The sequence below is a fragment of the Spirosoma humi genome, from assembly GCF_054776575.1.
The window spans coordinates 735,026-792,696 of record NZ_BAAHBR010000015.1 but is presented as its reverse complement, the minus strand read 5'-3'; the positions used below and the strand labels follow the sequence as shown (position 1 = coordinate 792,696).

The window sequence follows — 57,671 nt, the reverse complement described above, 5'->3', positions numbered from 1 at the left end:
CCCGGCTTCAACTCAGTGGTCGGGAAGGCCGGATGGTTGGGGGAATCCGGATAATGTTCGGTTTCCAGGCAGAGCGCGTAGCGTTTTTTATACGCGAACCCTTCCCGACCAACTACCTGTCCATTCAGAAAATTGCCGGTATAGAACTGCACGGCTGGTTCGGTTGTGCGAACCTCCATAACGCGCCCGCTGGTGGGTTCGTATACCGTTGCGGCCAGTTTCAGCTCGTTGGCCGGACCGTTCAGAACCCAGCCGTGATCATACCCACCGCCGTATTTGATCTGCGTGTCGGTTGAGTCGTTGATGCGAGCGCCTACCACTGTTGGCTTCAGGAAATCGAAAGGGGTACCCGCTACTGGCTTCAGTTCGCCCGTCGGAATCAGGGTTTGATCGACAGCGATGAACTTGTCTGCGTTGAGGGTTACGACGTGATCGAGAATATCGCGTTTGGCACCACCCGTCAGGTTGAAATAGGTGTGGTTGGTCAGGTTAACGACCGTTGGCTTGTCGGTGGTTGCCTTGTAGTCGATTTTCAGCGCATTGTCTTTCTGCAATGTGTATGTGACTTCAACCGACAGGTTGCCAGGGTAGCCTTCTTCGCCATCTTTAGCGGTGTAGGCCAGTTTGAGAGCAGGTTCATCACCTTCAACCGGTGTGGCTGTCCAGAGTACTTTATCGAAACCTACTTTGCCGCCGTGCAGGTGGTTTCCCATGTTATTGATAAACAGGTTATACGTTTTGCCGTCGAGCGTAAATTTCCCTTTGGCAATGCGGTTGCCATAGCGGCCAACCAGGGCGCCAAAAAACGGATTATTTTTTACGTAAGAGGATAACGAGTCCAGCCCCAGCGTGACGTCCTCAAATTTGCCGTCCTTGTCGGGTGTTTTCAAGCCTACGATGATCCCGCCGTAATTAGTTATCTGGGCTGTCATGCCCGACGCATTGGTCAGCGTATACAGATCGGCCTCCCGGCCATCGGGTAGCTTGCCATAAATTGCTTTTTCGATACCCGGCTTTTTCTCGTCGGATTGATTTTCTTTTTTGGAGGAGCAGGAGGTCATAGTTAAACAACTAGTCAACAGGGCCAGCGATAAAAGTTGAGGCAGAAGCTTCATGAACGATTAAGATTTAAGGATTATGCCAGAGCAATACATTGGTTCGACCGAAATACACTCGTTTTACCCCACGAACGCCGGGACAATTCAAACGGTAGCGCATTCAGTACGTAAAGAATGGTTGCGGGTATTCATACTATAGCGATCAGCAACCCTGCCCGTAGTAGGCGTTTTTTCCGTGTTTCCGTTCGTAGTGTTTCAGCCGCAGTGTATCCTTGATGCGGGGAGTATTGGGGTTGATCTGAAGCGTGAGGTAGGCCATCCGAGCCAGTTCTTCAAGAACCGCAGAATTATATACGGCTTTCTCGGCGGATTTCCCCCAGGTAAACGGGCCGTGGTTTTGCAGCAAGACCATTTCCATCTCGGTATTGACCAGACCTTTCTCCGCAAAACAGTTGAAAATCTGATGCCCCGTTTCGTGTTCATAGTCTCCCTGGATCATCTCGTCGGTGAGGGCAGGTGCACAGGGAATATCCTGGTGCGTGTGATCGGCGTGGGTGGTCCCGAAAATGGGGATGTCCAGGCCCGCCTGCGCCCAGGCAACCGCATGTGTGCTGTGCGTATGCGCAATGCCACCGATGGTGTGCCAGGTCTTATAGAGCAGCGCATGCGTTTTCGTATCCGATGATGGCCGTAACTGCCCTTCGACTACCTTACCGTCATAATCACAGATCACTATGTCATCGGCTGTCAGTTTCTCATACGGCACCCCGCTGGGCTTAATGGCAAATACGGCCTGCTCGCGGTCAACCGCGCTGACGTTGCCAAACGTGAACAGCACGAGCCCCAGTTTGGGGAGCTGCATGTTGGCCTCGTAACATTCTTCTTTTAGGGATGTGTACATAATAAATTTTGAATGATAGAATGATAGAATGATAGAATGAATGAATGGATTGCCTTGTGGTATTCTATCATTCATTCACTCTATCATTCAAAATTAAAGTTCCAGCACGACCACCGATACCGGGGGCAGACTTACCGTTAAGTCATCGCCGTTTAATTTGGCACCCGTAAAGGCGGCTGGTTTGATTTTGGTCAGGTTCTCGAAGGTGTTATGATCGCGTACGTTGGCAGAAGTTAAAATTCGGCCGGTTACGCCAGCCGCCTTCAGGCCTTTCAAATCCACCGAAACTTCCTGTGGTTTGGTTGGGTCGATGTTGACGAGCGAAATGTGAACCTTACCGGCTTTATCGCGGGAGGCCGAGACCGAAACGGCAGGAAGCTTATCTTTTTCAAACGTAAAGTCGTCAGATTTGACACTTACCGGCAGTAGGGTTGCGTCCTGGTGCACATTGTACATTTCGAGGACGTGGTACGTAGGCGTCAGCAGAATTTTGTCGCCTTTGGTCAGGATGACCGCCTGCAATACGTTGATCGCCTGCGCCAGATTCGCCATGCGGACGCGTTCGGCATGTTTGTGGAAAATATTGAGCGTTGCTCCGGCCAGCACGGCATCGCGCATGGTGTTTTGCTGATACAGAAAGCCTGGGTTGGTGCCCGGCTCAACGTTGTACCAGCCGCCCCATTCATCGACGATCAGCGCAATTTTTTTCTCCGGATCGTACTTGTCCATAACGGCCGAATGTTTCTCGATCAGTTCGTCCATTAACAAGGCCTGCTGCATCGTTTTGAAGTACTCCGTATCGGTAAACTGGGTGGCGGAGCTTTTCTTGCCTTCGCCCCATGACAGTACAGAGTAGTGGTGCATGGCCAGCCCTTCCATCATGGTTGAGGGAATATTTTTCATTAGCGTTTCGGTCCAGTTGTAGTCATTGTCGCTGGCTCCCGACGCGATGCGGAAAATCTTCCCTTTACCCACCACAGGGTTCATAAAGGTGCTATACTGGCGATACAGGTTGGCGTAAAAATCTGGTTTCATGTTACCTCCGCAACCCCAGGCTTCGTTGGCTACTCCCCAATATTTGACATTCCAGGGTATCTGTCGGCCATTTTGCTGACGCAGGTTTGACATGGGGCTGTTCTTCTCGAAGTTGACATATTGGACCCATTCCGACAATTCCTGTACGGTTCCGCTGCCAACGTTTCCTGCCAGATACGGCTCAGTTCCCAGCAGTTCGCACATATTCAGAAAATCGTGAGTGCCAAAGCTGTTATCTTCCGTAACGCCACCCCACCAGGTATTGACGATCTTGGGCCGTTTCGCTTTCGGCCCGATGCCATCTTTCCAGTGGTACGTATCGGCAAAACAGCCGCCCGGCCAGCGAAGATTGGGAATTTTGAGCTTCTTCAGGGCGCTGACAACATCGAGTCGAACCCCGTTTTTGTTGGGGATTTTCGTGTTGTTTTCGCCTACATAGAAGCCATCATAAATACTGCGCCCCAGGTGTTCGGCAAAGTGGCCGTAAATGTGCCTGCTGATGATCGTTTTTCCGTCACCGGTATTGATCGTCACTTTGTTTTGTGCCGATGCACCGAGGGCAAAACAGGCGAGGGCAAGGGTAAGGAATTGTTTTTTCATATTGATCTTAGTTATGAAAATGCTTTCGCTTATTGACTAAGCACATGGTTGGTTCCGTGGTCACGGAGATCGGAACGCCCAGACCACGGGACCAACGAATGAGTGAAACGCTCATTCACCCTTTCGCTCTTTATTTATAGTACCCTTCGCTCCAGCGTAATTCATTCTTTAACTGGCGCAGGTTCGTGTGCTGGTCGATGACGACCAGTTCGACCCCGAAAATATCGGCGAAGTCCTCAATATGATCCGTCGTGAGGTTTTGACTGTACACCGTATGGTGGGCACCCCCGGCCAGAATCCAGGCCGCACAGCCCGTTTGCATGTCGGGCCTGGGCTTCCAGATCGCGCGGGCTACGGGTAGTTTGGGGAGCGCTTCCGGTACATCAATCGCTTCGACTTCATTGACCAGCAGCCGGAAGCGATTGCCCATATCGATCAACGACACGTTGATGGCCGGGCCCGCAGGGGCATTGAACACCAGCCGAACGGGGTCCGCTTTGCCGCCAATACCCAGCGGATGAATTTCGCAGGTGGGTTTATGGGCCGCAATGGATGGGCATATTTCCAGCATGTGCGAACCCAGTACCAGTGGATTCGACGGATCAAAATGATAGGTGTAGTCTTCCATAAAGGAGTTACCACCCTTGAGGCCGGCCGCCATCACCTTCAGCGTACGGACCATTGCCGCCGTTTTCCAGTCGCCTTCCCCCGCAAAGCCGTACCCATCGGCCATCAACCGCTGAGCCGCAATGCCGGGTAGCTGGGCCATGCCGTGGAGATCTTCGAACGTATCCGTAAACGCAGAAAAATTGCCGTCTTTCAGGAAAGCCCGTAACCCCAGTTCGATCTTGGCCGCATCCCGGAGGGAGCCATGCTGAGCCCCGCCCCGCAGCAGTGAATCCATCAGCGTGTAGGTATCGGCGTATTCGGTCACCAACTGGTCAATCTCGCCGTCTGCTATCTGATTGATAACCGCGACCAGATCGCCAATGCCATGCGTGTTCACCGACATGCCGAAGGTTATTTCAGCCGCCACTTTATCGCCATCCGTAACGGCTACCTGACGCATATTATCGCCGAAGCGAACGACCTTCATCGTCTTCAGTTCATAGGCCGCCACCGATACGCGACACCAGTCGGCTATGTTGGCCAGCACATCGTCCTGCTCCCAATAGCCCACCACAATTTTCCGGTTCAGGCGCATCCGGGACATTATGAAACCAAACTCCCGGTCGCCGTGAGCCGACTGGTTGAGGTTCATAAAGTCCATGTCGATGGTGCTCCAGGGAATGTCGCGATTGAATTGGGTATGCAGGTGAAGAAGTGGCTTTTTGAGCACGGACAGCCCCCGAATCCACATTTTAGCGGGCGAAAACGTATGCATCCAGGTGATAATGCCTACACAATTAGGCGCTACATTGGCCTCCTGGCAGATCGCATAAATTTCATCCGGTGTTTTGACAACGGGTTTGTAAACGACCCGTACCGGAATAGTCGCCGACGTATCGAACGATTGGGCGATGATTTGGGAATGTTCCGCTACCTGACGTAGCGTCTCTTCACCGTATAAATGCTGGCTCCCCGTAACGAACCAAATGTCAAACTGTTTCAGATCAAGCATTAGTGAAAAATGTTGTGTTTAATGGGTCGCCAGTTTTTGTTGTGCGGTCAGTTTCTTAAAACTGACAAGCGAGGTTTCTCAAAACCTACCGGTTCTGATTGGTCATGCAGTTTTAAGAAACTGACCGCACGACTACTCATTGTCCTTCGACGAAGGCGCCCAGGGTCAGGTACTTTTGATAAAGCAGTTCGTAGATAGCCACGTACGCTGGGCGGGGATGGTATTCGGCGTCGAAGCCGGAACCCATAGCCTGCTGGGCAGCCTCCATCGTCGGATGGACACCGGCCGCTACAGATGCGCACATGGCTGCTCCCAGCGCACAGGCCTGATCGGCGCTGGCGACCTGGATGGGCTTATTCAGCACATCGGCGAGGGTTTGCATGACAAAGGCTGATTTTTTGGCGACTCCGCCAATGGCAATGACTTTTTTGATCGGGACGCCTTCCTCAATAAAGCGATCAACGATGCTGCGGGAACCGAAGGCCGTTGCTTCCACCAGCGCTTTAAATACTTTGGGGGCATCGGTACCAAGGTTTAAGCCCGAGATGGCGGCCTTGAGTGTGTGATTCGCGTCGGGTGTCCGGCGACCGTTGATCCAGTCCAGCGCAATAAGGTCGGTTGAGGTAACCGGTAGTTTGGCCGCCTGCGCCGATAAATGCGGAATAAGCTGGCGGCTCAGGGTGTCGGCGGCTTCGTTGCCGAGCAGGTCGCGGACGGGTCCCGTAATCAGGCGGGCAAACCAGGCATACAAGTCGCCAAATGCCGACTGGCCCGCTTCCAGACCCAGCATCCCCGGTACTACGGAGCCATCGACCTGACCGCATATGCCCCGAATCAGGCGATGCCCGATTTCCTGATTGGGGGCCATCAGAATGTCACAGGTCGACGTACCGATGATCCGCACAAACGCGTACGGTTCGATTTCGGCACCAATAGCACCCATATGGGCATCGAAGGCACCTACACCAATCACCACACTGGTCGAAAGGCCCAGTTTAGCCGCCCATTCAGCCGAAAGATTGCCTACCGGCAGGTCTGACGTGTAGGTGTCCGTGAATAGATGTTTCCGTAAGCCACCGAGTAGCGGGTCAAGTTTGGTTAGAAATTCGTCGGATGGTAACCCGTCGAATTCGCTATGCCAGAGTGCTTTATGGCCAGCCGCGCAACGTGAGCGCCGAATGGTCAATGGGTTCGTATTCCCTGTGAGTACGGCCGATATCCAATCGCAATGTTCAACCCACGAAAAAGCGTGTTGCCGAACGGCTTCGTCGACGCGCAGCGTACGCAGAATTTTGGCCCAAAACCATTCCGACGAATAAATACCGCCTACATACTTGGTGTAGTCGACATCCCAATGGTGCGCCAGTGTATTGATTTCTTCCGCTTCGGCGTTGGCCGTATGGTCTTTCCACAGAATAAACATGCCATTCGGATTCTCGGCAAAATCGGGGCGCAGGGCCAATGGCAGACCCGTTTCGTCTACCGGACCGGGCGTGGAACCCGTCGTATCGATGGATATACCGACTACCTGTTTCCGGATCTCGTCGGAAACGCCCGCTAAAGCCCCATTGATTGTTTCGGTCAGCCCTTCGAGATAATCGAGGGGGTGCTGCCGAAATTGGGAACTGGCGGGATCACAATACAGGCCTTGTTTCCAGCGGGTATATTCATGAACGTGGGTGCCAATTGGTTCGCCGGTTTGGGTGTTGACCACCAGCGCTCGGACCGAGTCGCTGCCAAAATCCACGCCAATAACGTAAGAGTTGTTCATTGCTAAGGTTGATTCATCAGACTGACGAACAGGCTTGTCAGCGTATGCGGTTGAATGGGAGATAATTTTTTATGAATGGTGTTTGTCTGACACAATACTAGCGCATTCTTAGACTATTTCCATGAGAAAACGTGATTATTTTTCTAATTCTATCAGGAAAGGGTTAGCTCGGGGAAGAAGCTTACGTAGTCTGTCAGGTATTCCTGGTACTTCGCTGTATTGAGCCGATACAATTGTCCTTTCTTGGTCACTGATGTCGTGTCTTTCTCGCCCGTACCAATCAGCAGGTCGGTTGATAGGATTTTTCGACTGAAATTTCGCCGGTCCAGCTGTTTGGTGTAAATGGCCTCGTACACCTTTTGAAGTTGGGGAATGGTAAACTTTTCGGGCAGGAGTTCAAAGCCGATGGCGTGTAGCGCGGCCTTGTAGCGCAGCCGATGAAGCGCCTGTTCGACCATCGCATCATGGTCGAAAATCAGGTTCGGCTTCTCCTCCAGATTTACCCAGGAAGCGTTGTGCGCCCGGATTGCATGAATGTCCTGATCCTGAATGTTGACCAGCGCGTAGTAAACAACCGATATAGTCCGTTCAACCGGGTCGCGGGCTACGGCCCCAAAGGTCTGAAGTTGTTCGAGGTAGGTATTGGCCAGGCCGGTGAGGTCGTATAAAATACGCTGGGCAGCGGCTTCAAGGTCTTCGTTGTCGTGTAAAAACCCACCCATCAGCGACCATCGACCCTGTTCGGGCTCCATGTTACGTTTGATGAGCAACAGCTTCAGTTGTTCGCCATCGTACCCGAAGATGATACAGTCCAGGGCAACCAGAATCCGATTGGGGTGTGTATAATGAATCATTCGCCGTTGCTGAAGATATAACTAGTTATCCTGATCAATGTAGCAGGTCGCCGTATCGGTTGAGACAGTACTATGTGCCTGCTAAACAGGTGATCGCGCAAATGTATTAACCATAGAGGCACCGAGTACACAGAGAACTAAACGTCAACCTTTTCTATCTCTGCGTACTTGGTGCCTCTATGGTTCAAATCTATTTCTGTTTTGCGTATCTACTTAATTATAAAAGAATCTTTTGTCAAACCTACTGACGCTGCCAGGTAGAAATTAACCTGAGAACTATACGACTGACTCCGACTGGCCCAGCGCTACGGGCTGCATTTTGGGGGCCAGCAGGTGCATGATCAGCCAGGCCAGCAAATAGGCCGAGCCGCACATCAAAAAAATAATTCCGTAGCCGCTCTGCACGTCACCCGCCCGTTTATAACTATCCAGAATCCGGCCGACTAGTTCAGGGAAGATGATACCACCAACCGATCCGGCCATACTTCCGATGCCCACCACGGAGCTAACAGCCCGTTTGGGAAACATGTCGGAAGCCGTTGTAAAGATGTTGGCACTCCAGGCCTGGTGAGCGGCACCTGCCAGACCGATCAGGGCTACGGTGGTCCAGATGTCGGGGCCGAAACGCACGGCAATGACCGGAATAACCAGTAGGGCGAAGATGAGCATGGACGTTTTGCGGGCTTTCCAGACGCTCCAGCCCCGGCTAATCAGCGCTGACGACAGATACCCACCACCGATGCTGCCAATACTGACCAGCGTGTAGAGTACCGCCAGGTAAAGGTTAGGTTTTTTGGTGTCGAGGTGGAACGTTGTCGAGAAGTAATCCTGCAGCCAGAACAGAAAAAACCACCAGATGGGATCGGTGAGCATTTTGCCGAAAACGAAGGCCCACGTTTGGCGAACGCTCAGCAACTTGCCCCAGGATACGGGCTTTCCGTGATCGGCAAGCTCATCGGGCGTCGTTTCATTGTCGCTGTGTATGTAATCGAACTCCGTTTTGGAGAGCTTGGCCTGTTTCGCGGGTATTTCGTAGGTAATATACCAGATCACCAGCCAGACAAACCCAACCGCCCCGGTCACGATGAAGGCCATCTGCCAGCCGTAAACGCCTAAAATCCAAGGCACAAGAATAGGGGCGACGACCGCTCCGATGTTGGCTCCCGAATTAAAAATGCCCGTTGCCAGCGCCCGTTCCTTTTTGGGGAACCATTCGGCTACCGTTTTGATAGCCGCCGGAAAATTGCCTGCTTCGCCCAGTCCTAATCCAATACGGGCAAAAATAAAGCCAAGGGTACTGGTTGCCAGGGCGTGACCCATTGCCGCCAGACTCCAGAAAACAATGGCGATGGAGTAGCCCATTTTTGTGCCAATGCGGTCGATGAACCGGCCAAAAATGAGTAGCCCAATGGCATAAGCCGCCGAAAAAACCTGCACGATGCGACTGTAATCCAGCTCCGACCAGGTAAATTCCTTTTCCAGTGTTGGCTTCAGTAACCCCACCACCTGCCGGTCGAGGTAATTGATGGTCGTCGCGAAAAAGAGAAGCGCAACAATAGTCCAGCGATAATTTCCAACGGGTTTGTTCATAGGGACTTCGGTAGCAAGGTGGCCACAAGTTTAACCAACGAAGCTATCCGGTCGCGCAGGGCATCGGGCGAGGCCGCCTGACCAGAAAACAGTTGTGAGCCAATCCCCACGGCCGTGACCCCCGACCGGAACCAGGCCGACAGGCTGTCGATTGTGGGTTCAACCCCCCCCGTCACCATTAATTTCAGGCCGGGCATCGGTCCCTTGATCGCCTTAATGAAATCAGGTCCGACAACGTTGCCCGGAAATACTTTAACCAGATCCGCACCCAGTTGCGTTGCCTGGTATATTTCGTTCAGCGTCGAACCCGCTGGCATCCAGGAAACACCCCGTGCCCGACAAACGTCACCGACGGCAGCTGTGGTAACGGGTTGCACGACGAAGTCAGCCCCCGCATCCAGAAACCGTTCCGCGTCTTCGGGCGTCAGAATGGTACCGATTCCCATGGCCATATCGGGGCAGTTTTTGCGGACATACTGGACCAGGTCCGTAAAGACGGACAGAGCCATGTCGCCCCGGTTCGTAAACTCAAACGCCCGCAACCCACCATCGTAGCAGGCCTGGACAATAGCCTGCGCATGAGCCCCGTCGGGATGATAAAATACCGGTACAATCGGATGACTACTAACTAGTTCAAGGATTTTGTCGGGAGTGAATGCTGCCATAATAAGTTAGGATAATGGGGTTAATGCGTAAATTCTGTTGGTTATATCGGTAACGGATTGGGCGGTAGCGTCCCCTAACTCCTGTAACTTCCCGAAGGCAGCTTCTGCCGCGAACGTAACGACTTGCTGAGGAGGATGCTGGTGATACAGGCCGTAGATCAGGCCCGCCATGAAACAGTCGCCACTGCCGACCCGGTCAATGACCGAATCCGTCAGTAATTCGGGGGAGACCACTTGCTGGCCCTCGGTGAACAGGGTTGTATAATAGCGGAGGCCCGTTGGATGCGTATCGAATCGAAAGGTATTCGCGACCACTCTGCACCGCGGGAACTGCTGTTGAATAGCTTCTGAAGTGGCTTGCGCATGGGCCAGGTAGTCGGCCTGCTGCCCTTTGGCGTGGATATGTTCATCGACCGGAATTCCCAGCAAGGCGTTGGCGGCCCATATGTTGCCCATCACAACATCACAGTATTCTACCAGACCGGGCATAACGTCAGTGGGAGCCATCCCATATTGCCAGAGCCGCGCCCGATGGTTCAAATCAATCGAAATGGTAATTCCTTTGGCCGAAGCCGTCACCATCAATTCCCGGCAGGCCGCAGCCACATCAGCACTTAAGGCCGGACTGATGGCACTAACATGTAGCCAGGCCGTATCGGCGAGCAGGTCGTTCCAGTCGACCTTGCCGGGCGAAAGTTCAGAGAACGACGAATGGGCACGGTCATAAATCACCCCCGCGTTTTTGAGGTCGGTTCCCTGTGGCAGGTAATAACTACCCACCCGTTGTCCAAATCGAACAATGCCCGATGTGTCGATGCCTTTGCTGTCTACGTAGTCGATGATGTCATCGGCTAGGGTGTTTACGGGCAAAACAGTACTGTATTTAACGGGGAGCCCCCAGTTGGACAGGGCGGTGGCAACGTTCAGTTCGGCACCACCCACAAAGACCGGCATTGCTCCGTGCCGAATCCATTCTCCATGAGCAACGGGTGAAAAGCGTAATAATAATTCGCCGAAGCAGGAAATTTTGGTCATAAATAGTAATAGGGCAATGAACTAGTCGGTGAATAGGGTCCTAAACCGACACTATACGTTTATATCAACCAGAGCAGTTGTCGCCCGTTTCATACCCATTCATCCGGTAAAAAACTACCCAATTGGGCCAACGTAATGGGTATATAGGATAGAATAGGTTGTTGAATTGTCTTTTTTTGGGAAACGATCTGTTTCGGCGCATTGTCTCTGAACCGGCTACTCCTCGTAAGTGTAAGCACGCTAGTTTGGATATAGAAGCGTTGCGCTTTATTTTTTCCCGCAAACGTTATCGGGAACGTTGCCGACTTTCCTCTTCACCGTAGATTCTTATCGTAGGGGCTAGGGCTCTGCTGGCTAATCCTATAAAAACAGGCTACTTTTGCCGATTCAAATTTTGTATTTTCCCGATATGATTTTTTCAGCCTGACCTGTTCTGTACCATCAGGCTGAGAGACAGACGAACCGGCCGTAGTAGGGAATGCGTAAGCAGAAATCGTTGCCAAAGCCAGGGGCAGTAGCGGCTAGGTTACTTAAGTCCAGCGTTCTGGTAATAACGGACGTGGTTTTGACCGTCTGTAGATTCGGTTGGGAGACCCCATTTTTATTTTAAAGAAGATTCCTTAGTAAGACGAGTCCATTGTATTTATTCACCACTATTTTCGTTTACCTGCTTTCCTTCGGCGCTGCCTTCCCGAACGACGCAGACGTGTTGCCGATCAATAAACCAGTCGCCTGGTCCGATCCGAAAGCAGGTTCCGTTAAACGGGTCAATACTAAACCGCAGCCAAAAAAAACAACGGGTCGGAAAGCTCGTCCGAAGAAGTCTGCCAAACGCCAGTCAGCCCGGACGAAGACCAGGCACTCGGCGCGGACTGTTAAAAAAGGCCGTCCGGCCGCAACTTCCGCTAAATCGGCCCGGCGAGCAGCGAAAACGACCATTCGGACGGTGAGTAAAACCCTGGCTATTATGGGGCGTCGGTATGCTACCATACCCATACTGGATAACCAGCTCAGTGGGGCAGTCTACTACTTGGCGTCCGGTCATGGCGGGCCCGATCCGGGGGCCATTGGCAAGTACGGTTCTCAGCGCCTGCCCGAAGACGAGTATGCGTATGATGTCACGATCCGGCTGGCTAGGGTACTCATTCAGCATGGCGCTACGGTCTACATGATCGTACAGGACCATAATGATGGTATTCGCGATGGTGCCGTGCTTCCTATCGACTACGATGAACGGGCTTACCCCAATCAGGCCATTCCCCTTGATCAAACAACCCGGCTTCGGCAAACGACCACGGCTGTCAATCGGCAGTTTGCCCGTCATAAGGAGCGGTACCAGCGGTTTGTGACGATCCACGTTGACAGCCGAAGCAGGGGAGAGACGATTGATGTCTTTTTTTACCATCACCCCCAAAGTAAAGTTGGATTGCGCTTAGCCCGGAATATTCATCGAATGTTCCAAACCAATTATAAGCGCTACCGACCGGCGCGGCCTTACATGGGCCGGGTAAGCAGTCGAGGGAGTCTGTACGTAATTAGAAATAGTCAGGCACCGACGGTTTTTATCGAGTTGGGCAACATTCAGAACCAACTCGATCAGCGTCGGTTTCTGCTGGCGGAGAACCGTCAGGCCCTGGCCAACTGGCTTTGCCAGGGGATGCTGGTCGATTACAGGAAGTGATGAGCTACCCATCTGAACGGATCATCAGCCATTAAATGGTGATAAATAGTCCTGATAAATTTACAATTTTTTAAGGCATCCGGCTTTACGTATCAGAACCTTGTGTATTTTTGACACAAAGAAAAACGGATGGCTATAAATTGGGTAAACTGCCTGCTGACGGCGTTGTTGCTGACGGGTAATCACTGGGTGCAGGCGCAACAGGCGCACGTCAATCTGGACTGGAATCCTCAGAAAAACACGCAGAACCTGCTGCCCTTCGGGGCGACTGTTATCTCACCCGATGTCCGTGACGATCACACGATCACTTTTCGGCTAAAAGCGCCTGACGTTAAGTCGGTTATGTTGACGGGCGGTCCGCTGCTGCTGGCGTTGAACGTGAAGGATCCTATCTCGTTTCAGAAAGACGACAACGGACTCTGGTCGGTGACGGTCGGCCCGGTCAAGCCGGATATTTACGTTTATAAATTCATCATTGACGGCGTACAGGTCGTCGACCCGAATAATACCCTCACGGGTTTCAACGACCAGCCGGGCTACAGTAATGTGGTCGTTCAGGGAGATGGCCCCGCCTATTACGATGCCAGGCCTGTGCCCCACGGCGCCGTAACGCGCCACATTTATCATTCGGATGGACTCAACGGCGAACGGGAGATATACGTTTACACGCCCCCCGGCTATTCACCCAAAAAGAAATACCCGGTGTTGTACCTGATGGGCGGCAGCGGTGAACTGGCGTCGGGCTGGAGCCTCGACGGACGCGCCAATTTCATTGCCGATAACCTTCTGGCCGAGGGTAAAATGGTGCCCATGCTGATTGCGATGCCTAACAATCAGGTTGTTCACCGCAGTGATCCGGCGCATACCGAAAAGACGTTCAAGCTACTGGAAGACGAGTTGAAAAAACAGATCGTGCCTTTTGTCGATAAAACATACAGTACCCGGGCCGACCGCAAAGGCCGCGCATTGGCGGGCTTGTCGATGGGCGGGCGACACACGCAGTTAGTCGGCCTCAATAATCTGGACCTGTTCAGTTCATTCGCTATTTTAAGTGCGGGCGATTTGGAAACCGAAAAAGTAAGCGCGGCCTTTCTGAACGATCCAAAAGCGAATCAGAAAGTCGATTATTTGCTGGTCGGGCAGGGCACTGGCGAAGTAGAAACGATTGGAAAACGGGCCGTTGCCTTGCACGAAGCGCTCCAGAAGCACAACATCAAACACGATTATTACGTCGGGGGCGAGGGCGCTCACGATTGGGGTACCTGGCGTCATTTGTTGTATTACAGGCTCTTACCAAACCTGTGGACTAGCCACTAGCTTGCCGATGGCGCAAGACCGGTCTGGCGCCATCGGTACAATTCTTTAACCCTTATTCCTACTCATGAAAAGCACTGATCCACTTATCAAATTCAGTAAACGCGGCTTCGGGCTTGCGCTGTGCACATCAATGGCCCTGTCGGGGGCAATGGCCCAAATGCCCCAGCGGACCCCCACGCCCAACGACACCCTAAAGTCGCCCAACGTGATGGCTGACAAGCGGGTAGCTATTCAGATTTACGCGCCAAAAGCTACCGAAGTAACCGTTGGCGGTGATTTTTTGTCAACCAACAAACCCGTCAGTCTTGTTAAGAATGAGCAGGGCGTCTGGTCAGCCGTACTTGGTCCCCTTCGGCCGGATTATTATACGTACACGCTGATGGTGGATGGGGTGCGAACAATGGATCCGAAAAATCCGGTTGTCAAGCAGGGCATCAGCAGCCTTGAAAATGTGATGGCCGTGCCCGGTCCTGAAACGGCTTTTGAGGACAACCGGGCTGTGCCGCATGGCGAAGTCCGGGAAGTCTGGTATTCATCGGGTTCGCTGAACAGGATGCGCCGAATGCATGTGTACACCCCACCCGGCTATGAGAAGGGCAACGGAAAATACCCGGTCTTCTATTTGCTGCACGGAGGAGGAGACGATGATTCGGGCTGGAACACGGTTGGGCGTGCCGGCTTTATTCTGGACAATCTACTAGCCGCCGGACAGGCGAAACCGATGATTGTGGTGATGCCGAACGGCAGTATGCCCATGCCGCCAGCTACGGGGCAAACCGACCCGATGCAGGGGTTGAGCGCCATGCGCGATATGTTTGCCAATGAGTTCCTGAAAGATGTTATGCCGTATGTGGAGAAAACGTACCGCACCTTGCCTAATCGCGAAAACCGGGCGCTGGCGGGCTTGTCGATGGGTGGTTTCCAGACACTCGATGTGAGCCTGACCCGCCCCGACTTATTCGATTACGTAGGCGTGTTCAGCTCGGGCTTTTTTGGTCCCTCGATCGACGAAGCAGAAACAAAATACAGCAAAGTACTAAATGATGCGTCCTTCAATAAAAACAAGAAACTCTTCTGGATTGGGATTGGTAAAGATGATTTCGTGATGGATGCGAACAAGAAAACGCTGGCGCTCCTCGATAAGCATAAGATAAAATACCAGTACAAGGAAACGACGGGTGGCCATACCTGGATCAACTGGCGGCAGTACCTCAACGAGTATGTACCCCTGTTGTTCAAGTAAGACCCTATTCGTCCATTCAATGCGCTGGTATAGAGCGTCATCCCGCTCTATACCAGTAGTTTACCTTTATGAAACGAACGTTACTCGTACTCCTGTTAAGCCTGCTCGGCGCCCCGCTTCTGTCGATTGGGGCCAACGTCGATTCGCTGGATATTCCTTCGGCGGTTATGCAAAAGAATCTGCGGGCGGCCGTTGTCTTACCGAACTCGTATGCGAAAGGCAAAGCGACTTATCCTGTACTCTATCTGTTGCACGGTGGTGGCGGGCGCTTTAGCGACTGGCTGTCGAAAACCCCCGATAGACAGCTCCTGCAAAACCTGGCCGATCAGTATAACATCATCATCGTAACCCCGGAGGGCGAAACCCTGAGCGGCTACCTGGATAGTCCTATTCGGAAAGACAACCAGTTTGAAACGTATATAACGAAAGAGGTTATCGAAAAAATTGACAACACGTACCGGACCATTCGGGATCGTAAAGGACGGGTCATTAGCGGACTGAGTATGGGTGGACACGGCGCTTTATACCTATCGGCCCGTCATCCGGACCTGTATTGCGCAGCTGGCAGCATGAGTGGCGCTGTCGATTTAGATAAGAAAAACTGGAAGATAACGCCCGAGTTTGCCAAACAGATTACGCCACAATTTGAGCGTATTCTTGGCCCGGCTGTCGCTACTCCCGATTTGTACGCGGTTAATTCGGTGGTGAACATGGTTGATAAGATCAAAGCCAATGGCCTGAAAATCATCATCGACTGTGGGGTTGACGATTTCCTGATCGAGCCCAACCGAGAACTGCATCGGCGGCTCGTCTATAATCAGACGCCCCACGATTATACCGAACATCCCGGCGGACATACCTGGGAATACTGGGAGAACTCCCTGCCAGCTCATCTGTTGTTTTTTCATAAAGTCTTGAAGGGAAATGGTGTGGCCATGCCCTGACAGGCACCGGTTTCGGTGCCCTCCGAACGGAATGAATTCGGTAGTCTGAAACTGTGTAAACAGTACGAAAGCAGCGCCCTGGATTGAGCGTTAAAACAGCATCTCTTTATGAAACGAATCTTTTTCCTTGCTTTGACAACGCTCTCACTTACCACCGTTGGGCAATCGCTGGTAGTAAAAACTGACAACGGGCGCATCGAAGGAATGACTAACAAATCGGGCGCTATCCGAATTTACAAAGGTATCCCGTTTGCGGCCCCGCCAGTCGGAAATCTGCGGTGGAAAGCCCCGCAGCCCGTTACAAGCTGGAGCGATGTTCGGAAATGTCAGGCATTTGGCCCTAGCCCGATGCAGGCGAAACCTGCCCCCTTTATGTACTGGTCGTCGGAGTTTCTGATTCCGGAACAACCCATCAGCGAAGATTGCCTGTACCTGAACGTCTGGACGGGAGCCAAAACGGCTACCGAAAAACGTCCGGTTATCGTCTTCATTCCCGGCGGTGGGTTCCGAAGTGGGGGAGGTGCCTGCCCCATTTACGATGGAGAATCCATGGCGAAAAAAGGCGTCGTGTTTGTTAACATCAACTACCGGCTTGGCGTATTCGGCTTTCTGGCCCATCCCGAGCTGTCGGCCGAGTCGGGCCATCACGCATCGGGTAACTATGCCTTGCTCGATATGATTGCCGCGTTGCAATGGGTTCGGAGGAATATAGCCGCGCTAGGCGGTGACCCCAACAACGTTACCATTGCCGGGCAATCGGCAGGAGCATTTGCGGTCAACTTCCTGACGGCATCACCACTCGCCAAGGGACTTTTCCAGAAGGCTATTGCCGAGAGTGGAGGTAGCTTCGTGATCAGTCCGATCCGGCCTAACCTGACGTTACAGGGTGCGGAACAACAGGGGGTAACTTTTGCCAAATCCTTGAATGCGAATTCGTTGCGTGAACTTCGGGCGCTGCCCGCCGATGCGATTCAAAACGCGAAAGGCGGCCTGAGCGCTCCTATTGTCGATGGGTACGTGACGCCCGAGCCAATTATGAATAGCTACGCGAAGGCCCACCAGAGTGATGTGCCGCTTATTGTTGGCTGGAACAAGGACGACAAACTGATGGGGCCTCCTGCCAAAGCCGATGCGTTCCGGGAACAGGTGAAAAAGCGGTTTGCGGATAAAAGTGACGCCTTTCTGGCGGCTTACCCGGCCCAGAATGACGCCGAAGCGGCCCAGGCGCAGGGCAACAGCAATCGGGATGAATCCTTCGGCATTCAGGATTATACATGGGCCAAAATGCAGGCCAAAACCGGTAAGGCCCCCGTTTACATGTATAATTTCAACCGTCAAGTTCCCGCAGCCACGCCGGAATCTCAATTTGGTGCGTTTCACTCCGGCGAAATCGTGTATGCCTACAACAACCTGCATACGCTCAATCGGCCGTGGGAGCCCATCGATCAGAATATCGCCGATGTGATGTCATCGTACTGGGTCAATTTTGCCAAGACCGGTAATCCGAACGGAACGAATTTACCCAACTGGCCAGCCTATACCCCAACCGCTGAACAGGTGATGGTTATTGACAAGACCATCGGCAGTGCTCCCTTACCAACCAAGCCACAACTCGCTTTTTGGGAAACGTATTATGGGGTTGGCAACTAAATGAGACGAATAAAAATGTCAGCATACGTTTACGACAGCGTACTAACCTATTAAAATGAAAAAACAACGTATTTGTATTGGTTTGCTGAGCTTGTTCTCGGCCTCGGTTGCATTTGGGCAGAACTGGACCGAAGCCAGGTTGGGCAACTGGACGAAAGTGACCAACAAAGGAGGAAAAACCCTGGGGTACTCGGCCAACTCGGGGGTGAAGCTGATCACGGAAAAAGGCTTCGCGTTTAAAGATCTGAACAAGAACGGCAAACTGGACAAGTACGAAGACTGGCGGCTACCGGTCGATGTGCGGGCCAAAGATCTGGCCTCGAAATTGACCGTCGAGCAGATTGCCGGTCTGATGCTGTACAGCAAACACCAGCCCATTCCGGCCGCAGCCGGTGGCCCGTTTGCCGGTACGTATAACGGAAAAATATTTGCCCAAAGCGGGGCCAGGGTGTCTGATCTGTCGGATCAGCAGAAGGAGTTTTTAACGAAGGATAACCTCCGTCACGTCCTGATCACGTCGGTGCAAAGTCCCGAAGCTGCGGCTGAATGGAACAATAACGCGCAGGCACTGGTCGAAGGACTTGGCCTGGGTATTCCCATAAACAGCAGTTCTGATCCGCGGCACGGCACCCGGGCCGATGCCGAGTTTAATGCCGGAGCGGGTGGGGCCATCTCCATGTGGCCCGGCTCACTGGGACTGGCCGCTACGTTTAACCCGGCGTTGGTGCAACGATTTGGGCAAATTGCGGCCACGGAATACCGGGCGCTGGGTATTGCCACGGCGCTTTCTCCACAAGTCGATTTAGCAACCGATCCCCGCTGGAACCGGGTTAGCGGCACATTTGGCGAAGATCCTAAATTGGCTACCGACATGGCGAGGGCGTACATCGACGGCTTTCAAACCTCAACGGGTGCGAATGAGATAACCGGCGGCTGGGGCTATCATAGTGTGAATGCGATGGTGAAACACTGGCCGGGCGGTGGCTCGGGGGAGGGTGGCCGCGATGCCCACTACGGCTACGGAAAGTATGCGGTCTATCCGGGCAAGAACTTTGACACTCATTTTCAGCCCTTTCTCAACGGTGCTTTCAAGCTAAAAGGAAAAACGGGTATGGCGTCGGCCGTCATGCCCTATTACACGATCTCGTTCGATCAGGATAAAAAGTACGGCGAGAACGTTGGAAACAGTTACAATAAATACATCATTCACGATTTACTGCGGACCAAATACAAATACGATGGGGTTGTGTGCACGGATTGGCTGATTACGGCCGATGAAACCGCCGTCAATGTATTCCTGACGGGTAAATCGTGGGGAGTCGAGAAGCTTTCCGTGGCTCAGCGGCACTACAAAATACTCATGAACGGGGTCGATCAGTTTGGGGGTAACAATGAATCCAAGCCGGTTATCGAGGCCTACCAGATGGGCGTTCAGGAGCGTGGTGCCGCGTTCATGCGAAATCGGTTCGAGCAATCGGCCGTTCGTTTGCTGAAGAACATTTTCCGGGTGGGGCTGTTTGAAAACCCGTATCTAGACCCACAAGTATCGCAGCAGTCGGTGGGTACGGCCGAGTTTATGAAAGCCGGTTACCAGGCGCAACTGGAGTCGGTGGTGATGCTGAAAAACAGCGCGAAAGCCCTGCCATTGACCAAAGGCAAAACCGTTTATATTCCAAAGCGATTTACGCCAGCGGGGCGTAATTTTCTGGGTATGCAAATTCCTGAAAAGCTGGATTATCCGGTCAACCTGACTGTCGTTAAAAAGTATTTTACTGTAACCGACAATCCTGCCGAAGCGGATTACGCGCTGGTGTTCATTCAAAGCCCTGATTCGGGTGGAGGCTACGACTCCGATGATGCCAAAGCGGGCGGAACGGGCTACGTGCCGGTCAGCCTGCAATATGGAGATTACAAAGCTCAGGGTAGCCGTGATCCGAGTATTGCCGGGGGCGATCCGCTGGAAAAATTCACGAACCGCACTTACAATGGCAAAACGGCCAAGACCATCAATACCTCCGATTTGGGGATGGTCACCGAAACCTACGCCAAAATGAAGGGGAAGCCGGTGATCGTGTCATTGCTGGCCTCAAACCCCACGGTTGTCCGCGAATTTGAGACCCAGTCAAACGCCATTCTGACTCATTTCGGCGTGCAGGATCAGGCCTTGCTGGACATTCTGACGGGTGCACATGAACCTTCGGCGCTATTACCCATGCAGTTTCCCGCCGATATGAAAACCGTTGAAGCGCAGGCCGAAGATGTTCCTCGTGACATGACGCCTTACAAAGATTCGGTCGGAAATGTGTATGATTTTGGCTTTGGCCTAAACTGGAAAGGCGTCATTACCGATGCCCGGACAGCCACTTACAAGAAGCCGGGTCAATAGGGATTCAGTTTTTAAGAGAGAAGTCTTGTTCAATGCTGGGTTCATTGCTCATCAGGAAAACGGATTTCTCTTTTTTAATGCCCGGCTCCCAAGACTCGCAGCTATTATGACGAATAGACTAATTATAATAGTAGTCTTTATTAAGTATAAGTCGGTAAATATGCCAGCAGAACTGGTTGCAATAATTAGTTTAAAGCCCGATCGATGTTGGATTAAGAGCCAAGTTAACTTTCTCAATTTTTGCCATAAGCTTTACTCTGTCAACATCGAAAAATGGAACTATGGAAGTAGCTTAAATTCTATTCTGCATGTATGGCACTTCACTATATTAAAGCTCACTCAACGCTGCTAAGAGGTTCCCGAATAGATGTGGTACTCGTGTTTCACTTTATACACAACATCGAACTACCATAACACAAGGAGGCCCCGACTCAAACCTGAATCGGGGCCTCCTTGTGTTAAATATAAACGGCTGATTTACTTCAGAATTGGCTCCAGGGCGGCCCGGTTTTCGTTGAGCCAGTCGTGAATATCGGTCACGATTTCGCGGATGCCCAGTTCGGGTTTCCAGCCCGTTAGGTTCGTGACGTTGGTGTTGTCGGTAATGTAGAGCCGAATGTCAGCAGCCCGGTTCTCAGCGACCTGCGAAATCGGGATCGTTTTGCCCGTTACTTCCTGGCAAATTTTGGTCAGCTCCTGCAAGGAAGCGCTACTGTGCTGGCCACCACCCGCGTTCAGAATTTGCCCATTGACAGCATCCAGATGGTGCAGTTCCCAGTCGATCAGCCGGTAGAGGTCGGCAATATGGAGCATATCGCGGGTTTGCTTTCCGGTGCCACCATAGCCAATATACGACAGCTTCTGTTCGAAAAAGTGCTTGGCAATCCAGAGAACCATAACGCCCTGATCGACCTTGCCCATTTGCCAGGGGCCGGTAATGACACCACAGCGATTGATAACCGTCTTGAGACCGTAGAATTCGTTATACTCCTGAATCAGCAATTCAGAGGCCAGCTTGGTGGTTCCGTAAAGCGATCGGGCACCATCGAGCGGAAAATTCTCCGCAATTCCCCGCGACGATACGCCTGGCACGGGTTGGTCGTCGGTCAATACAAAGCGGGTATCGGCTTCCTCGAAAGTTAAGGTTTCTATGGTTTTGATGGGGTATACGCGGCTCGTCGACAGAAAGATAAAGTTGGCCTTGTGCTTCAGCGCATAGTTGAGGCAATTGACGGTACCAAACAGATTGGTATTGATCAGGTAGTCGGGAGTACCATCCAGCCCGGCCAATACCGACGGTTCGGCGGAAGCTTCAATGACGGTATCCACGGCAGGCAAGGCGTCAAAATCTTCCTTATTCCGGATATCACCATGTAAAAACTCGATGCCAGCGGCTTTTAAGCGGGCCAGACTCAGTTCCGATCCCCGACGCTTGAGGTTGTCGAGGGCGAATATTTGATAGGTAGGGTAATTTTGCTTCAGCGAGATCGCCAGCGATGAGCCCACAAATCCGGCTCCACCTGTGATTAATAGCTTCATAATGAAAGAGTGAAAGAGCGAAAGAATGAAAGAGCGAAAGAAGCGGTCCTATTGTTTAGCGCTCTTTCACGCTTTCATTCTTTCGCTCTTTAAATTAGGTTGTAATACGTTTGAGTTGGACGTTTTCGACAGGGCGGATAACCAGCGGTACTTTTTCGACCTTAACCGAACTGCTGTCGAGGCCGAACCACCGATCTTCGGGCGTGGTAAAGCCTTTTATGGTAAAATACAAGTTCATGATGAACCGTTCGCGGGCGGGTAATTCATTTTCGAACGAGAGAAACTTCTCCAGCACCACGAAACGGAAATCGCCGATAACATTCTGACGGCTAAGGGATTCATAGCGGCTGGTAATATCCACTTCTTTGTTCTTAACCATGTCCTCGATCACCTTACGGAAGAACAGGTTGATGCGTTGCTCAACCCGAAAACCCAGCTTGAAGGTCACTTTATAGGCATCGTCCGGCGCAATGGTGTTCACTTTGTATTCCATCGTGTAGGGGTCATCCGTCGTATCGACGTGGACAAACCAGTAGATATCTGCCCGTTTGGGCCGCTTCTGGAAAATCGAGTAAATAATCTTCGACTCGATCTCCGACTGCCGGGCGGCATTGCTCATGAACACGATGTGCGTGGCATATTTAGGAATACTGATGTCCCGGCTAAGCTCTTTGATCGCCTGCGTGTACTGATCGATGCGGACATATTCGGTCAGGCGAAGTTTGATCTGGAAAGCCTGTAGCCAGATGTACATGACCCCGGCTATGGTGGCCCCAATCATCACCGATACCCAGCCGCCATGCGGGAATTTAATGAGGTTGGCGATCAGAAAGGACCCTTCGATACCCAGATAAACGGTCAGAAACAACACCACCCACCACGCCTGATACTTGTGGGTATACAGGTAGTAGGACATGAGCAGGGTGGTCATCAGCATGGTCAGCGTAATGGCCAGTCCATAGGCCGCTTCCATGTTCGATGACTCGCGAAAGTAGAGAACGACTCCTACGCAACCCGCCCAAAGGAGCATGTTCACACTGGGTACGTAAAGCTGCCCTTTCTGAACACTTGGGTACCGTAGCAAAACTTTGGGCCAGAAGTTAAGGCGGATGGCTTCACTGATAAGGGTAAACGACCCACTAATAAGCGCCTGGCTGGCAATGACCGTAGCGGCCGTTGCAATGACGATGCCGATGGTCAGGAACCAGGGCGGCATCACTTCATAAAAAGGAATACGATCTTTCAGAACCTGTCCCTGAATACTTAAAAGCCAGGCACCCTGGCCGAAGTAGTTGAGAATCAGGCAGGATTTTACGAATATCCAGCTAACCCGGATATTGGACCGGCCGCAGTGCCCCATGTCGGAGTAGAGGGCTTCGGCCCCGGTCGTGCACAGAAATACCGAGCCTAAAAGCCAGAAACCACCCGGATATTCAACGAGCAACCACCAGGCATAGTAGGGGTTGATGGCCGCCAGAATGCCCGGTGCCTGAGCGATCTGAATGGCACCGAGCGTGCCGAGCATCACAAACCACACGAGCATAATCGGGCCGAAAGCCGTCCCGACGACATTCGTTCCAAACGCCTGAATCAGAAACAGTATGGTTAGAATGGCAATGACAATCTCAATAATTTCGGTGGGAGTAATGGCCGGATAAAGCAGGCGCAGCCCTTCCACCGCCGACGAAACGGAAATGGGCGGGGTAATGATACCATCGGCCAGCAGCGCCGACCCTCCAATGATGGCCGGAAGCGTAAGCCAGCGGGCATGTCGCCTAACCAGCGCATACAAGGCGAATATGCCCCCTTCTCCCCGGTTGTCGGCCCTCAAAATCAGAATGACATACTTGACGGTTGTTTGCAGGGTGAGTGTCCAGAGAACGCAGGAGAGCGCTCCGCGAACGACATCGGGTCGAATACTATTTTCGGGACCAATAATAGCCCGGAGCGTGTACAGGGGCGATGTGCCAATATCACCATAAATGATGCCCATGGCCACTAACAGACCGGCAGCCGTAACAGTGTCTATATGCTTCTTATCTTCCATAAAATAGGCTAGCGCCTTCTTGTCTTACGAGCGGGTAGCGGTCAAAACGGCGCAAAGATAACCGATGTTTGCGCCGTTTTGACGTGTATTGGGTCGAAAGTTATACCCAATCGAACCGTATCGAAACAGGCCATTACCTGTTTAGACGGATTCCAGACGGGAAAAGGTGTGCTAACGGGATTATTTCGTTGAAAATCAATGAGAAAACGGATGTCTATACGCACTATACGGTAAAACTAATCAACTACCGACTAATGGCTTTTCTTTCTAAAGCGCGACTGGAGTGAATAAAAAGGCCCATACGTGCCGTTGTCTGGGAAAGCCGTAAGTAACCTTAGGTTGACAAAACTAAAGTTTGCGTTGATCCGTATATATACAGTTTTAGTGCGGATTTTTTGGTTCTGTTTAATTAGGTGTGTTTTGCAGATGGCCCGTTAGCTTAACGGGCCATCTCTTTTAAAAAAAGTAAATATTTAGTATACTAGTAAGGTTACAAGTAGATAATTACATTATCTTCGCTTCATGTATTGGATCGGGTTACCCGCCAGCCGATTCTATAGTTTCCACACACATGAACGATAATCAGTTTTACCAACTGATTGATACCTTGAGCCAATTGACTGCTTACACAATTGGGCGAAGTGTCGATAATCAATTGGTTCTTCCTCACAATAAAATCAGTGGGCATCATGCCCGGCTAATCCAATGCACTTCGACGAGTTTCATCGTTGAAGACCTATCCAGTAAAAATGGCACCTTCGTTAATGAGGTGCGTATTACGCGCAAAGTCGTTGACTGGCAAGACACGCTCCGCCTTGCCGACACCCTGATTACCGTCGAAGAACTTCTGGCCCTGTTACCGGCCGAGCCCGCCAGGGCCACAGTAGAGGCAGTGCCAGGTGCAACGCAAAAACGCCCTAAAGCAGAGGCAAACCCGCTGGATTTTACCCGCGCCTTCGCTGACCTGAAACAGGTTTATGAGCAATACCCGACACTTAAAAAAGATTGCCGAAACCGTGAAAAAATGATTCGGACGGGGAGCGTCATCTTGTCCTCAATCGTTGGCATAAGCTCGGTTCTCTCAACGGGCGGGGCGGCCTTGCCATTGCTGCACATCATGTCCGGAGCTGGCCTGAGTGTGTTAGTGCCCACTCTGTGTTCGACCCTGCTGTCGACCGATGAGAAACTGGACGTCATCGAGAAAGAATATCGGGAGAAATACCGGTGTCCCAATCCGACCTGTCGCGACCCATTCGGGACCCGGGAGTGGGAACTGCTCGTTCAGCAAAAGAGCTGTCGGCGCTGTCAGGCGGTTTGGGTCAATTAAAAAGTTTTCTCCTGATCACACTTACCTTTTTGGCCTGAGGCCTATTAACCCACATCAATCAAGACTTTTTTATCAGCCATGTCGCAACTTTCCAACCAGTCCGATTTGCCAACCGATACCTATTCCATGACACCGTCAACGTCTTCCACAACCAAATCTGGCGCTACCGCCACTCAGAAAAAAACGCTCGGGATTGCTGCCGCCACTATGCTGTTAGGCGGAGCTGCCTGGGCTGTTATTGATAACACTAAGAAATCGCAAGAGCCTCCAGTTGATACAGAGGAGACGCCAGCAGCTTCGGGTACACAAATCCCAGACGATATTGACGTGGCCGGAAAAGTAACGGACGGTATGTCGTTTGAACAGGCGTTTACGGCGGCTCGTCAGGAGGTCGGTATGGGTGGTGTGTTTAGCTGGCATGGTCACTGGTACAACACCTTCGAGAAGGAAGAATGGAGCAGTCTGTCTCTGGAACAACGGCAGGAATACACCGAAAACGTTACGGGAGAGAAACTGCCCGTTAAGCCATACGGATCGCCCCAAACAACAATTGCCGCTGTTGGAGCTACTGAAGAATCAGTATCAGTAGAGCCAGAACCGACGATTATTGAGGGTTTCCTAAACGGACAGCGGGTAATGGGTCTGGATTTTAATCAGGACGGCGTTATCGACACGATCGTACTGGATGGCGCAGATGGTTATACCTATAAAGTTGTCGATGCCCGTGGCGACGATGGCCTGGATACGCTCTATCGGTATGATTCGCTCAGCGGTGAACTGGTGGAAATTGAGCGAATCGACGAACCGTTTGTTTTGTCCAATGACAATTTCAATCAGGGCCTCGAAGCCAGCATGTCGCAGGAGGTCGTGGATTCAATCCTGGAATCAGACGTAGATGTACCTACCGAAACACCTGCTCCCGAAACAACAGAAACCCCTGACGGACATAGTTTTCGTGATCACGAGATGGATGAGTATAGAGCCAGTGAGCATGAATACCTCGCTGATGCACACGAGCCCGACGATACCTATGTCAACAATGGGGATGTACGTGACATGGACGAATAGGAAACATGGCCGGATTTAAAACAACGCTTATTACCTGCCAGCAGTGTGGTCGACGGATTATGGTGCGAGCTGCCGATGCCGAACGGGGCTCTATTGTCTGTTCGCATGTTGGCTGTGGAGCGTTAAACGTACTAGCCACCGCGTTTCACTACGACGACGTTATCGTGCAGGGATTGCCTTCCTTCGGTCAACTGACTTACCTGGGTGACGCTGGTACGACCTATCCGCTTCGGTTTGGGAGCAATGTCATTGGAACATCCGACGCGAACCCCATTCGGGTCGATCGGTTCGTTCACAATGGTCGCTGCTTCATCAGCCGTCGGCATTGCACGTTGACGATTACATTCGATAGGTGGACAGGTCAGCTTCGGTATCACCTGCAGGATGGTGCGGTTGACCCCAATGCCCAGTCTTATCAACCCAGTCTGAACGGCACATTGGTTAACGGCACGGCCTTACTGAAAACCGAAATTATTGATGTCGGAGATCAGTCGATCATTACACTGGGTGGCCTGGATCGGTTTCGCCTGACTCATTTTTCAATACCAGCCACAATGCTCGAAACCTACAGGGTTTCCTTGGATTATAACCCCGACCGCACCGAATAACGTATGTATATCCAATCCGCTTTGCCCTTCGCGTTTACGCACATTGGGCAGCGCAGTATCAATCAGGATGCACTGTGTCCGGCTGTCGGTATGGCAACGGATAAAACCCGGCTTTTCATTCTTTGCGATGGCATGGGTGGTGCCGATAAGGGCGAAGTTGCCAGTCATCTATTGTGTACGGCTATCAGCGAGTACTTCCTTTCGATGAATGAGCCGGTTTTTGATCAGGTGCATCTGCATGCCGCCCTGGATCGGGTGTATGACGCGTACGAGGCTTATTTCGAGCAGCATCCCTTCGTGAGCCGCATGGGCTCTACGCTGGCGTTGCTCCAAATTCATCAAAAAGGCATTACGGTAGCTCATGTGGGCGATAGCCGGGTTTACCAGCTTCGGGCGGGGGAGGTTATCTTCCAAACTCAGGATCACCGGCAGGTGAACGACATGGTCGAATCAGGAATTATCACGGCTACCCAGGCCCTGTCACATCCCTGGCGCAATCGGTTGAGCCGGGCGGTGGTAGCCAGCTCTACCGATAAAAAAGGCGATGCCTCCCGATCGGTGCCCGATGTGGTAACCCTGACCGACATTCAGGCCGGCGATTATTTCTTTATGTGTACCGACGGTGTGTTGGAACAGATGGATGACTATGTGCTGAAAACCGTGATCGCCAGCAACTTGCCCGATCTGACCAAAATACAGTCACTGCAGGCGGTGTGTGGCGATCAGACAAAGGATAACTACTCTGGCTATTTGATTGGAATCAGCTACGTCAGACAAACGGAATCCGTTCATTCCATCGATTCTTCCGAAAAGTATGCTGACTAATTTACTGATCTGGCTAAGTTCGCTTTGGGGTTATCTCCCCACTGCCACCCCCGGAACTACCTATGCGGTGGTGGTCGGCATTGCCGATTATCAGGCGCTGTCGTATGCAACGGGCGATCTGCGGTTTGCCGATCGGGATGCCGCGCAGGTTGTGGCCTTTTTACGCAGTAAGTCTGGCGGTAACGTGCCGACGGCAAATATTCGGCTCCTGACCAATCGGCAGGCTACGCAGGCAGCGGTGCAGCAAGCCTTACAGCTCTTCCGGAAGGCGGGCCCCGCCGATCGGGTTATCCTTTACTTTTCGGGACATGGCTTGCCGGGTAGCTTTGCTCCCTACGATGCCCGGCCTGGCAGGCAGCAGACGATGTTATCCTACCAGGCTATTAAAACGGCTTTCCGGGCGTCTCCGGCCATAACCAAACTATGCATTGCCGATGCCTGTCTGTCGGGTGGGATGACGCAGCCGAAAACCAGCCGACCAGCCCTGGAAAATAAGCTAAATGACGGCCGCAATGTGGCCATGATACTGGCCAGCCGGTCTACGCAGTATGCCGTTGAAGATGGCCAGTTGGCGGGGGGCGCGTTTACGCATTTTCTGATCAAGGGCCTGACCGGTCAGGGTGATCTGGATGGGAATGGCATTGTAACGATACGAGAGTTACACCAGTACGTCGGGCCAGAGGTCAGAAAGCGAACGCGGGGCCGTCAAACCCCAATGTTCTACGGGCGCTTCTCCGACAATCTGCCCCTGTCGTATCGCTAAAGTTAGTAGTTATTGGCTTGTTGATCAGGTGTATGCATCAAACGTTTACTTCGTTTAAAGACTTCAAACAACGCTACCCTATTCGTCCCAACGACGAGGGGGCTTTGCTGGGCAGTGGCTCATACGGTCGGGTTATCAAGGTTGAAGACCAGCTCGAGACGGAATGGGTTGCCGTTAAAATAAGTGAGTTCAAAGGGAACGACACCAAGTCGCTGAAAGCCGAGGTCGACCTGGCGCAGCGCGTGCCCCGGCAAACCAATATTGCCCGCTATGATGCCTGCTACCGGCTCGAAACGGACACCAGCGTTAGCGACTTCGCCATCATGAAGTACTATCCGGATGGTAATCTGGCCGACCTGATCCGACGTGTCGTGCTGACGCCTTCCCAGATTTATGACATTACGCAGGGTATTTTGCTGGGGCTTCAGCATTTGCATCGCCATCGGATCGTTCACCGCGATTTCAAGCCAGCCAACATCCTGATTTCACGCGATAACGCAGGACGATTTATTCCTAAAATTGCGGATTTCGGGCTGAGTAAGCTGGTCAGCGATGAGGAACTGGACAGTTCGGATTTTGACCTAAGTGACGGGCGGGGAACACCATCGTACAAGGCTCCGGAGCAGATTGAAGGGAGCCGGGTAAGTTTTAACCTCGACTTGTGGGCGTTCGGCGTCATTCTGTATGAACTGATGACGGGGGAGAAGCCTTTCCGGTCCGACTTGCGCAACAGCAGTGAACAATCCGTACGGCGCGAAATCGAGAAGAAAATCATGACGGTCGAACTGCCCGGTCGACTGGATCAGGTTGCCGAGCCGTACCGAACGATCATTCGGCGGTGTCTGGTGCGCGACATCCACGAACGCGCCCGTAAAGAGCAGGAATTACTGGATTTATTGGATGCCATTCCGCAACTGATCGCCGAAGCGCAGGAATTACTGAACAAGCAGGAGTACAAACTAGCGAGTACGTTGTATGAGCAGGTACTTGCCAAACGGGAGCACCATACTGACGCGCAAAAAGGGCTGGAACAATGTGCGGCAGGCTTACAGCAGCAGCAACAGACAAGTAGCCTGAAGGAAGCTGCTAAGCTGATAAGTCAGCAGCGTTTCGAGCAGGCCAAAGCCCTGTATGAGCAAGTGTTGCGGCTCAATCCGGTTGACGAAACCGCCATTCGCGGGCTGGCGCTATGTGGCGAGGCTCTCCGCCCAAAACCGCTCATACCTGAGTTCGAATTGACGGATGTGTATCAGGAAGAGCGCACCGACGTTTACGTACCGACGCCAGCGCCGGTTGCGAAACCCGCAAAGCCGGTGGCCGTCAAGGAAATAAAGCGCGAGCCGACCAAAGAGACGAAGCCTGCTTTTGTGGTACCGCCTACGTCGTCGGCCAGCCCCGTTAGTAAAGCGCCTGTTTTACCGCCGATCAGCCAGCCTGCTCTTGTCAACCCGGCAGGGCGAGCGTTCCCCTGGCGGGTTGTCGCGCCCATTGCCCTCGTTGTCGGGGGTATAGTGCTGTACATGAGCTTGCAAAGTGCGCCAAAAATAGTCTCTGGTAATATGGGTAAAGTAGCAAGTCCATCTACGGCGGGGGCTATCCCACCAATTCATTTAGACCCAACGCCGAAAAAAGAGCCGGAAGTAATAAAACCAGTGCCGGGCGAATCGAAGAAGGCGCTGGATAAACGAATAGATATCGCCTATGGCAAAGCGCAACGGTCATACCAGCAGAAAGATTATATGGATGTTATCACCATGACCAACAGCGCGTTGAAGCTCGATCCTAATCGCCGGGATGTGGCTGCGTTACGTGCAGATGCCCTAACGGCCATGAAAGAATTACCGGCTAAAACGCCGGAAGAGAAAAAAGCTGATCCGGCAAATGCTGTTTTGCCGGAATCACCGAAAAAAGAAACGCCGGAAACAGAAAAGCCGAAGTTGGCAGAGCCAACTCCGGAAGCGCCGAAGAATGTGAAGCTGGAAGCACAGGAGAAATATGATCAGCTAATCGAGAGCGGCCAGAAAGCCATTGCGAAGGGAAATAATAAACCCAAAGCGATTGCTGATTTTACGGAAGCCCGGTCGCTGGCAAAAGACCAGGACCTTAACACGACCAAAGCCGATGCGGCCTATACAACTTACATGGCGACCGCCAATCGAATCTTTGATCGTGATGAGTTGGAGGGGGCCAAAGACTGGTACCAGGTGGCCAGGGCCCTGAAAGATACTGACGAAGTCCGTCGGAAGATTAAACAATGTAACAACCAGTAACCCAGTTTTATGCGTAAACTACTACCGCTTTTTATCCTCACTCTTTTGCTATCGTTCACGCTGTTGCCCTCGGTTAGGGCACTGGGCCGGACATCGATTGCCGTCACAGTTGACGATGAATACGACCGATACAAAAAACGGGGCGATGCGCTGTTCAAAGAAGGTAGATACCAGGAAGCCCGCCGACAGTATCAGAACTGCCTCGAAGTGCCCGGTTTCGAGAATGACCCCTACGCGAAGGAGCAGATCCAGGAATGCACCACCGGACTAGCCTTGCGCCAGCAGGCCGACGATGCGTTGAAAGGGAATAGGGGCCTGGAAGCTGTCAAACTATTTGGCCAACTGTTAAATCTTAATCCCGACGATGCCATTACAAAAATGCAGTTAGCGGATTATTACGAACGCGTGGGCAATCAGCTTTTTAACCAGAAACGGTACCTGGAGGCAAAAACCAATTACACGGAGGCCGTTAAGTACGCAACTGAGACGAAAAAAGAGTCGCTATCGATTCAAATTCAGACTATCAACGATATTGTGTTTCCGAAACCATCCAGGCACGTTGGATTAAAGGTCGTTACAGGTTTGGTTACGGTAGGAGCGGGCGCCTACGGTATGCTCCTGCGAAGTGATTACCAGTCGAAAATGAGTACGCTGGCTCAGGTCAGTCAAACGACCGATCCGACCGGAAGCGGCATTATTGCCGATGATGCCAGCTACCGGCAGTACGAAGCCGCTTACAACGCGGCTCAGGATGCCCAGAAAAAGAACGGATTGTTCAAAGCCTGCCTGGGTGTGGCTGCCGTGGCAACCGTAGCCGAACTCTATTTGCTACTGCATAAGCCAAAAACACGCGTGAATGCGCTGCAATGGAGACCCTCCTCTCAATCGTGGGGACTGGCCATTAGCTATGCGTTTTGATCTACTCACACCATCTTTTCCATTAACATGAAATCATCGCGTACTTATTTCCTTATTATTTTTCTCCTCTGCGGTTTGGGTAGTCTGCTGTTAAGTTGTGGCAACTGGGAAGTGCCTACCAAAAAAACGAAACGTGAGTGTGTTAAGCCATCTGCATCTGGCACGGTCAATGCCGCCATTTCGCAACGGAAAGCTGATTTTTCAATTAGTAACAGCGGGGGAACTATCGACAAAGTGACCTGGGATTTTGGTAATGGTAACACGTCAGTTACGACGGGAATGACCGCGAGTTACACGTATCCCGCCAATGGCACTTATACCGTAAAGGTAACGATGGCGAATACGTGCGGTCAGGAAACGACGCTTCAGCAGACAATTACTGTAAGTGATGCCGTTAACCCGACGGTAACATTGCAGGCAATCACGGGCGTTTCTACCACCACGGCACTGGCCGGAATGAACATAACCTCCAACGGGAATGCAACGATTACCCAGTATGGCCTTTGCTATTCGACAACGAATCAGACACCGACTAAAGAGAATGACCTTGTCATTCTGGGCGCACTTCCAGCGCCTATCAGTACGGCTATTCCTATGTCGCTAACGGGCCTTCAGCCCAATACGATTTATTACGTTCGTAGTTTTGCTGTCAATGCCGCTGGAAAAATTAATTATAGTGCTGTACAAACATTCCAAACTGGGCAGAATCCGATCGTTATTACAAACGGCACCGCCAGTGTAGGCTTCGCAACGGCTTCGATTAATTTGGTCGTACAGCATCTGGGTAATCCAGCCGCTATCGAATATGGTATCTATTACTCATCAACGACCAATAATCCAGATGTGAATAGTCCTTCGGTTAAGGTTGTCAGTCCTACAGCCGGGGTAAATGTGGTTGTCAATCTGAACGACCTGACGGCTAACAAAACCTACTATTACCGTTCGTTCGCCAGACTGGCATCGGGAGACATCATATACGGACCGGTCATGTCCTTCACAACCCAGGTCGATCCTGTCGCTCAGGACCTGATTGCCTCCATTTCGTTTACAGACCAATCACTCCTAGACGTTAGTGGGTATAATAATCATGTGAAGTTGGTTGATAACCCGACCTTTACGACTGACCATAAAGGGAAAGCAAATTCAGCTATTTTCCTGGACGGGGTAAATGACTATTTCTACATGGATGAGAATAGTAGTCTGAATCCGGAAGCACTATCGGTAAGTATCTGGTTTAAAATGTCGTCATTCACGCACCGGATGCAGGTTTATAATAAATCGCGATTCAGTGATAGTGCTTTCGAAACGTACAGTGCCTTGCTGAAATTAGAAGACGATAGAGGGCCTAATACGGTGGTTATGACCAATATTAAGCAAAATAGCGGATGTCAACCCGGAAAGGGCTGGCTGGAGTTTCCATTTACCAGCCGGATTGAAGTGAATACATGGTACCATCTGGTATTTACCTACAGCGGAAGAACGGTTCGCATGTATTTGAATAATGTACCCTTGTATACAAATACAGAACTGCCCAATAACACGATGGACAAATGCCCCGGTGCCGAGCTGAAATTTGGCGCGGCCATTCAGGGGCTCAACTGGTTTTTTCACGGAGCCATGGACGACATTCGCATTTATAAACGGGCGTTGACGGCCAGCGAAGTCGATGCGCTGTATAAGCAGTAAAACCACCTTACTCGACCTTTTCAAGCACCCGCTTCGCCAGTGATTGAAAAGGATGGGCCTTGTCTGTACTGATTCGTTTCAGGATAGGCAGGGCCTTTTCTTTTTGGCTATTCTTGACGTAGGCCAGAGCCAGAAACCATTCCGCTTTCTGTTGAAGTTTACCTGACGATGCCGCTTGCGCTTTGATTAACAACGGAATAGCCTCAATGGGTTGTTTATTGGCCAGATAGCTCAGCCCCAGAAAGTAATTTCGGTACGGAAGCGTCTGTTTGTCGGCAGGCAGGGTCTTTAACTGGTCGATCACCTCGTCGTACTTTCCTGATTTGTAGGTTGCCATCGCGTCCATGAACTGGTTACGGACGGAGGGCAATACCTGACCGGAAGGGAAGTCTTTCATCAGGTCAGCGGTCGGGTCCGACGAGAACGTTTCGGCATAAGCAATATCCGCCTGTCGGCTTGTTGTTTGCTGATAGGCAAAATACCCTACGCCCAACATCCCAACGACCGAAGCAGCCGCAGCCCAATACCGCCAGGAAACCAGCGGCCGAACCACCGGCTGGCTAACCAGTGGGATTTCGGCTGGTGCGAAGGTGGCTTTGTACTGCGCTTTGGCCTGTTCGAGGGCGCGTTCGATGCCCAGCGCCCGCAGGCCCAGCCGGATGTCGCGCTGCCGGTCAACTTCGGCCCGAAGTTCAGCGTCGGCTTTCAAGTCGTTTTCAAAAGCGAGCTGATCAACGGCCGACAGCTCGTTGGTTAAATAAGCCTCGATAAGTTCGTACTGCTCTTCTGATAAATTCATAGCCCTCGCTGAGTCGCGGTTTTCAGGTAAAACGTTTTCAGCTTTTCCGCGCAATCATAGCGCTTCGATTTAACCGATGATTCCTTCATACCAAGTCGTTCGGCAATATCCCGCAGTGACAGTTCGTCCACGTAAAACCACTCGATTAACTTCCGGCATTCACCCTTAAGCTGATCAAGCGATTTACGAACGGCGTCGACAATGTCCATTCGTTCCAGATCCTTTGATACATCAGCCGTGTCGGTCACGTCGATGTCGTCGGCCAAAGCCGCTTTTGTTCGGAACCGGGCTGACTTGAGTTCGGTCTGCCACACGCGTTTACAGTACTCAAAAACGACCGTCGTAATGCGGGCTTCTGCCTGAAGCTGATATTTCCCCGTCTCCACATTGAGCAGGAAATTAAGTAAGCCCTTCTGAAACGAATCTTCGGCGTCCATCTCGGAGCCACTGTTGGACAGCACCCAATAGCGGAAAGAAGGAAACACATCAGCGTATAAAAACTGATAGGCCCGCTCATCACGACGGGTTAAGGCCGTATAAAATTCGGGTTCCGTTGCGTAAACAGGAAGCGGTCGGGTTGACATAAGGCTGTAGAATGGGCGAATATAACCCCCAATGGCCTGTAATCGTATCGTTGCGCTATGAATCGAATCGGTTTAAACGGTCTTACGGGCCACCCCAATCGAACCACTTTGTCATTCCGACGAAGGAGGAATCTTCGGGTAAGGAAACTTTCATAGTGCCCGAAGATTCCTCGTTCCTCGGAATGACAAAAAATACGCTCACCCAATCTGATAAGCTTCATTGATGAATAGGAGAACCCTCGGAAAGGTAAGTGAAAAATAAATTTTAAAGATTTCTCATTTCGGCCACTCACCTTTTTCCCGCTCCGGCTATACACAGTCGAGAACCAGTTGATTTCGCTTTCCGCTTCCTATCACATCCACAAAACCAATCCATGATTAACGTTTCTTTTTACAAAATCCACAACCACACAAGCGCATGAATACATCTAAACCCTCCGGCGATTCACCAACCGTTAATGCCGACGATCATTACTTCTACCACACAATCGATTTGCCCGGTCTGGGCGAAATGAAAGGCGAATGGGACTTGCGCGCGTTTGCTGACAATTATCTGGGCCATGTTGACCTAACCAACAAGCGGGTACTCGAAATGGGAGCGGCCAACGGGTTCCTGACCTTTTACATGGAAAAGAAAGGGGCCTCTGTGGTGAGTTACGACCTGTCGCCCGAGCAGGATTGGGATATGGTTCCATTTGCCCACAAAGACGGGGCGGCCTGGGCTCCCAAACGCAAGAACCACATTCTAAAGCTCAACAACGCCTATCGCCTGAGCCATTCGCTGTTTAATTCTAAGGCGCAACTCGTGCATGGTACCGTTTACTCGATTCCTGAAACTGTTGGCCTGGTGGATGTCAGTACGTTTGGCAGCATTTTACTCCATGTGCGCGACCCTTTCCTGGCGCTGGAACAGGTTGCGAAGATTACGCGGGAAACCATCATCGTTACGGAGATTTTAGACACCGGCCGACAAAAAGTAATCAACCAGCTATTTGGGTGGATGGGGGAATCGGCGGTGAGGAAAATCCGGAAGAAACTACTGGGTCCATCCCTGGTCTTCCGCCCAAATGCTGCCGTTGGGCACCCCGAAGAAACCTGGTGGCACTTTACGCCCGAATTTCTGGAACAGGCTTTAGGGGTATTAGGCTTTGGGAATATCCAGATCAAATACCACAAGCAATTCTTCGCCCAGCATAACAAGACGCAGCTCATGTACACCATCGTCGCCAGGCGGACGGTGGAAATGAAGTAGGCTGACTTGCGTATTTGGCATTTTCATCAACGATCGCCCTGTTTACCGCTAACGTTCCGCAAGCCCGACAGGCTTGCGGATAGGTAACTTATTGTCCAGATTTCCCCAAATCTATTAATGAATTTTTAAGGGCTGATGGTCTCTGAAGGCTAATCGGCTTGGGAATTAATGCATTGAATTCTATCCCCCAAACTACAACGGTCATGGACGTTTCGTCAAAATATTTTACGCAGTTCAGTCAACGTAACCCTTACCGAATCAAATTTTTATGGGCGTTTTTGCTGGATATCAAACGGGTTGGAAAAGTAAGAGAACTCATTTCGTTTCTATTATGGGAACTAACGCATAAGCTTTGTTTTTACCAGGCCGGTAATAAATACGTCCAGTTTACGAACGATGCCTGCCTGCGCATCTCGAATGCAGGAGCCTGGTTAGCCGAAGAAGCGGTAACCAACTCATTTTTAGCGGCTCAGGGTTTGAATTTTCAACTGGTAGCCGTTGATTGGAAATACTGCGTCGAACGGGCCGACGGCCTGCTGTGGGGGTGCTGCTACGAAAACTTGACAAAGCTGTACCGGAGCGACGACCAAAGTAAATCGGCTGTTTGTGTCTACACGTTTGAGAATCCGATCACGTCGATTTTCCTTAGTGAGTACAATGGCCTGTTCGTTTGCTCGAACGGTGTCGTTTACAAAAGCACCAACAACGGCAAGTCCTTTGCGCGGGCCTTACAGCTGTCGACGCCAATCAGTTATTTCCTGTTCAACAATGGCATGACTGAATTGCCCGACCAGACGTTGATCATCGGCGAGTATGGCTCGCTCTGGCATGGCAAAAGCTGGCAGAACCTGGCGTTCCTCTATCACTCATCAGACGGGGGAGAGACGTGGCATACCTCAGATTTTCTGATTCGTCAGGGGGTTAATAAACACGTTCACGTCGTTAAATACTCTGCACACCTGCAATCGATTGTGTTGACCGACGGAGATAACAAAAAGCAGGTATGGCAGAATACGACCTTGTCTCACTTCAACTGCGAAGCAACTAAGCAAAAGGCGGGGTGGCAGTTGATCAACAAACACCATCATCAGACCGGTGGTTACCTGTCGATGGCCGAAACGGATGAGGCCGTTCTCTTTGGCAGCGATTATCTGGGGGGCACAAATTTCATTGTGAAAACCCTTGACGGTAAGCGTTTTGATAAACTCGTGTTGCCCGATCCGTACCGGCGCAGCCCCATTATGAATATGATCACCCGGAAAGCGAAGGCCGGTAATGAAATCTGGGCTACGTCCTATAGTTGCCTGTCTGGGGAGGCAAAGAGTTTACTCATGTGTACAAACGATTCAGGAAAATCGTGGGTCCGGGTCATTGAATTCGATGGGGCCAAACACGAGGTTCGTTTGGCCAGCACCACACAGAAGGCATCCGGCACGCTCTATATCTCTATAACAAACTTTGATCTTCAGGGAGATCGGCATCAACATCGCGTGTACAAACTCACAAACTCGAAACCGTATCCCACAACAGATAGCCGTTCAGGCCAATGATGAGCACTGCTACAGCCCACGACAACGCCTTTATCCAGAGCGGATTGACAAAACGCCCCATTTTAGCTTTGCTGTTCGTAAACAGAACCAGCGGCACGACGGCAAAACTAAGTTGAAGAGAGAGCACAACCTGACTAAGCACAAGCAATTCGCTGGTGCCTCGTTCCCCGTATAAAATGGCAACAATCAGTGCCGGGACAATGGCGACCAGCCGGGTTATGAGCCGACGTATCCAGGGTTTAACGCGTATGTTGATAAATCCTTCCATCACAATCTGGCCAGCCAGTGTACCGGTGAGGGTCGAGTTTTGACCGGAAGCCAGCAAGGCCACCGCAAACAAAATACCCGCCATTTTGACGCCAAGTACGGGGTCGAGCAGGCGGTGCGCATCCGTAATATCGGCGACCTGCTGGTTGCCCGAAAAGTGGAACGCTGCCCCCGCTAAAATGAGAATAGCGGCATTGATGAAAAAAGCCAGAAATAAGGAAACGGTCGAGTCGATGGTGGCGAACTTGATAGCGGACTTACGACCTTCCTCATTCCGTTCGAAATTCCGGGTTTGCACAATGCTGGAATGCAGGTACAAGTTGTGGGGCATGACCGTAGCGCCTAATATACCGATGGCGATGTAGAGCATACCGGGATTGCTTATTATTTCGGCCCGGGGAATTAACCCGGAAACGACACCCGCCATGTCGGGTTTCGACACCAGCAGTTCGTAACCAAAACAGCCCACGATCAGGAAAATCAGGCTGGCCACAATTCGTTCAATCAGTTGAAAGCCTTTGTTTTGTAAGAACAGCAGCAGTAAAACGTCCAGCGCCGTAATCAGAATGCCGACCGTGAGGGGCAGGCCAAACAGCAAATTAAGCGCTATGGCTGAGCCGATCACTTCCGCCAGATCAGTAGCCGCAATGGCGATTTCGGCCAGTACCCACAAGCCGATCGAGACGGGTTTACTATAATGGTCACGGCAGGCCTGCGCTAGATCGCGGCCGGTAGCGATGCCCAACTTGAGGGCTAAATGCTGCAGTAGAATGGCAAACAGATTGGAGATCAGCACGACCGACAACAACCGATACCCGTAACGCGCCCCGCCCGCAATATCCGTGGCCCAGTTGCCCGGATCCATATACCCCACCGCAACCATTAATCCCGGACCCGCGTAGGCCCGTAAGGTTTTGAAAAAACCACCGCCCACGGGTACGTTAACGGAGCTGTGTACATCGGCCAGTGAGTTGGTATCATTCGCCTGCCGCCAGCCTTTCATCGACGTATTCGTTGCTTCCATGTAGTACAATTGACTGTTACCTCCTCCTGTAACGATCGAAAGGTAAGGATTGTTGAAATAAAAATTTAGACTTATCTAAATTTTTAGAAAGTTTAACATAAAAACTACCTTTGCCGGCAAACAGTTTCCGTTTGTTCAGCCGTTATGAATAAGCAGTCGTCCATTCCATGCATTCATTTACTGAAGAGAACTATCTGAAGACCATCTATTACCTCGCCAATCGTCGGCAGGGTGAAGTGAGTACAAATGCCCTCGCAGAAATGACGGCTACGAAAGCGGCATCGGTAACGGATATGTTGCGTAAACTGGCTGAAAAACAGCTCATTCACTACAAAAAATACCAGGGCGTCCGGCTAACCGAGGAAGGAGAACGGCTTGCCCTTCAGGTTATTCGGCGGCACCGGCTCTGGGAGGTTTTTCTGGTTCAGAAACTCGGCTTTGGCTGGGACGAAGTACATGAGATTGCTGAAGAGCTGGAACATATTCGGTCGGAAGAATTGGTGGCGCGTTTGGATACCTACCTGGGTTGCCCGCAGTTTGACCCGCATGGCGACCCGATTCCCACCCACGCCGGTCAGATGCCTGAGATGGGTTATCGAAAGCTGTCGGAGGTGGCAACGGGCGAGGACGTTTGCCTGATGGCCGTACTGGAACACTCGACCGAGTTCCTGAAGCACCTCGATCATTCGCACCTTACCCTTGGCAGCACGGTTACGGTCCACGAAATCAATGCCTTCGATAAGTCTGTATTGGTGCAGATTGAAGCCGGTCGTACGGTATTTGTTACGTACGAAGTCGCCAAAAATTTGTTAGTAAGCTAATAATGAAACTCTTAGACGCCTATATATTAAAGCGCTTTCTGCAAACCTACATCTTCGTGGTGCTGGTGATTGTGCTAGTGGTGGTTATGATCGATTACACCGAAAAGGTGGATAACTTTCATAAAACGCATGCGCCCGGCAATGAAATCCTGTTCAGTTACTACCTTAATTTTATTCCTTACTGGGCCAATTACATCAGCCCGTTGATGGTTTTCATTGCTACCGTATTTCTGACGTCACGGTTAGCGGCCCGCACGGAAATTATTGCCATTCTAAGCAGTGGTGTCAGTTTCGTTCGGTTGCTTTTTCCGTACGTGCTGGGCGCATCGGTGCTGGCCGTTGCCACGTATTTTATGGTCAATTACGTGATTCCCAGTGCGAACAAAACCCGGATCGCGTTCGAAATAAAATACATCAACGACGCTTATAATTACTCGGGCCGGAATGTGCACCTGAAAATCGCTCCTAACACCTACGCTTATCTGGAAAGCTACAACAACCAGAGTAACACCGGGTATAAGTTCACGATGGAGCGGGTAGAGGGAAACCAGCTCAAACAGAAACTTTCTGCCGACCACATCGAGTGGGATGCCAAGAAGAAAAAATGGACTGTGTACGACTACAAAATCCGGACGATCAACGGATTGCAGGAAACCCTCACGCCTGGCCCCCGCATCGACACCACGCTGAATCTGAAACCGGATGATTTCAGTTCGGATTTTAACCTTTATGAAACCCTCACGCGGCCAGAGCTAAATCGCCACATTGCACTGCTGCAAAGCCGCGGTGCCGATGGCGTCGAAACCTACCTGCTCGAAAAATACAGCCGCGATACACGTCCGTTTGCCATTATTATTCTGACGGTGATCGGCGTCATTATGTCGGCCCGGAAAAGCCGCCGGGGCGTGGGCTGGCAGGTTGCCTTAGGGTTTATTCTGGCCTTCACGTATCTGCTGTTCTTCATGCTGGCCAAAGGCATTGCCGAGTCGGGTAACCTCAACCCCATAGTGGCAGTCTGGTTGCCAAACGCTATTTTTGCAGCCATCGGTGTACTTTTGTACAACACCATTCCAAGGTAAGGTGTAACGAATGATGAATTGAGACTGCCCGGGCAGTCTTAATTCATCATTTACCATTATGCAAAAAAAAGCTTCACTCACGGACTATTTTCAACTTCATTTCATCGTTCTGATCTGGGGCTTTACCGCTATTCTGGGTAAATTACTGCAACCGCTCGACCCGTCGGCGGTCGTTTTGTTTCGGACCCTGCTGGCAGTTTTCGGGATTGGCCTCGTGTTGACCATTCGTCGGCAAAACCTGCGCGTATCGACCGCTGACGCCTGGGGACTGCTGGGAACGGGTGGGCTTATCGGGTTGCACTGGGTCCTGTTTTTTCTGGCTGCCCGGCTGTCCAATGTTTCGGTGTGTCTGGCCGGTATGGCAACCAGTTCGCTTTGGGCCAGCGTGCTGGAGCCGTTGCTGCTGCGTCGGCGGGTGCGTCCCGTTGAGGTGGGGCTTGGGGCCGCGGTTATGGCGGGTCTTTACCTGATCTTTCGCTTCGAGTTCGATAAGGTCGTGGGGCTGGCCGTTGCCGTCGGATCAGCCATGTTATCGTCGCTGTTTACCATTATCAACAGCCGATTTACCCATCGCTATGATGCGCTGGTGATTTCGTTTTATGAAATGGCCGGTGCCCTGATCGGCGCTATTGTTCTATGGCTGCTGGTACAACAACTCAATGGGCAGGATGCCGGTGTTGTTCAATACGTACCCCAAACGGCCCTTCAATGGCTTTGGCTGTTACTCCTGTCGATGGTTTGTACCGTGTATGCCTATACCGTCGGGGTTAGTCTGTTGCGAAAGTTTTCGGCGTATCTGGCTATATTAACCGTAAATTTGGAGCCAGTCTATGGTATTCTACTGGCCCTGCTGATTTTTGGCGATACCGAACACATGACGTCGGGCTTCTACATGGGTACGCTCGTTATCCTGATCGCCGTATTGGCTTATCCGTTTCTGGGTGGCCAGAAACCGACGAATACCACGCCTACCGGGGGTGATTTGGAAATAGATATTCAACCATAAAGCGAAGAGAGGGCCCTCGCTTGTGCCCTGATTTACGTCTGTACGAATTTTTACATGAAACATCCGCTTATTGATCGGTTAGCGACCGTAACCGTTATTCTTCTGTTTTTACTGGCTTACCTGCCCTTAGTACTGCTCTCGTTTCACAACCATCCATCGGCTGCTGACGATTACTGTTTTGCCGATACAGCCATGCGGTACGGGTTCTGGCAGGGACAGAAATATTATTATGACGGATGGACAGGACGCTATTTCTCCAATATGCTGGTGCACGGCAGCCCATTGGTTTGGGGCTGGTATGATGGATACCGGTTTATACCGGCGCTGCTGGCGACTGCACTGGTTGGCGCCATTTATGCCCTGGCTAGTGAGTTATTACGGGGCGAGTCGCTGAAAAATCGCCTTCAGGTAACCGGATTGCTGTTTTTTATGATCGTGCTGGCCCTGCAAAGTACCGTCGAAGCGTTTTTCTGGACAGCCGCTATGGCAACCTATACCGTACCGACCATACTTACCATTTATCTGATGGCCGTCATTATGCGGTGGTATCGCCTACCGGATGGACTCCTCAAGTGGCTGACCGCCGTGTGGGCAGGGTTTCTGGTATTTGCCAGCATCGGCTCCGGCGAAACGAACCTCGTTCTGTTAATTTTATTGTTGCTGGCCATTGTGGGCTATCGGCTGGTGTTTCTTCGTCGATTCGATCCCATGCTGATCTGGCTGGTGCTGGTGGCCTGCGTGTCGGCCTGGTTGTTGTTTCGGGCACCCGGCAACGCAATCCGAATGGGAAGCAATCAGGCGAAGGCTGGCGAACTGGTCAAATCGATAGTGCTCTCATTTGGCTGGCTGGCCCGGTCGCTGGGATTGTGGTTACTCAAAACACCCATCATACCGTTCTCGCTGCTGTTTATTCCAATTGCCCGTCGGCTGGTTCGGCATGGAAGTCCGGTGCGTGAGTTGTTTTTACTACCGGCCGGTCTGGTCGCTGTAGTCTACCTTGGTTTGCTGGCCGCCACCATTTTTCCGTCCTATTACGGGTTAGGAATTCCGCCTTTCGCCAGAACGATGAACGTCCTGTTCGTTTTCTTTGCCCTGGGCTGGTTTTATGTCCTGACGGTTTGGGTCGGTTGGCTGGAACGGCGCGGGCGCAGCCTGACGCTCGTTCAGAAGTGGCCTGCTCCCGTGTGGATACTTGCCAGCATCTGGGTGATGGGTAGTATTGGCGTCAGCAAGTCGGTTAAGCAGATGGGTAGTGACCTGGTCAGTGGCAATGCCGCCACCTATGATCGTGAGATGACCGAGCGGCACCAGCAGTTGATGCTGGCCGCCGATACGGTTCATTTACGGCCGATCAGTGTATACCCGCCCAGTATTTTTGTCGAAGATATTAAGCCGGATCGGTCGCATTGGTGGAACCGCTGCCAATCAGGCTATTACGGGCACAAAGTAATTGTTCTCGATTCCACACTCACCGCCACCGCCAAGCCATAAATGTCGTCTGTCTGCATCATTATTCCCTGTTACAACGAAGCAACCCGCCTTCGGTCCGAGGTTTTTCTGGCGTATATGCAACAGGGTACAACCGTGAATTTTTGCTTTGTAGACGACGGTAGCACCGATGGGACCAAAGCGGTGCTGGAAGCGATGCAAACCCGATACCCCGATCGCATCAATGCCTTACTCTTACCCCAGAATCAGGGGAAGGCGGGTGCCGTGCGGGCGGGTGTGCTGCATTGTGCCGCTAAATCATTCGATTACCTGGGTTATCTGGATGCCGACCTCGCCACCCCGCTCACGGCCATTGCCGATCTGACGGCGGTGCTGGATGCTAACCCGGCGCTGGATCTGGTGCTGGGGTCGCGCATTAAGTTTCTGGGCGTCGATATTCGGCGGGATGCGTTTCGGCATTACGTTGGCCGGATCATCGCCACTGTCATCAGCACGATCCTGAAATTACCCGTTTACGATTCGCAATGCGGGGCTAAAGTATTCCGGTCGGGCATTGTCGGAAGGTTATTTCAGGAGCCGTTCATTAGTCCGTGGCTATTCGACGTCGAACTACTGGCCCGGCTCACGCAGCACTACGGTCGGCCGGGCGTACTGAGTCACCTGGCCGAGCAGCCTTTGCGGCAGTGGATCGAGCAAAGTGATTCGCGCATCAGCTCCGGGTATGTTTTTCGAATGTGGTATGAGTTGTACCGGATTCAGCGAAAATACCGGAATGTATGATCGGCAACTAATCGACTTCTGTTGGCACCAACCGTGGTGCTTACGAGAGTGAATCTGAAAATTAAGTTCTGCATTATGTCTACAGTTAGTACCGCACCTGCTCAAAGCCGTCTTGTTTCCCGGCTACAAAGCGTTGCCCCTGTGTTGATAGCGTTGCCAGTTGGTTGCTTTATTCTGTTCGTATTCACCTATGCGGTCAATGTGCCCTGGTTCGACGACATCGATGCGTTTCTGGGGTTTACGCTGGCGTATACGGATGCCACGACGCTCTCCGAGAAGGTCTATAACGTACTGGTGCCCAACAACGAGCACCGGATCGTGATTGCCAAATTGATTACGCTGGCCATGTATTACCTGACGGGCGAGGTCAATTTTCGGTGGCTCGTCCTGATTGCCTTATTGTTCATCCTCGGCACGCTCGTCTTGCTTTCCCGCGTATTCCGATCCATGCAGTTGCCGTGGCTGGCTTTTGTGCCGGTTCCTTTCCTGCTGCTTCAACCTGAATATTACCTGACGAGCCTGTGGACCATACCCGGTTTGCAGCATTCCGTTGTCATTTGCCTGACGCTTTCCTCGCTCTACATGCTTACCCAGCCGGGACGCAGCAACTTTGCACTCGCGATTACGTTGCAGATACTGGCTGCGCTCTCCATGAGTAATGGCCTGATGGGCTTGATTGCCGGGGGTATTATTTTGGCGCTAAGCCGGAACTGGTATCGGTTGGGCGGTTGGGTCGTTGGTAGTGTAATCGCCATTTGGCTCTATTTCTACAATTTTCAGAGTGCCGGGCGGACCAGTGATAGTTTAGCCTACAGCCTGGCCCACCCGGTGCAGGCCTTTGGTGCCTTTTTTACGTTTACGGGAGCCATGTTTGACCTGACACCCACCATTCAGGGCAGTTGGCGCTATGCCGCACCGACACTGGCGGGTGCCGTGCTGGCTGCATTAGTATTGACCCTGGTGTATCGAATGGGCCTTAGCTTTTGGTCAGCTGGCCATGAGAAACATGATGAAGGGCAACAAAAACGGCGGCTGTTCTTTATCGGTGGGTATGTCTTCCTGTTCGGCAATGTCGCCATTATTGCCCTGTTGCGCCTTCGCTACGGTTATGAGGTCATGGTTGTCAGCAATTACATGATCTATCCGGCGGTGATGGCTACCCTGATCTACCTCAACGTGCTGAGCGAATCCCCGAACGGACGGGCGCTGCAACGGTGCCTGAAGGTGGGTTTACTGGTGAGTGTCCTGATCTGGGTATTCGCTTATGGCGTCTATTGGCCCCGGGCAGCTTACCGGAAACAGATGCTGCTGACCAGCGCCATGAATCAAAAGCACAATGATATTGGGCTCGGTGCAACCTGGGGAACGCCATTTGCCAATATGGCCCGCTCGGTCATGCGCGAATCAGCCAAGCGGGGCATCTACCATTACCCAACCAGCTACGTTACGCCAGTCGAGTCATTTCTGACATCCGCAACCGGGCGAGTGACCAGCGATTCCTGCCTGACCATGCAGGTAGAAGGGGGCGGGTACAATTACGTGGCTCAAACGGAACCCACGGCTTTCCAGCATGACCTGGGACAGGCGGCTGTTTTCGTTCAATCGGACAAACGCACGCTCCTGTATACATCGGAAGCTCCTTTCACCTTTCGAAGTTTCTGGTTAAATCGGCCCGTGACGTCGGTGAAGGCCGAAATCATCAATATCATGCTGGAGCCGGGTCGTTACAAAGTGGGGGTACTAACGCCTTCAGAACCGAATCGTCCGGTTCAGTTTAGCTGTCAGACGGTGACCATTCCTTAAGAAAAAACGGGAATTCACGGTCTGCACCGCCAAAAGGGTTACTTTTGTCAAGTCTGTACTGACTCAATATTCACTGTTTTGCCGAATCCACAGATTTCTATTGTCGCTCCACTCTATAACGAAACGGAATCGTTACCGCGTCTGGTTGCCCGGCTGAACGCCGTCATGGATGCATCGCCCCTGCGTATTGAAGTCGTGTTGGTCGATGATGGAAGCCGCGATACGACGGCCGTGCTCATGCAGCAACTGGCCCTTACCGACAGCCGGTATCAGTGCGTATTCCTGTCGCGCAACTACGGGCATCAGATTGCGCTCACGGCGGGAATAGCCTCGGCTACCGGTACGGAAGCGTTGTTTATCATTGACGGCGACTTGCAGGACCCGCCCGAATTACTGACGGAATTTTACCAGAAATACCAGGAAGGCTACGATGTGGTGTACGCTGTTCGGAAGAAGCGAAAGGAAAACTGGTTTAAACGAACGGCCTATTCGCTATTCTATCGCCTGATGCGGTCGATTTCGTACGTCGATTTGCCCCTGGACAGCGGTGATTTCTCACTCATCAGCCGCCGGGTGGCCGACGTATTAAAGCAAATGCCCGAAGAGAGCCGGTTTATCCGGGGGATGCGGAGCTGGATTGGGTTTCGCCAGATTGGCGTCGAGTACGAGCGTGATGCCCGGCTGGAGGGCGAGTCGAAATACTCATTCAGTATGCTGCAACGCCTGGCCTACAATGGCATATTCAACTTCAGTGAATACCCCGTCAAGCTGATTACCCGAATGGGTATGTTCACGATTGGCGTGGCGGTGATCTACCTGATCCAGACACTGATAAAGCGGTTTATTTACCACGATGTGCCCCAGGGTTTTACGGCCCTGTTGTTCGTTATTGTTCTTTTCAGCGGTGTGCAGCTAATCGCCCTGGGTTTGATTGGCGAATATGTATTACGCATATTTTTTCAGGCTAAAGGTCGACCGCTTTACGTTGTTCGGGAGATTATCCGACACCAGCAGCGTCAGCCCTTGCCAACCCTACGGAACGCAGATTCAACAACGGTTGCCTAGGCAGCCCACAAGCTCAACAACCTTTAAAAAACCCCATGGCTTTAGATAATACCTTAAACGCCTATCCTGACCGGATCAATATTGTCATTCCCTTATTCAATGACTGGCAGGCGCTGGGGTTATTGATGGAACGCATCCGGGACGTGAATGAGCCGGCCTTAACGAGAAGACTGGCTTTTTTAATCGTCGATGACTGCTCATCAACGAACTTCGACACCCTGCCCACTGGCATCGGGCAGTCGTTATCGGTGCTGCGCCTTTTTCGGAACGTTGGCCATCAGAAGGCCATAGCCCTTGGGTTGTCGTATCTGGGCTCATTGCCCGATCAGTATCCGACTATTGTTATGGATTCCGACGGCGAGGACAGGCCCGAAGATATTCCTGAACTGTTAGAAACCGGCGCTGCCAATCCGGGCAGCATTGTGTTTGCTCATCGTGCCAAACGGCATGAGAGTCTTGTCTTTCGCACGTTCTACGAGGTGTATAAAAGTGTCTTTCGCCTGTTGACGGGTAAAGTAATCACGTTCGGGAATTTTAGCCTTGTGCCCGCCCGGCAATTACGGAAACTGTCGTATGTGTCGGAGATCTGGAATAACTATCCGGGTGGCGTAATTCGCTCCCGTTTGCCCTATACGGCTGTGCCGCTGGAACGTGGTCATCGGCTGGCAGGCGAGTCCAAGATGAACTTTGTCTCGCTGGTGATGCACGGTCTGAGTGCGGTATCGGTGCTGATGGACACTACGGCCGTGCGGTTAGCCTTGTTTTGCGTTATGATGGTGGTTGCATCGGTATTTGGCATTGGTGTGGTCGTCTTTCTGCGGCTGTTTACCGATGCCACTGTGCCAGGGTGGGCTACTTATCTGGTTTTTTCATTCCTGATCGTTATTCTGCAGGCTTTTCTGATTTCGCTGCTGCTCGTATTCATTGTGCTGTCGTATCGAACGCAGCCCCAGTTTATTCCGGCACGGCAATTTGGGGATTTTGTTGAAAAGGTCGAGACGATATACTAACGGGTTTACGGCGTATGGTTGTGGGTATTCTGTGGCAACCACAGCTGGTGAACTATTGAACGATGTTATTCAATTCACTGCAATTTTTACTTTTCTTTATTGTCGTTACGCTTAGCTATTTCAGCTTGAAATGGCAGGGGCGATGGATACTGTTGTTAATAGCCAGCTGCTATTTCTACATGGTTTTCCAGCCCGCGTACATCCTTATCCTGCTTCTGACCATTGTCATTGATTACATCGCCGGGATCTGGATCGAAAAAACGAGCGGCAACTACAGGCGATGGTTGCTCATTCTGTCGCTTATTTCGAACCTGGGTATTCTGGCCTTTTTTAAATACCTCGGCTTCTTTGCCGAAAACCTGTCGTTCCTGTTTGAAAAACTGAGTATGCCGGGGGTAGCCGAAACCGTCACGGAACAGGTAAACCGGGTGTTTATCAAGGTGCTGCACGTGTTTGGGCAAAGCGGTATTACGTCCTACAAAGACAATATGAGTATTCTGCCCATTGGTCTGTCGTTTCACACGTTTCAGGCCATGAGTTATACGATTGAAGTGTATCGGGGCAACCAGAAAGCGGAGCGGCATTTCGGCATCTACGCGCTTTACGTCATGTTCTATCCGCAGTTAGTAGCCGGCCCAATTGAGCGGCCACAAAATGTACTCTGGCAGTTTCACGACTATTTTAAATACGACAAAGAGAACGTCAAAGCGGGTCTGATGCAGATGGCATTCGGCCTATTCAAGAAACTCGTCATTGCCGACCGGCTGGCTATGCTCGTCGATCATGCCTATGCCGACCCGGCTCAGCAAAATGGCCTGACGCTGCTGGTGGCTACGTTTTTCTACACTTTCCAGATCTACTGCGATTTTTCGGGTTATTCCGATGTTGCCATTGGAGCCGCTCGGGTCATGGGCTTTACACTCATGGAAAACTTCCGGACGCCTTATATCTCCCAGTCCATTTCGGAATTCTGGCGACGCTGGCACATTTCGCTCTCGACCTGGTTTCGCGATTATCTGTATATTCCGCTCGGTGGTAACCGAAAAGGCGAGTTGCGGCAGTATATCAATATTCTGATCGTTTTTCTGGCCAGTGGTCTTTGGCACGGTCAAAACTGGACCTACGTGATCTGGGGGGGCTTGAACGGCCTTTACCAGATTCTGGCTGTGCTACGCGATAAATTACTGGCCCGGTTTGGGTTAGCCCGAATGGGTTTTTCGAACACACCGCCGAGTCAAATAACGTCGCCCGTTCACGAGAAGCACGCGCATAAATCACCCATTCGTGTGGTTGTAAATACCCTGATCACATTTGTGCTCATCATGCTGACCTGGGTGTTTTTCCGGGCTCGTAGCCTGAGCGATGCCTTCCTGATTCTGAAACGGATTCCAACGCTGTCGTTTAGCGATCAGCTCGATAGTCCGATGAATACAACCGAACTATGGTTCAGCGTTTTCCTGATCGTATTTCTTCTCCTGAAAGAGCAGTTTTATCTTACTATTCCCACCCGAAACACCGTCCGTTTTGCGGCTTTATTCGTGCTGGTCACCTTCGTTACGTACCTGTTCGGCGTGTTCTCCTCGAATCAGTTTATTTATTTTCAGTTCTGATTTTTTAGTCAGAAGCTAGGCCTTCATAGCCGATACTGAGACTTCAACCGAAGTGACAGGGGCATGATCTGTAGTTTTCTTCCAGCTTCTCTAAAATTGGTTCGCTAACGACGTACTCGCTCTTAATGCAGCCAAGCTGTTGCCATATAGACGAGGTCGATGCCTGTCGGATTGGCTTCATCATCAACCTGCGTTGTGAAGTAATCGGCAGGCTCGCCGGATCTGTTATGGCCACATAGTAGGACTAGGCTTATGAGAGACCGGCCATTTCGATCAACAACATACGTTTTCCATCTGATTACTAAGCCTGTTCATTCTGCTGCCAACAGCGGATTAAATACGACGGGGCAAGGACTGTATAACCGTTTAATATATATCTTAAATTTATTAAAAGACAATTTTATCTATTTGTTGTTAGTGAAATATCAATATTTTAAACATAAGTATATGCGCAAACTCAACCGATTTGTTATGAAACAAATTCTCTTCGCCTTAGCGTTGTGTTTTCCGTTTACACTTTACGCCCAGGCTAACCTGTCCAGAAAAGCATCAGAAAGCACGTCTTTTTCGTCGCGCGATCTGCCCACCTATCGACCAGGCTTTGCCATTATGGCGTCTGCAGGATCAGCTGGTGGAGGGGTGGCCGTAGGCTACTCCATCAACCGACGGTTTGCCGCCCGGCTGGGTGCGAATGCGTTCCGTTATTCGGGTACACTGACCAGTGGTGAGGATTCCGATGAACTTCAAATCGGGTTTGACTATAAAATTAAGTTACAGACAGTTAACGCATTAATCGATTATTACCCATTTGATCAAACGGGCGTTCGGCTCACGGGTGGCGCTTTTTACAATCTGAACCAGATTGATTTTTTCGGCAAACCCACGAAAGATGTTAAACTAAACGACGTAACATTCACCATTGACGAAGTGGGTACACTAAGTGGGCAAGCTACATTTACTAGAGTGGCGCCCTACATAGGGCTAGGCTTTGGAAACCCCTACACCCGTCGTCGACTGAAGTTCATGTTCGATCTGGGTTTCTTCTACCAGCAGTCTCCTCAAATTACATTTAAAACGACTGGGCTTCTGGAACCCTCCTCCGATCAGGGGCCCATCATTCAGGATAACCTGAAGCCGCTAAAATTTTACCCAATTGTCAACTTCGGTCTTTCCTATAAGCTGTAACTATACCATCTAACGTTATGAATCATTTTTTGTCAGCATCCTCACGCTCTTTCCTGAAGGCGCTATTTATCCTGACTACACTCGGGTTAGCCGTTGGCTGCCAGGAAATAACAGATATCAAGAACATCGATCCGTTAAAGGGAGTCGTTTTCAAGCTGAATTATCAACCAGCTAAATCGCAGGTTCAAGGGCTGGTGGTTGATGCCAAAACAGGTATACCTCTGGACATTCCGATTCAGGTAACTATCCAGGGGAAAGATGCCGGTCGCACAGTAACGTTTGACGGTAAAGCACTCACAACCTATACGGCTCCGAAAGGTGATTTATTTATTGGCTTGAAAGGGGAGGTGCCTACCGCCACAGCGCCCGCCGAACTGAAAGTCGTGGTCAATGCCCAGGGGTATGTTGCGTCCGGGGTCAATCTGACCTTAAAGCGAGCCATAAACGACGCATTTATCATTCGTTTGGTAAAGGTCATGGCAACACCTGCGGGGGTGGCGGCTAAAGTTGATGAGGTAACTGCTTCGACTAGCGGTGCCTTAATGGGCGATAAAGAAATTCAGGTAACGACGCCGGCCAGTGCTTCGGTTGCTTCGATGACGATGTCCGTCTTTTTTTCTGCCGGTATAGTCGTTAAGGACAATAAAGGGCAACCTGTAACGGGCAAGATACCCGTCTCGCTTGTGGCTTATTCAGGCCAGAGTCAGGAGGCTTTGCAATCTTTTCCGGGTGGGTTGAATGCGCCCGTAGCGAAGGATGCTCAGGGCAAAACCGACACAAAGGGTATTTTCGATCCGATTGGATTCGTGGCCATCGACATGAAAAATTCAGCGAATCAAGCGGTTTCAACATTTAGTAGACCAGTTGCCCTACAAATGAGTATTCCGGCCAATCGATTTAATAGCTCGACGGGGCAGCCGGTAAAGGAAGGCGATAGGCTGGAGGTGTATAGCTATAACGAAACGACGGGTGTCTGGACCTACGAACGAGAGGTTTTGGCCGAGCGCAAAGGAAACGATCTGATGGCCAATGTGCCCATTAACCACTTATCGTATTACGCGCTGACCATTCCCCGTACGTCTACGACCTGCCGGGTTGCTTATACCGTTCGTGGACTTCCAGAAGGGTATTCTGTCAACTACACGCTTCGGAAATTTGATCAGGGACTAAGTGGGGCCAGCGTGGTTGTAAGTTCTGGAAATAGCTCGGAAAATACGGCTGATCGTGTCTTTGAGTTTGATGTGCCTGCGGGAAATTACGAGTTTTCTATACTTGACCCCGTGTCGAACAATGATGTGATGGGTAGCACAAAAACAACGAACCCGTGCGGAGCTATTTCCCTGAATATTACTCCCCCAGTACGGGTAGACGCCAGCTTTACGGTTCGGGCTAAATGCGAAAATGGCAATAATATCGAAGTGTACCCAACCGTAACTATATTTTATGGCGAAGTTGGTAAAACCTACTCAGGAGGATCGGCTTCATTCGTGAACGGAAAAGGCGTGCTGAAAGGTTTAAAACCGAATACAAAATACCAGGCTTGTATTCATTACGAAGGGGAGTATTGCGTGGAGTTTACAATGACAGAAGCAAGCACTGAGCGCACGCTGGATTACGTACTCAAATCAAATACCCCGACGTGCAGTAATTTATAAGCTGAACCGCTGGACAATGCATTTGGCCCTAATAAGTCCGAACCGCCAATAAATTACACTTTGACAGGCGCAGGCCTTCTTTATGACTTTAGCTCAACGTGGTGAAGTCAAAAAGGAGGCCTGCGCCTGTTAACTCACAGGCTATTGAATGAACACCATCGCCACGCCATTCATGCAATAGCGCAGGCCAGTTGGGGCCGGGCCGTCATTAAAAACGTGCCCGAGGTGAGCGTCGCACACGGAGCAGCGGACTTCCGTGCGGCCTCCATCGGGTTCATTGTAAACCGCATTGGCGACGATGGGCGCGTAAAAACTGGGCCAGCCCGTGTGGGAGTCGAACTTGGTGGCCGACGTAAATAGCGGATTATGACAGCAGACGCAGGAGTACACGCCTTGCCGATGCTCTTGGGTCAGTTCACTGCTGTTGGGCCACTCGGTACCCCGGTCGCGGGCAACGTTGTACTGGGCGCGGGTCAACTGCGTTTTCCAGTCAGCATCTGATTTTTCAACCCGCCGATTACCGGGCGATGTGGTGCCTGCGGGGCGTTGGTGTGGTGGCCTGGGCGTGGCCATGAAAGTGCCGTAAACCCATAAACCAACTATTAGCAGTACGGCAATGAGAATAAAAAGTCTGTTCTGTGGCATAAATGACGACCCGAAGGCTTTCGTCTAAAACACAAAACAGACCATCTACCGTTCACCAGGGCTTATCGGCCAATGGCTACTTTTCGCAATATGGAATCAATTACCTGTAGGGTAGTCACTCCGTCGGCTTCGGCTTCGTAATTGAGCATGATGCGGTGATTGAACACATCCGGGGCTACTTCTTTGATGTCTTCCGGCAAAACGTAATCCCGGCGGTCGAAGTAGGCAAGGGCTTTGGCGGCCACGTTCAGGTTAATGCTGGCCCGTGGCGATACCCCAAACTGAATGTACCGAGCTTCGTCGCGGAGGTTATACTCCATAGGCCGACGCGTTGCGAAAACCAGCTCGATAATGTATCGCTCAAGGGTATCTGAAATGGTGATGCCATTGATTTCATCGCGAATCGCGGACAGTTCCTCCTTGCCCAAGACCGGCTGCACTTCATAATCGAAGTTCATGTTCGACATCCGGCGCATTACGGCCAGTTCGTCTTCTTTATTGAGGTAATCCACGAAGACTTTCATCATGAAGCGGTCTACCTGTGCTTCGGGGAGCGGGTACGTGCCTTCCTGTTCTACGGGGTTTTGCGTAGCCAGCACCAGAAAAGGGCGGTCGAGGACGAAGGTTTCCTCACCAATCGTGACCTGCTTTTCCTGCATGGCTTCCAGCAGGGCCGCCTGTACTTTGGCGGGTGAGCGATTGACCTCATCGGCCAGAATCAGGTTGGCAAAAATAGGCCCCTGCTTTACTTCGAATTCGGCCGTTTTCTGGTTAAAGATCATGGTGCCGATCAGGTCGGCAGGTAGCAGATCGGGCGTGAACTGAATGCGCTGGAAGTCCAGTTCCAGAACCTTGGCAAGGGTGTTGATCGTCAGCGTTTTAGCCAGGCCCGGTACGCCTTCGAGCAAAATGTGGCCGCCCGTAAACAGGCCAATGAGCAACCGGTTGAGCAATCGATCCTGCCCGACCACAACCTGGCTCATCTCATTGAATACCTCGCGGATTTTAGTATGGTAGGTGAAAGAGGTCGTTGATTGCATAGTAATCCGTTTACGGTTTATGGTTTACGGTTTACGGGTTATGATTCACGGTGACCGCAAACCATAAACTGCAACCGATAAACCGTAAACCAAATACCTTAGAACGTTATTCGAATACTACGGTCTTTACCGTGAATGTCTTTGTAAACGTGAATTTTAGTGAACCCCCGATCCGCAAAAACCTGCCGGGTCGCTTCGCCGAAGCGTTCGTTGATCTCAACGTAACAGGCCCCGTCTTTTGTCAAATGCCGAACGCAGAAATCGGCTACGGCTTTGTAAAAAACCAATGGATCGTTGTCGTCGACGAAAAGGGCCAGATCAGGCTCGTAATCCAGAACGTTGCGGTCCATGTCGGCGGCTTCCGAGCGCGTTACATAAGGTGGATTGCTAACCACGCAATCAAACCGGCGGCTGAATTCAGCCGGTATGTTTAGGATGTCCTGAATCGCAAACTCGACATCGGCGTGGAGATTTTCGGCATTTTGCTGAGCCAGCGCCAGGGCCTTCGTCGATACATCCCAGCCCGTTACGACCGACTGAGGCAGAAATCTGGCCAGGGTAATAGCAATGCAGCCACTGCCGGTACCAATGTCCAGAATGGGAACATCATCGACGCGGTCGGCAAAATCGTGCATGATGAGCCGGACCAAGTCCTCGGTTTCGGGACGGGGAATCAGCACATCAGGCGATACGTCAAACTCTAAACCACAAAAAATTGTCGTACCAATAACATGTTGAATAGGCTCCTGTCTGTTCAGGCGTTCCAGAATCTTGAACCAGTCGGGCTCCGTACGGTTCGGTGGAAGCGGTTTATCGGTAAGTACATCGGTTTTTCGTAAACCGAAATAATGATCCAGTAGCATGAAGGCCATTTCCCGAGCTTCTTCGGGAGCGTAAGCCGTAATGTTCTTGCTCAGGCGTTCGTATAAGGGTTTGGCAGTAGCCATTTGATTCGTGACGAGTAATTTTGTCAAAAATAGGAAAGATTAGGCGGTTCCGTACCGGGATTTGCGGCATCTGATCGTTAGGGTGCCCCATTCTTGGGTAAATAGCCCAATTTGTGATGAACAGGCGGCTCCGTCTTCTAAATTAAACCGCATTTGATGTATGTTGACTGGGATGAATGAACGGTTTATGCTTCGGGCGCTCGAACTGGCTAGCCTTGGCCGGGGGCACGTTAGCCCGAATCCGATGGTTGGCTGTGTCATCACGCATGCGTCAGGTTCGACGGAGCCGCGTATCATTGGGGAGGGCTGGCATCAGCGTTATGGCGACTGGCATGCGGAAGTGAATGCCGTTCGCTCGGTGAGGCCCGAAGACAGGCATCTGCTACCCGAAGCGACCGTTTATGTGACGCTGGAGCCCTGTTCGCACTGGGGCAAAACGCCCCCCTGCGCTGACTTACTCATTGAAAGCCGGGTGAAACGGGTCATCTGCTGTAACGACGACCCGAATCCACTCGTGTCGGGACAGGGATTTGCCAAACTTCGGGCGGCTGGTATTGCCGTAGAAACGGGACTTCTTGCCGAACAGGGCCGCCAGCTGAACGCGCGATTCTTTACTTTTTTTGAGCGTAAGCGTCCGTATGTTGTGTTGAAATGGGCCGAGACGTCCGATGGCTTTATTGCGGGTGAACAGGGGCGGCAGGTTAAAATAAGCGGTGAGCTGGCGCATCGGCGGGTGCATCGCTGGCGCAGCGAAGAACCCGCTATTCTGGTGGGTACCACTACCGCCCGCCTGGATAACCCGCGCCTGAATGTCCGACTTTGGCCCGGCCAGGAGAGGCCCGGCCAGGAGAGGCCCGGCCAGGAGAGGCCCGGCCAGGTTAACCAAAATCCGGTACGCCTTGTGATTGATCGCCAGCTTTCGCTGGATCACTCACTGCACCTGTTCGATGGTTCCCAACCCACTCGGGTGTATCATCGGGTCGAGGGTAAGGCCGAGTCCGGTCTTGCCAATGTTACGTACGCGTTCGTACCCGAAGATACCCCGTCGACAGTCGCGTATATACTGGACGATCTCTACCAGCAAAAGATCCAGTCGGTACTGGTAGAAGGCGGAACCCGCTTGCTGACATCGTTCATGGAAGCTGATCTCTGGGACGAAATGCGGGTTTTCCGGAGCCGGACCATGCTGGGTGCGGGAATAGCCGCTCCTCGGGTGCGGGGTCAGGTAAGTAGCCGGGAAATAGTAGGTAAAGATGAGCTGACCATCTATGTAAATGAGTAATGACTCCTGATCTGCCAGATTTTAGTGGAAATAATAAAACGCTCCGGCTACAAACCGGAGCGTTTACACGTTGAAAAAGAGGAACGTTGTGGTGGTGATGGATAGAAGGTCGAATTTGATTTATTGCGATTGGGCAACGGGGGCCGCATTGCTGCCAATATTGCCCATGGCTACCAGACTTGTACCCGCCATAATTTTGACGTTGGCATTGTAGGCATTCAGCTTATCATAGAAGCCCGCTTCGCTGATCGTGTAGTACTTGTTTGTGGAAAATTCGCCGGTAGCACCCGTAATGGTATCGAGCGACTTGAGCGCTTTGCCAGCACTGTCGGCCGCTTTTCCTTCGTAAATAGATGCGGCATAAGACGCTCCCGTTGTCGTGTTGTAGAGGCCCATCTCGACGAGAGTAACCGTCGAACTGTACTTATAAAATACTACCCGGCCATAGACGGTCGTTCCCGCAGCGGGCGTAATGGTATACGACTTGAAGGTCGTTATGGTACCACCGCCCGGCGCAACACTCGTGTTGGGTTCAAACTTTTCCTGTTCACAGGAACTGAGCAAAGCAACGAGTGAGATAAAGATGCCCAGTACGGCGATCGTGTTTCGTAAATTGAAAAATCGGTTCATCGCTGGAATTACAGTTAAAAGTTGAACATCAAACGGCCATAATAGTAGGCACCGTTGGACCCTTGCTGATTGTTGGAGTATAGATAGAATCCCTGATTTTCGGGGCGGAGTATCTGCGGGTATTTATCGAAGATGTTGCTGCCGCCAATGGACAGTTTCACGTTCCGATTCAGGTCGTACCCGACGCTTAGATCGAAAATTGCCTGACCCGAAAAAGTCTGGTCATAGAAATTACCATCGTTATCCGAGGAGACAGAGCGCTCCGTGACCGTTCCGTAGTATGTACCTCTCAGCATGGTGTTAAATTTGTTTACCCGGTAGCTGACCGAACCGATCAGTTTGGTGCGGGGAGTACCCGTCTCAAACTGGCCAATGACGTCGCGACTGAGGTATTTTCCGACAATTTGATCTTCGGTAAGATTGGCCACGTTCAGGTCGAGCACTTTCCGGTTTAGCACCGTATTCTTGCTGAAAATGGCAGCCAGGCTGAACGTGATGCTACTGCCTTTTTGCAGATTCAGCGTGTAATTACCAACGGCTTCGAGCCCTTTCGAGCGAACATCCGCTCCGTTGACGAAGAACTGGGCCTCCCCGTCGCCAATGACTTCCTGGTAATTGTTGCCAACTTCTGATGCGTTGAAATAACTGGTTCTGAAAATCCGGTTGTCAACGTCAATTTGGTAAGCGTCCAGGGTTACTTCAAAGCCTGGCGCTGGCTGATACGTCAGACCGAATCCATACGTGCGAGACTGCTCCTGCTTTAATCCTTTTATGCCTAACACCCGG

Annotated in this window: 47 protein-coding genes (1 of these 47 cut by a window edge); 28 read left to right on the top strand and 19 right to left on the bottom strand. The window is 51.5% G+C overall.

The features are described 5' to 3' along the window. The 9 genes from ACYU8Y_RS19620 to ACYU8Y_RS19580 all read right to left on the bottom strand — a co-directional run. Positions 1-1,115: the 5' portion of an aldose epimerase family protein gene (locus ACYU8Y_RS19620; protein WP_460939767.1), read on the bottom strand. It extends 49 nt beyond the left edge of the window; only the first 1,115 of its 1,164 coding nucleotides appear in the window; it begins with the start codon at positions 1,113-1,115; the stop codon falls past the left edge of the window. A gap of 145 nt (positions 1,116-1,260) precedes the next feature. Continuing rightward, entirely contained in the window at positions 1,261-1,959 is a 699-nt protein-coding gene (locus ACYU8Y_RS19615) for an L-ribulose-5-phosphate 4-epimerase (RefSeq protein WP_460939766.1), read from the bottom strand. Positions 1,960-2,052: 93 nt separating this feature from the next. Continuing rightward, positions 2,053-3,594, bottom strand: a complete 1,542-nt coding sequence (locus ACYU8Y_RS19610; protein WP_460939765.1) for an alpha-N-arabinofuranosidase — start codon at positions 3,592-3,594, stop codon at positions 2,053-2,055. Between the two features lie 130 nt (positions 3,595-3,724). Further along, entirely contained in the window at positions 3,725-5,215 is a 1,491-nt protein-coding gene (araA, locus tag ACYU8Y_RS19605) for an L-arabinose isomerase (RefSeq protein ID WP_460939763.1), read from the bottom strand. A 136-nt stretch (positions 5,216-5,351) separates the two neighbouring features. Continuing rightward, positions 5,352-6,986, bottom strand: a complete 1,635-nt coding sequence (locus tag ACYU8Y_RS19600; protein WP_460939762.1) for a ribulokinase — start codon at positions 6,984-6,986, stop codon at positions 5,352-5,354. Between the two features lie 152 nt (positions 6,987-7,138). After that, the gene (locus tag ACYU8Y_RS19595; protein WP_460939761.1) at positions 7,139-7,840 is read right to left on the bottom strand and encodes an NUDIX hydrolase; all 702 of its coding nucleotides are present in this window, start codon (positions 7,838-7,840) and stop codon (positions 7,139-7,141) included. Positions 7,841-8,116: 276 nt separating this feature from the next. Then, positions 8,117-9,430: an MFS transporter gene (locus ACYU8Y_RS19590; protein ID WP_460939760.1), complete on the bottom strand. Its 1,314-nt coding sequence runs from the start codon at positions 9,428-9,430 to the stop codon at positions 8,117-8,119. Further along, positions 9,427-10,095: a beta/alpha barrel domain-containing protein gene (locus ACYU8Y_RS19585; protein ID WP_460939759.1), complete on the bottom strand. Its 669-nt coding sequence runs from the start codon at positions 10,093-10,095 to the stop codon at positions 9,427-9,429. Before ACYU8Y_RS19585 ends, ACYU8Y_RS19590 begins: the two co-directional genes overlap by 4 nt. Before the next feature lie 6 nt (positions 10,096-10,101). Further along, positions 10,102-11,130, bottom strand: a complete 1,029-nt coding sequence (locus tag ACYU8Y_RS19580; protein WP_460939758.1) for a sugar kinase — start codon at positions 11,128-11,130, stop codon at positions 10,102-10,104. 637 nt (positions 11,131-11,767) lie between these two features. Between ACYU8Y_RS19580 and ACYU8Y_RS19575 the strand changes: the two genes are divergently transcribed. From ACYU8Y_RS19575 to ACYU8Y_RS19550, 6 genes are all read left to right on the top strand, one after another. Further along, positions 11,768-12,811, top strand: a complete 1,044-nt coding sequence (locus ACYU8Y_RS19575; protein WP_460939757.1) for an N-acetylmuramoyl-L-alanine amidase — start codon at positions 11,768-11,770, stop codon at positions 12,809-12,811. Between the two features lie 129 nt (positions 12,812-12,940). After that, entirely contained in the window at positions 12,941-14,128 is a 1,188-nt protein-coding gene (locus tag ACYU8Y_RS19570) for an esterase (RefSeq protein WP_460939756.1), read from the top strand. A gap of 130 nt (positions 14,129-14,258) precedes the next feature. Continuing rightward, positions 14,259-15,371 carry an esterase gene (locus ACYU8Y_RS19565; protein ID WP_460940326.1) on the top strand — a complete coding sequence of 371 codons (1,113 nt, stop codon included), beginning with the start codon at positions 14,259-14,261 and terminating at the stop codon, positions 15,369-15,371. Positions 15,372-15,439: 68 nt separating this feature from the next. Continuing rightward, positions 15,440-16,315, top strand: coding sequence for an alpha/beta hydrolase (locus tag ACYU8Y_RS19560; protein ID WP_460939755.1), 876 nt, complete (start codon positions 15,440-15,442; stop codon positions 16,313-16,315). Between the two features lie 108 nt (positions 16,316-16,423). Next, entirely contained in the window at positions 16,424-17,965 is a 1,542-nt protein-coding gene (locus tag ACYU8Y_RS19555; RefSeq protein ID WP_460939754.1) for a carboxylesterase/lipase family protein, read from the top strand. 55 nt (positions 17,966-18,020) lie between these two features. Beyond that, a complete protein-coding gene (locus ACYU8Y_RS19550; RefSeq protein ID WP_460939753.1) occupies positions 18,021-20,351 on the top strand; it encodes a glycoside hydrolase family 3 protein in 2,331 nt (776 codons plus the stop codon). 477 nt (positions 20,352-20,828) lie between these two features. Here the strand turns inward: ACYU8Y_RS19550 and ACYU8Y_RS19545 are convergent, their stop codons facing one another. Continuing rightward, on the bottom strand, positions 20,829-21,890 hold the full coding sequence (locus ACYU8Y_RS19545) for an NAD-dependent epimerase/dehydratase family protein (RefSeq protein ID WP_460939752.1): 1,062 nt from the start codon (positions 21,888-21,890) through the stop codon (positions 20,829-20,831). Positions 21,891-21,984: 94 nt separating this feature from the next. Beyond that, a complete protein-coding gene (locus ACYU8Y_RS19540) occupies positions 21,985-23,937 on the bottom strand; it encodes a KUP/HAK/KT family potassium transporter (RefSeq protein ID WP_460939751.1) in 1,953 nt (650 codons plus the stop codon). A 571-nt stretch (positions 23,938-24,508) separates the two neighbouring features. On the opposite strand from ACYU8Y_RS19540, the gene ACYU8Y_RS19535 reads away from it, so the two are divergent. From ACYU8Y_RS19535 to ACYU8Y_RS19500, 8 genes are all read left to right on the top strand, one after another. Further along, the gene (locus tag ACYU8Y_RS19535) at positions 24,509-25,264 is read left to right on the top strand and encodes an FHA domain-containing protein (RefSeq protein ID WP_460939750.1); all 756 of its coding nucleotides are present in this window, start codon (positions 24,509-24,511) and stop codon (positions 25,262-25,264) included. 78 nt (positions 25,265-25,342) lie between these two features. Beyond that, positions 25,343-26,332, top strand: coding sequence for a hypothetical protein (locus tag ACYU8Y_RS19530; RefSeq protein ID WP_460939749.1), 990 nt, complete (start codon positions 25,343-25,345; stop codon positions 26,330-26,332). Between the two features lie 5 nt (positions 26,333-26,337). Further along, positions 26,338-26,940 carry an FHA domain-containing protein gene (locus ACYU8Y_RS19525; RefSeq protein WP_460939748.1) on the top strand — a complete coding sequence of 201 codons (603 nt, stop codon included), beginning with the start codon at positions 26,338-26,340 and terminating at the stop codon, positions 26,938-26,940. Positions 26,941-26,943: 3 nt separating this feature from the next. Further along, positions 26,944-27,765 (top strand): PP2C family protein-serine/threonine phosphatase, encoded by an 822-nt coding sequence (locus ACYU8Y_RS19520; RefSeq protein ID WP_460939747.1) that lies wholly within the window; start codon positions 26,944-26,946, stop codon positions 27,763-27,765. Next, positions 27,755-28,528 carry a caspase family protein gene (locus ACYU8Y_RS19515; RefSeq protein ID WP_460939746.1) on the top strand — a complete coding sequence of 258 codons (774 nt, stop codon included), beginning with the start codon at positions 27,755-27,757 and terminating at the stop codon, positions 28,526-28,528. Before ACYU8Y_RS19520 ends, ACYU8Y_RS19515 begins: the two co-directional genes overlap by 11 nt. Before the next feature lie 32 nt (positions 28,529-28,560). Beyond that, positions 28,561-30,798, top strand: coding sequence for a protein kinase domain-containing protein (locus ACYU8Y_RS19510; protein WP_460939745.1), 2,238 nt, complete (start codon positions 28,561-28,563; stop codon positions 30,796-30,798). A gap of 9 nt (positions 30,799-30,807) precedes the next feature. Next, complete coding sequence (locus ACYU8Y_RS19505; RefSeq protein ID WP_460939744.1) at positions 30,808-31,716, top strand: tetratricopeptide repeat protein; 909 nt, start codon at positions 30,808-30,810, stop codon at positions 31,714-31,716. Positions 31,717-31,743: 27 nt separating this feature from the next. Then, positions 31,744-33,402 carry a LamG-like jellyroll fold domain-containing protein gene (locus tag ACYU8Y_RS19500; RefSeq protein WP_460939743.1) on the top strand — a complete coding sequence of 553 codons (1,659 nt, stop codon included), beginning with the start codon at positions 31,744-31,746 and terminating at the stop codon, positions 33,400-33,402. A 7-nt stretch (positions 33,403-33,409) separates the two neighbouring features. On the opposite strand, the gene ACYU8Y_RS19495 is transcribed toward ACYU8Y_RS19500, so the two are convergent. Continuing rightward, positions 33,410-34,201, bottom strand: a complete 792-nt coding sequence (locus ACYU8Y_RS19495) for a hypothetical protein (RefSeq protein ID WP_460939742.1) — start codon at positions 34,199-34,201, stop codon at positions 33,410-33,412. After that, complete coding sequence (locus ACYU8Y_RS19490) at positions 34,198-34,785, bottom strand: RNA polymerase sigma factor (protein ID WP_460939741.1); 588 nt, start codon at positions 34,783-34,785, stop codon at positions 34,198-34,200. The genes ACYU8Y_RS19495 and ACYU8Y_RS19490 overlap by 4 nt, the downstream gene beginning before the upstream one ends. Positions 34,786-35,203: 418 nt before the next feature. Here ACYU8Y_RS19490 and ACYU8Y_RS19485 point away from each other — a divergent pair, with 418 nt between their 5' ends. Next, positions 35,204-36,037, top strand: coding sequence for a class I SAM-dependent methyltransferase (locus tag ACYU8Y_RS19485; RefSeq protein WP_460939740.1), 834 nt, complete (start codon positions 35,204-35,206; stop codon positions 36,035-36,037). A 203-nt stretch (positions 36,038-36,240) separates the two neighbouring features. Continuing rightward, positions 36,241-37,587: a WD40/YVTN/BNR-like repeat-containing protein gene (locus tag ACYU8Y_RS19480; RefSeq protein WP_460939739.1), complete on the top strand. Its 1,347-nt coding sequence runs from the start codon at positions 36,241-36,243 to the stop codon at positions 37,585-37,587. On the opposite strand, the gene ACYU8Y_RS19475 is transcribed toward ACYU8Y_RS19480, so the two are convergent. Continuing rightward, the gene (locus tag ACYU8Y_RS19475; protein WP_460939738.1) at positions 37,538-38,878 is read right to left on the bottom strand and encodes an Nramp family divalent metal transporter; all 1,341 of its coding nucleotides are present in this window, start codon (positions 38,876-38,878) and stop codon (positions 37,538-37,540) included. The genes ACYU8Y_RS19480 and ACYU8Y_RS19475 overlap by 50 nt on opposite strands. Before the next feature lie 167 nt (positions 38,879-39,045). Between ACYU8Y_RS19475 and ACYU8Y_RS19470 the strand changes: the two genes are divergently transcribed. The 11 genes from ACYU8Y_RS19470 to ACYU8Y_RS19420 all read left to right on the top strand — a co-directional run bounded on the left by ACYU8Y_RS19470 (position 39,046) and on the right by ACYU8Y_RS19420 (position 52,341). Next, positions 39,046-39,699: a metal-dependent transcriptional regulator gene (locus ACYU8Y_RS19470; protein ID WP_460939737.1), complete on the top strand. Its 654-nt coding sequence runs from the start codon at positions 39,046-39,048 to the stop codon at positions 39,697-39,699. 2 nt (positions 39,700-39,701) lie between these two features. After that, a complete protein-coding gene (locus ACYU8Y_RS19465) occupies positions 39,702-40,778 on the top strand; it encodes an LptF/LptG family permease (RefSeq protein WP_460939736.1) in 1,077 nt (358 codons plus the stop codon). Between the two features lie 58 nt (positions 40,779-40,836). Beyond that, a complete protein-coding gene (locus ACYU8Y_RS19460; RefSeq protein ID WP_460939735.1) occupies positions 40,837-41,784 on the top strand; it encodes a DMT family transporter in 948 nt (315 codons plus the stop codon). 54 nt (positions 41,785-41,838) lie between these two features. Next, positions 41,839-43,275, top strand: a complete 1,437-nt coding sequence (locus ACYU8Y_RS19455) for a DUF6056 family protein (protein WP_460939734.1) — start codon at positions 41,839-41,841, stop codon at positions 43,273-43,275. Then, positions 43,276-44,013: a glycosyltransferase gene (locus ACYU8Y_RS19450; RefSeq protein WP_460939733.1), complete on the top strand. Its 738-nt coding sequence runs from the start codon at positions 43,276-43,278 to the stop codon at positions 44,011-44,013. A 75-nt stretch (positions 44,014-44,088) separates the two neighbouring features. Continuing rightward, positions 44,089-45,816, top strand: coding sequence for a hypothetical protein (locus ACYU8Y_RS19445; RefSeq protein WP_460939731.1), 1,728 nt, complete (start codon positions 44,089-44,091; stop codon positions 45,814-45,816). A 78-nt stretch (positions 45,817-45,894) separates the two neighbouring features. After that, on the top strand, positions 45,895-46,881 hold the full coding sequence (locus tag ACYU8Y_RS19440) for a glycosyltransferase family 2 protein (RefSeq protein WP_460939730.1): 987 nt from the start codon (positions 45,895-45,897) through the stop codon (positions 46,879-46,881). Positions 46,882-46,916: 35 nt separating this feature from the next. Further along, positions 46,917-47,891, top strand: a complete 975-nt coding sequence (locus ACYU8Y_RS19435; protein ID WP_460939729.1) for a glycosyltransferase — start codon at positions 46,917-46,919, stop codon at positions 47,889-47,891. A gap of 62 nt (positions 47,892-47,953) precedes the next feature. Further along, on the top strand, positions 47,954-49,501 hold the full coding sequence (locus ACYU8Y_RS19430) for an MBOAT family O-acyltransferase (protein WP_460939728.1): 1,548 nt from the start codon (positions 47,954-47,956) through the stop codon (positions 49,499-49,501). Between the two features lie 471 nt (positions 49,502-49,972). After that, entirely contained in the window at positions 49,973-50,686 is a 714-nt protein-coding gene (locus tag ACYU8Y_RS19425) for a hypothetical protein (RefSeq protein WP_460939727.1), read from the top strand. A gap of 17 nt (positions 50,687-50,703) precedes the next feature. Continuing rightward, positions 50,704-52,341, top strand: coding sequence for a hypothetical protein (locus ACYU8Y_RS19420; protein WP_460939726.1), 1,638 nt, complete (start codon positions 50,704-50,706; stop codon positions 52,339-52,341). A gap of 141 nt (positions 52,342-52,482) precedes the next feature. Here ACYU8Y_RS19420 and msrB read toward each other — a convergent pair whose 3' ends face one another. From msrB to prmC, 3 genes are all read right to left on the bottom strand, one after another. Continuing rightward, entirely contained in the window at positions 52,483-52,986 is a 504-nt protein-coding gene (gene msrB, locus ACYU8Y_RS19415) for a peptide-methionine (R)-S-oxide reductase MsrB (protein ID WP_460939725.1), read from the bottom strand. A gap of 62 nt (positions 52,987-53,048) precedes the next feature. Next, positions 53,049-54,026, bottom strand: coding sequence for an AAA family ATPase (locus ACYU8Y_RS19410; protein WP_460939724.1), 978 nt, complete (start codon positions 54,024-54,026; stop codon positions 53,049-53,051). A 98-nt stretch (positions 54,027-54,124) separates the two neighbouring features. Continuing rightward, entirely contained in the window at positions 54,125-54,973 is an 849-nt protein-coding gene (prmC, locus tag ACYU8Y_RS19405) for a peptide chain release factor N(5)-glutamine methyltransferase (protein ID WP_460940325.1), read from the bottom strand. A gap of 172 nt (positions 54,974-55,145) precedes the next feature. Here prmC and ribD point away from each other — a divergent pair, with 172 nt between their 5' ends. After that, positions 55,146-56,255 (top strand): bifunctional diaminohydroxyphosphoribosylaminopyrimidine deaminase/5-amino-6-(5-phosphoribosylamino)uracil reductase RibD, encoded by a 1,110-nt coding sequence (gene ribD / locus ACYU8Y_RS19400; protein ID WP_460939723.1) that lies wholly within the window; start codon positions 55,146-55,148, stop codon positions 56,253-56,255. A gap of 120 nt (positions 56,256-56,375) precedes the next feature. Here the strand turns inward: ribD and ACYU8Y_RS19395 are convergent, their stop codons facing one another. Next, positions 56,376-56,885: a hypothetical protein gene (locus tag ACYU8Y_RS19395; RefSeq protein WP_460939722.1), complete on the bottom strand. Its 510-nt coding sequence runs from the start codon at positions 56,883-56,885 to the stop codon at positions 56,376-56,378. A gap of 14 nt (positions 56,886-56,899) precedes the next feature. Beyond that, positions 56,900-57,671: TonB-dependent receptor domain-containing protein (locus ACYU8Y_RS19390; RefSeq protein ID WP_460939721.1), on the bottom strand; the 772-nt coding region annotated here is incomplete at its 5' end.

Excerpts from the sequence above, each read along its gene's own strand:
- ACYU8Y_RS19470 (WP_460939737.1), top strand. The coding sequence starts at position 39,046 with ATGCATTCATTTACTGAAGAGAACTATCTGAAGACCATCTATTACCTC.
- ACYU8Y_RS19550 (WP_460939753.1), top strand. The coding sequence starts at position 18,021 with ATGAAAAAACAACGTATTTGTATTGGTTTGCTGAGCTTGTTCTCGGCC.
- ACYU8Y_RS19445 (WP_460939731.1), top strand. The coding sequence starts at position 44,089 with ATGTCTACAGTTAGTACCGCACCTGCTCAAAGCCGTCTTGTTTCCCGG.
- ACYU8Y_RS19460 (WP_460939735.1), top strand. The coding sequence starts at position 40,837 with ATGCAAAAAAAAGCTTCACTCACGGACTATTTTCAACTTCATTTCATC.
- ACYU8Y_RS19615 (WP_460939766.1), bottom strand. The coding sequence starts at position 1,959 with ATGTACACATCCCTAAAAGAAGAATGTTACGAGGCCAACATGCAGCTC.
- ACYU8Y_RS19585 (WP_460939759.1), bottom strand. The coding sequence starts at position 10,095 with ATGGCAGCATTCACTCCCGACAAAATCCTTGAACTAGTTAGTAGTCAT.
- ACYU8Y_RS19420 (WP_460939726.1), top strand. The coding sequence starts at position 50,704 with ATGAATCATTTTTTGTCAGCATCCTCACGCTCTTTCCTGAAGGCGCTA.
- ACYU8Y_RS19505 (WP_460939744.1), top strand. The coding sequence starts at position 30,808 with ATGCGTAAACTACTACCGCTTTTTATCCTCACTCTTTTGCTATCGTTC.
- ACYU8Y_RS19540 (WP_460939751.1), bottom strand. The coding sequence starts at position 23,937 with ATGGAAGATAAGAAGCATATAGACACTGTTACGGCTGCCGGTCTGTTA.
- araA (WP_460939763.1), bottom strand. The coding sequence starts at position 5,215 with ATGCTTGATCTGAAACAGTTTGACATTTGGTTCGTTACGGGGAGCCAG.
- ACYU8Y_RS19435 (WP_460939729.1), top strand. The coding sequence starts at position 46,917 with ATGGCTTTAGATAATACCTTAAACGCCTATCCTGACCGGATCAATATT.
- ribD (WP_460939723.1), top strand. The coding sequence starts at position 55,146 with ATGAATGAACGGTTTATGCTTCGGGCGCTCGAACTGGCTAGCCTTGGC.
- ACYU8Y_RS19450 (WP_460939733.1), top strand. The coding sequence starts at position 43,276 with ATGTCGTCTGTCTGCATCATTATTCCCTGTTACAACGAAGCAACCCGC.
- ACYU8Y_RS19600 (WP_460939762.1), bottom strand. The coding sequence starts at position 6,986 with ATGAACAACTCTTACGTTATTGGCGTGGATTTTGGCAGCGACTCGGTC.
- ACYU8Y_RS19495 (WP_460939742.1), bottom strand. The coding sequence starts at position 34,201 with ATGAATTTATCAGAAGAGCAGTACGAACTTATCGAGGCTTATTTAACC.
- ACYU8Y_RS19535 (WP_460939750.1), top strand. The coding sequence starts at position 24,509 with ATGAACGATAATCAGTTTTACCAACTGATTGATACCTTGAGCCAATTG.
- ACYU8Y_RS19545 (WP_460939752.1), bottom strand. The coding sequence starts at position 21,890 with ATGAAGCTATTAATCACAGGTGGAGCCGGATTTGTGGGCTCATCGCTG.
- ACYU8Y_RS19590 (WP_460939760.1), bottom strand. The coding sequence starts at position 9,430 with ATGAACAAACCCGTTGGAAATTATCGCTGGACTATTGTTGCGCTTCTC.
- ACYU8Y_RS19525 (WP_460939748.1), top strand. The coding sequence starts at position 26,338 with ATGGCCGGATTTAAAACAACGCTTATTACCTGCCAGCAGTGTGGTCGA.
- ACYU8Y_RS19425 (WP_460939727.1), top strand. The coding sequence starts at position 49,973 with ATGAAACAAATTCTCTTCGCCTTAGCGTTGTGTTTTCCGTTTACACTT.
- ACYU8Y_RS19565 (WP_460940326.1), top strand. The coding sequence starts at position 14,259 with ATGGCCCTGTCGGGGGCAATGGCCCAAATGCCCCAGCGGACCCCCACG.
- ACYU8Y_RS19455 (WP_460939734.1), top strand. The coding sequence starts at position 41,839 with ATGAAACATCCGCTTATTGATCGGTTAGCGACCGTAACCGTTATTCTT.
- msrB (WP_460939725.1), bottom strand. The coding sequence starts at position 52,986 with ATGCCACAGAACAGACTTTTTATTCTCATTGCCGTACTGCTAATAGTT.
- ACYU8Y_RS19515 (WP_460939746.1), top strand. The coding sequence starts at position 27,755 with ATGCTGACTAATTTACTGATCTGGCTAAGTTCGCTTTGGGGTTATCTC.
- ACYU8Y_RS19410 (WP_460939724.1), bottom strand. The coding sequence starts at position 54,026 with ATGCAATCAACGACCTCTTTCACCTACCATACTAAAATCCGCGAGGTA.
- ACYU8Y_RS19570 (WP_460939756.1), top strand. The coding sequence starts at position 12,941 with ATGGCTATAAATTGGGTAAACTGCCTGCTGACGGCGTTGTTGCTGACG.
- ACYU8Y_RS19485 (WP_460939740.1), top strand. The coding sequence starts at position 35,204 with ATGAATACATCTAAACCCTCCGGCGATTCACCAACCGTTAATGCCGAC.
- prmC (WP_460940325.1), bottom strand. The coding sequence starts at position 54,973 with ATGGCTACTGCCAAACCCTTATACGAACGCCTGAGCAAGAACATTACG.
- ACYU8Y_RS19560 (WP_460939755.1), top strand. The coding sequence starts at position 15,440 with ATGAAACGAACGTTACTCGTACTCCTGTTAAGCCTGCTCGGCGCCCCG.
- ACYU8Y_RS19475 (WP_460939738.1), bottom strand. The coding sequence starts at position 38,878 with ATGGAAGCAACGAATACGTCGATGAAAGGCTGGCGGCAGGCGAATGAT.
- ACYU8Y_RS19500 (WP_460939743.1), top strand. The coding sequence starts at position 31,744 with ATGAAATCATCGCGTACTTATTTCCTTATTATTTTTCTCCTCTGCGGT.
- ACYU8Y_RS19510 (WP_460939745.1), top strand. The coding sequence starts at position 28,561 with ATGCATCAAACGTTTACTTCGTTTAAAGACTTCAAACAACGCTACCCT.
- ACYU8Y_RS19595 (WP_460939761.1), bottom strand. The coding sequence starts at position 7,840 with ATGATTCATTATACACACCCCAATCGGATTCTGGTTGCCCTGGACTGT.
- ACYU8Y_RS19490 (WP_460939741.1), bottom strand. The coding sequence starts at position 34,785 with ATGTCAACCCGACCGCTTCCTGTTTACGCAACGGAACCCGAATTTTAT.
- ACYU8Y_RS19530 (WP_460939749.1), top strand. The coding sequence starts at position 25,343 with ATGTCGCAACTTTCCAACCAGTCCGATTTGCCAACCGATACCTATTCC.
- ACYU8Y_RS19465 (WP_460939736.1), top strand. The coding sequence starts at position 39,702 with ATGAAACTCTTAGACGCCTATATATTAAAGCGCTTTCTGCAAACCTAC.
- ACYU8Y_RS19580 (WP_460939758.1), bottom strand. The coding sequence starts at position 11,130 with ATGACCAAAATTTCCTGCTTCGGCGAATTATTATTACGCTTTTCACCC.
- ACYU8Y_RS19395 (WP_460939722.1), bottom strand. The coding sequence starts at position 56,885 with ATGAACCGATTTTTCAATTTACGAAACACGATCGCCGTACTGGGCATC.
- ACYU8Y_RS19480 (WP_460939739.1), top strand. The coding sequence starts at position 36,241 with ATGGACGTTTCGTCAAAATATTTTACGCAGTTCAGTCAACGTAACCCT.
- ACYU8Y_RS19555 (WP_460939754.1), top strand. The coding sequence starts at position 16,424 with ATGAAACGAATCTTTTTCCTTGCTTTGACAACGCTCTCACTTACCACC.
- ACYU8Y_RS19430 (WP_460939728.1), top strand. The coding sequence starts at position 47,954 with ATGTTATTCAATTCACTGCAATTTTTACTTTTCTTTATTGTCGTTACG.
- ACYU8Y_RS19520 (WP_460939747.1), top strand. The coding sequence starts at position 26,944 with ATGTATATCCAATCCGCTTTGCCCTTCGCGTTTACGCACATTGGGCAG.
- ACYU8Y_RS19610 (WP_460939765.1), bottom strand. The coding sequence starts at position 3,594 with ATGAAAAAACAATTCCTTACCCTTGCCCTCGCCTGTTTTGCCCTCGGT.